Raw genomic sequence first — 40,831 nt, 5'->3', positions numbered from 1 at the left:
CAGAAAATTAATTTCCGAACAAACAAAAACGACAGAGGGGAAACTGGCTTATAATTTTCGTCCCAACACTAACGGAAACAGTCAAAAATGGTATCCCTCACTTTTTCAAAGTCAATTGTAGACCGACTAAAAAAAAATATGGCGACAGCTCTCAAGCTAAGTAATATTTGTTTATATCGATTAACTCAAGCTCTACTCTGGTTCAGTGAATGCATGGGAATCAAAGAAATAGCACGCCTAATGTGAGTCTGTGAAAAAACCATTATAAATTGGCTGAAAACATTCATGCATAAAGGTGTCGGTTGGTTAATAGGGCAACACTATCAAGGACGTGGTCGGAAGTCAAAGTTAACTAAAGACCAGAAAAATAAATTGGTTGAGTTGATAAAGAAAGGCCCAGAAGACAATGGATTTCATTGTGGAATATGGAATACTGCGATGATTGCCGAGCTTATTTGGTTAAAACTTGAAGTTCGTTAAAACTTGAACTATTTATCAAGCCTAATGAAAAAACTGGGCTTCAGTTATCAAAAAGCTCGTTTTGTGACTGATCGCCAAGAAGAAGAAAAGTACGAGCTTGAAAGAAAAACGTGGCTGGAAGAAACATTGCCTGCCATTATGGAAAAGGCGGTAGAAGAAAAGAGTGTCGTTTTATTCGGTGATGAGGTGTCATTTGCTATGTGGGGTTCATTGGCACGAACCTGGGCTCCAATAGGAGAGCAACCCACAGTGAAAACATCAGGGATTCGAAAAGGGTTGAAAATGTTTGGTACGATCGAACTCGAAGGAGGGAGTTTTCAATACCGAGAATCATTGGCTTATGAGATAAAACCAAAGTCACTTAGACTTTTAAAAGAAGCTGGGCTGCCTCAAGAATTTTTAGCTATTCTTAAAAGCTTAAAAAATGAGAAATATCCAACACAGAAGCTTTTTATGGAAGCGATATATTCTATTGCCGACAACGTCTTAATCGAGAGTTATAAGCCAATGATATTACAACACGCTGAAACATCTGGGCGTTTTAATGGTGAAAGCTATGTTGAGTTTTTAACACAATTGCTGGCTTATTATAAAGGCAAGATTATTCTAATTGAAGATGGTGCCCCGTATCATGGAAGCGGTGTTATTAAGGAATTTAAGTTAGCTAATGTAGATCGTTTGACAGTAGAACGTCTCCCTGCGTTCTCGCCGGATTTTAATCCGATTGAGAAATTATGGAAAAATACGAAACGCGATTCGACTCATATGAAGTATTTTAAGACTTTTGAAGATCTTCATGATTCAGTTGTGCAAACTTTTAACACTTATATGCATGATGCCAGTAAAGTGATTTGTGTTATGCAAAAATTGCGGGAAGATTTCGTTGTTACCGCCTAAGTTTAAGCGCTCCAAATTTGGAAATTATTTATCTGAGAAACTATATATGAAAAAAACAGTCTTTTCATTCGCTGTCAGCCCCGGACGGGCTGATAGTCTCCAGAAGGCGCAGGGAAATTTGCCAATCCGAAGTGCGCGATAGCGCGCGAGGGAGGCTAAAATTTTATCCCGAATAGCCGTAGAGCCATTTGTGGTAGCCATGACTGAGCTGCCTTGTGCTCAGTCTGTGGCGGACGCAGGGCGGCTGGAGCATCTCCTATTCGCTGCGTAGGTGAACGAATTACGGCGACAGGAGTCCCGGAATTTCGTGAGGTAGCATGGCGCGCCTGCGTTTCAAATGCTATTGCCTAAGGGGAATTAAGTAGGGGTTTGCTATAAACATGGCAAAACCACCTAAAATAAACCTCGATACACCAGCATTGTGTATTTCAGCTACTCAATAATTGGGAAACTTCAGTACACTTTAGTGTTCGGGGAGTCGCTATTTTTGCGAAAGCTTGTTTTGGGCATCCCAGCCCAAGCAAGCAGCAAAAACTTAACGCGACCACTTATGCCTCCGGCGGCCCCGATTCGTCCTCGTCACCTCGTACCGACCCAACAAGGGTTCGGAACATAGGCTCCAAATGACTTGACGCCGTGTCGGATGGCCTTTTATTTTGTCTCCACCTTCGCTAACGCTCAGACTCCGACAAAACAACGGCCCTACGGCTATCGCGGACTAAAAATCTTCACTTCGCTAAAGCTCCGTTTCCCTGATTTTCAGCGAAAGTTTTCTCAACGATGTATGCTAGCATAAGTACCCAAAATTTGATTGCTAGTATTGCACTAGATCCAGGTATAAAAACACAACTAAAATTTCAAAATGCAATGAGCTACTCTGACCTAAATTCAATTATTTTACAAAAAGATGCTGCTGACAGCGCCGCCGAAGTGCATGGTATCGCAGTTGCTATGTTATGTCTGAATAAAGCTGCTGAAGCAAGTGACTGGATAAATGAAGCTTTTTCCGAAGGTTCGGGCTTGCCACAAGATGATAAACTGGAAATGATACATTTATTTGAGCAAACAAAAGAGCTAATGGACAGCGATGAATTTGTGTTTGATTTATTTCTACCCGATGAAGATGAAATGCTACCCCTGCGCTGCGCTGCGCTGATGCAATGGTGCCAGGGATTTTTGTTTGGTATGGGGCGGGTACAGACCTCTAGCGAATGGCCTGGCGATGTAGATGAAGTTCTCAAGGATATTATTGAATTCACCAAACTGGATGCTGAGATAGATGAAGAGCATGCAGAAGAAGCAGAAAATGACCTGATAGAGATTCAGGAATATTTACGTGCAGCGGTGATGTTAATTCGCAGTGAATTAAATCCCGCAAGAGAAAATAGCACTGTGTATTAGAGGCGTAATTATGATATCAAGTGATTTGAGGCAGCGCCGTCAGCAATTGATGGCAGAAATAGGACAGGGAAATATCGCCATTATTCCCAGTGCCACCGTACGCACACGTAACCGCGATGTTGATTATCCGTTTCGTCAGGATAGTGATTTCTACTATTTAACCGGATTTAATGAGGCTGATGCGCTGGCTGTTTTTATACCAGGGCGTCAGCAAGGTGAGTACATTTTATTCTGCCAGGAATTTGATGAAAAAAAGGCCTTGTGGGAAGGTGCGCATGCAGGTCTGGAGGGCGCAATTAATGATCATGGCGCAGATGATTCGTTTCCAATTGATGATTTAAATGATATTTTGCCCGGCTTGCTAGAAAACAAAAATAAGGTTTTTTACCCGATGGGGCGAGATTCTGACTTAGATCATAATCTAATGGAATGGATCACTCATATTCGCAGCCAGACACGTAGTGGTATTAACGCGCCTGGAGAGCTGGTATCTTTAGAGCATACTCTGCATGAAATGCGGCTGATTAAAAGCCCGACCGAAATTAAGCTAATGCAACACGCCATTGATGTTTCAGCCAAAGGACATATACGTGCGATGCAGCGCTGTCGGGCGGGGCGTTATGAATATCAGATTGAAGGGGAGATGATTCATGAATTTATAGATAATGGTCTACGTGCCGTGGCCTATCCGTCTATCGTTGCAGGCGGTGATAATGCCTGTGTACTGCATTACACCGAAAACAAAGCCGTGTTAAAAGATGGTGATCTGCTGTTGATTGATGCCGGCGTCGAATGCGATCATTATGCTGCTGATATTACCCGTACGTTTCCGGTAAGCGGTGTTTTTTCAAGCGAGCAAAAATTACTTTACCAGCTGGTACTTGATGCTCAATTAGCCGCCATGCAAGAAATCAAGGTAAATGCCCCCTGGAATAAAGCACATGAAGCCTCAGTCCAGGTATTAACCAAAGGCCTGGTTGAACTGGGTTTGTTACGCGGTGATGTAGACACTTTAATTGAAGATGAAAGCTATAAGTTATTTTATATGCACCGCATCGGGCACTGGCTGGGTATGGACGTACATGATGTCGGTGATTACAAGATCAATGATGAGTGGCGCGTACTGGAAGCGGGCATGACACTAACCATAGAGCCAGGACTTTATATACCGGAAGATTGTGACTCTGTAGATGAGAAATGGCGAGGCATCGGTATTCGCATAGAAGATGACGTACTGGTTACCGAGCAAGGTTATCAGGTACTGAGTCATGCAATACCCAAGACCATCGCCGAGATTGAAGCCATTATGCAGTAAGGAAGTTACTATAATTCTCATCAGTGTTCCCATTGAAAGAAGAAGCATCTAAACAAAGCAGTCTATAACCTACCTGAAGGTAGCACCACTCGAATATTTCCATATTTTTGATTTTAATCACTTATAACAGCAAATAGACACTCTGTAGGCACCGTAAAAAACAACAAACAATTTCAAATAAAGCTTGCATTTGCCGAAAAAGGTTTTCTAAAAATTTCCGTTTTAATCACCTCATAAACGGATATCACCCATGCTTAAAGACCTACCACTCTCTGAACATATTCACCAACACTGCAATGAAAGTTCGGGGAGTCGCTATTTTTGCGAAAGCTTGTTTTGGGCATCCCAGCCCAAGCAAGCAGCAAAAACTTAACGCGACCACTTATGCCTCCGGCGGCCCCGATTCGTCCTCGTCACCTCGTCCCGACCCAACAAGGGGTCGGAACATAGGCTCCAAATGACTTGACGCCGTGTCGGATGGCCTTTTATTTTGTCTCCACCTTCGCTAACGCTCAGACTCCGAAAAAACAACGGCCCTACGGCTATCGCGGACTAAAAATCTTCACTTCGCTAAAGCTCCGTTTCCAGGATTTTCAGCGATGGAACGTGCCCTGTTAGCAGAGCGTCATCCTTTGTGGTCTCGTTCATGCCCAGAGTTGAAGGATATCGACTTTATTCGCCTTGGGTTATTACGCTGTATCAGTGTAGTCGATAGTGGTAGCCATTTCCTCCAAACCAATGAACAGATTTATGGCCAGCTGCTTCCCCACTCAACGTATTTTAAATCACTGAAGTCGCATAGACGAACAAGTATGCTTGAGGCATTTGAACAGCAGAGCTATCATCTTCACGCTGAAACACTGCTATCGCAAGGCATTGATTATCTTAAAGCATTCCCGGAACTTGACGAATACACCATAGAAGCAGCGGATGGACATTTTATTGATCATGCCTGCCATACTGAAAAAAACAGCAAGGGGAAAGTTTATGCGGCCGGGGGGATTTACGCGTTGAATCTCAGAAGTGGGTTGCTCATATTTCTTTGTCTGGTGGGATCGGCAGAAACGACATGCTAATTACATGATTTCAATGCTAAAAGAAAAGTAACTACTCAGCGTGTTTTTTAACTTTAAAATCAAATGGATATATTTTAATTTAACCTGACTTTAGTCATTTTCACCTTTAAAAAGGGGTGAAAATTGGACTAAAATTCAGAGAGATACATTAATTATTATTTTAAATCAATCTGTTATGAGTTTAAATTACGCTGAGTAGTTACAAAGAAAATTCAATTGCGACTCTGGTTGAGCCTATCCCTTTTGACTCCCGCCATGAGATCAATACAGGGGTTGAAGCATACAGTGTGTACGAAAACAAGGGCATCAAATTTAACGTGGTGGATTACCGTGATCCAGAAACCGGAAAACTTCACCGGTTTGTGACAACCTTGCCAATGACTATTACTCGATGTTCAAGTTTTTGATATTGAGAAGGTAAAATCAGGTATTCTGAGGTTGTTGTAATTTTATCGGTGTAAGCCCATGTTAATGAATGCCCCAGCCACCTTTATCCAAAGCTATATTGACGATTTAAATGATGCGCTCAATCAGCTAAAACCCGGAGCCGCTTTGACACGGATTCAAGCGGCTTGGTTGGGCACTTGTTTAACGGGCATACTGCTAATGAACTCTGTTTGCTGGGCTAAGTTTGAGCGAGCAAGCCTTGGAGATTGCAAAGTAGCCGCATTATCCTGGGTGTTTCGTAAAGCAAGTATACCCTGGGACTGGTTGCTACGGGAGAGTGTGGTCTTAATTTTAAAACGTTATGGCATTACTGAAGGTGTGTTGGCCTTTGATGAATCAGACCGAGCACGATCTAAGTCTACAAAACGTATTTATAAGGGTTACAAGCAGAAACACAAAGGCTCCGGCGGGTATGTTAATGGACAAACGATAGTATTATTGCTGCTAGTTACCTCATCCATTACAGTGCCTGTCGGTTTTTTCTTTTATATGCCGGATCCAGCCTTAAAACAGTGGGATAAAGAAGATAAACGGTTGAAAAAGAGCGGTATAGCAAAAAAATATCGGCCTATTAAGCCTGAACGTGACAGTGCCTACCCGACCAAAACAGAGATTGCATTAGGCTTATTAAAAGAGTTTAAAGTTGCGCATAGCCTGATTAAAATTAAAGGCGTACTGGCTTGATGCGCTGTATGGTGAAAAAGCCTTTATGGACGAAGCAGCTAAAGAATCTGGAGGCTCGCAGGTGATTAGCCAATTACGTAAAAACCAAAATATTGAATATAGAGGTAGAATAAGGTCAGTCGAGAGCTACTTTAATTCGATTAACAAAGGCATTGATCAGATAATACGTGTACGTGGCGGCAAAGAGATTAAAGTGACTGTCAGCAGTGCACGATTGAAGGTGAGTTCTCACAGTAAAAAACGCTTTGTCATTGCCTTAAAATATGACGGTGAAAACGACTATCGCTATTTAGTGGCGACAGACCTGACTTGGCGCACACAAGATATTATTCAAGCCTATACGTTGAGATGGCTGATTGAGGTTTCCTTTGAGGACTGGAAGCTTTATGAAGGATGGGGGCGTGAGGCCAAACAATTAGATGAAGAGGGATCAAACCGTGGCCTGATTCTGAGTCTTTTGTTTGACCATTGCCTTCTCCTTCACCCAGAGCAAATAGCCCGCATTGAAAGCAAACTACCTGCGTATACCGTAGGAAGCTTACAGCGCAAGTCTCAAATGGATGTACTGCTTGAGTTCATCACGTCATTGCTAGAGTTTCCAGATCCTGGTGATAAGCTGAAAGAGTTAGGTGAATTAATAAAGGATGTGTTTCAACTGATGCCATCAGGAAAACATATGATTGGCAGAGATTTAGGGCGCTTAGAGCCAACACCATCATTAAAGTATTGTTCTGCTGGGTGAAGGTAAGCGTTTGATGGCAATGGGATGGAAAAACTTGAACATCGAGTATTAACCCTGGAACCATTGTCATGCTGTATTTCAAGCGATGGACGATTGAAAAGACATTCAATAACACTAAAAGTAATTTCAAGGAAACTAAAGCTTGGTATTCCAATACCCGCTCACTTGAAAATCAAATGCGCCTGACTGCAATGAGCTATAATTTAATGCGCGTGTTTGAAGAGATTTCAAAAACACAACAGCCAGAATTGATTCATCCATCGGATAAAAAATATAGCGAGGCTCTGGAGATAAGGCAGCAACAGGCTCAAAAACGAGATCGTTTTGTGAATCCATTATTTTTCCAGGCAAGAATATCTCGTATCAGCTCGTATACCATTCGGGCAGTTCAAAACGCAATAATAACAGGAATGTCTTTACAGTGCTTTATGAGCTCTCTTGTGGCGAGGTTAGTTTCACGGCCTCAATTGATAGGGGAACACTGATGATAATTCTAGAATAATCGCAGTTAATAACTAAGTAGTCCAGCTGCTATTTTGTCCTCCGGATTGCAGGACCAAATAACGGCTGGGCAAGCAACAACAGAGAATTAAAACATGCAGCAGGATTATGATGTATTAATTGTAGGCGGTGGTCTGGCAGGAAACTGTCTGGCATTGGCATTAAAGGGTAGTGGTCTAAAAATTGCCATTGTTGAAGCTAATACCCGCGAACAATTACATAACTCCCCCGCCGGAGACCGTGCTTTAGCACTCGCCAGTGGCACGGTACAAATGTTACAGGCCTTAGGCATCTGGGCTCAAGCCAAGGCAGTTGCCACACCTATCAAAACCATCCATGTTTCCGATCAGGGGCACTTTGGAAAAACCCGCTTGTCAGCAAAAAAAGAAGGTGTGGCGGCATTAGGCTATGTGATCACTGCGCGGGATTCAGAAGATGTTGTTGCAGAACTAGTCGCACAAACTGATATTCAGCTGATAAGCCCGGCACGCGTGATAGGCATTGCCTCTGACCAGAGCCATGCGCATATTAGCTTAAAGCAGCAAGAGTCTTCGCTAAGTATTTCAGCTAGATTAGTAGTCGGTGCTGATGGCGGCCAATCGACAATTAGAAAACTGCTTGAGATAGACCAGCACGTTACCGACTATCAACAGGCAGCGATTGTCACCACCATTAAAACAGAAATAGCTCATGATAATGTTGCCTATGAGCGCTTTACCAGCTCAGGGCCGCTAGCACTCTTACCCTTTAAACAAGATTATGCGGTTGTCTGGACGCGCACTAAAGAAGACGCCGAGCAACTGCTACTTGACAGTGAAGAGGATTTTTTAGCCAGCTTGCACGCCTGTTTTGGCTATAAGCTGGGCCGCTTTAGCTTAGCGGCTCCCAGGCGCTCTTTTCCGCTTAGCCTGGTACGCGCAAACAGTATGCATTCGGGACGCGTGGTTATTATCGGTAATGCCGTGCACCAATTGCACCCTGTTGCTGGACAGGGGTTTAACCTAGGCTTGCGCGATGTAGTGCAGCTGGCAGAAATGCTCTTAAATGCTGCACAACAGGGCGATGATATAGGCGCAGAGGAATTATTGGCTGATTACGCCCGGCAAAGACAAAAAGACCATGATACCGTGGTTAACTTTACTGACTCCATTGTCAAGCTATTTTCAAATCAGTGGCTATCACTGGCAGCCGCTAGAAATACCGGGCTAGCCATGCTGGACATTATACCGGGCGCAAAAAAACAGCTGGCGCGATATGCCATGGGCTTAAATGTACGTATGCCGTATATAGGCACGCGGAGACGAGTATGAATACTAACTATGCGGTGATTACCGTAGGCGGTGGCATAGTCGGCGCAACTGCCGCCTGTGCGGTGGCGCAAGCAGGCATTAAAACGGCCCTGATTGATACACGTAACCCGCTAAGAGAGTGGCCTGAAGAACCTGTTGATATCCGTGTGTCAGCATTAACCAGGGCATCACAAAACATATTACAGGCAGTAGGTGCATGGCCTGCAATCGAGCGGCGCGGCATTGGGCCATATAACCATATGCATGTCTGGGATGCTGACAGCGCGGGTATGCTGGACTTTGATGCCGCCGATACTGAATTTGCAGAATTAGGCCATTTAGTAGAAAACCGCGTGATCGTTGCCAGCTTGTGGGATCGACTGGAAGCACTGACAGATGCCAGTATTATCTGCCCTGCTAAGGTAGCTGATATACAGCTGGATAGCACGCTTGCCAAAGTTGTTCTGTATGACGGGCAAATACTCGAAGCGGATGTGCTGATTGCCGCAGATGGGCGTGACTCGGCTTTACGCCAGATGGCCGATATTCAAACTACCGGCTGGGAATATAATCAAGATGGGCTAGTCGCAACCATCAGCACAGAAAAGCACCATCAATTTACCGCCTGGCAGCGTTTTTTACCCGAAGGCCCGCTGGCATTTTTACCCTTAAAAAATGGCCAGTGCTCAATTGTCTGGACGCTCAGCCATCAAACAGCGCAAGAGTATCTGAGCTTATCCGATGAGGAATTTTTGCAGCGCCTAACGCAGGCCTCCGATGGTATCCTAGGGGAAATGCTGGATGCCGGCCTTCGTGGTGCATTTCCCTTACGCTTTCAATACGCAAACCAGTATAGCGCCGAGCACTTTGTGTTAATCGGCGATGCTGCACATGCCATGCACCCCTTAGCAGGCCAAGGGGCAAATGCAGGCTTGCTGGATGCTGCCGCCATAGCCGAATTAATTATTAAAGCAGATCAGGCTGGCAGGCCTATAGGCAGTCACAAGCTATTGCGTCAATACGAACGCTGGCGCAAAGGTGATAATCTGGCGATGATGAGCAGTATGGATGTAATTAATAAAATGTACACTAATCAGCATGAGGGGTTCCGCCAGCTACGCGGCACCGGTATGAGCTGGATTAATCATAGTCACTGGTTAAGAAATTACTTTAACCGTTATGCGATGGGTTTAAGAGGTGACTTGCCTGATCTGGCATCTACTAAAGCCGTGTAATGTGATCATATTTCAGGCATTACAAGGTTATTCTTTCATCCATGCCACTACGCGATATAATTAAACATTCGATGCTTTTAGCAAGCAATAACCAAGAGTTTTTATGCAAGAATTAAATTCCTTTAAAAATCAATTGCTGATTGCAATGCCCAACCTGAAAGACCCAAATTTCTTTCATGGGGTCACTTTTGTCTGTCAGCATAACAGCGAAGGTGCATTAGGACTAGTAATTAATCACCCGATGGAAATGACACTGGGGGATATTTTAGAGCAAATGGATATGGAGGCAATAGACGCTAAAATTGCAGAAATTCCAATTTTCTCTGGCGGACCGGTACAGCAAGAGCGCGGTTTTGTATTGCATCACACTTCCGAGCAGGACTGGGAGTCAAGTATTGCAGTATCGGATACCCTGTCCCTAACCACTTCACGGGATATCTTAAAAGCAATCGCTAAAGGGCAAGGCCCTAAAAAATTCCTGATTACCCTGGGATATGCTGGCTGGGGAGTTGATCAGCTCGAAACAGAAATGAAAAGCAATGCCTGGTTGAGCACCCAGTACGATGAAAGTGTCGTATTTGATACCCCTATCAGCAAGCGCTGGAGCGCCGCAGCAAACAAAATGGGGCTGGATATAAACTTATTAAGCAGTCAGACAGGACATGCCTAAACCGGATCCTGTGCTGGCAAATTTAAGTTCAGACAGTTATTTAGGCTTTGATTTTGGTAATAAAAAAATTGGCATGGCAGTAGGGCAGTTAACCACAAAAACAGCCAGCCCATTAGAAACTGTGCGATCTTTAAACCAGGTTCCCAACTGGGAAAAAATCAACCAGCTCATTAAAGAATGGCAGCCTCAGGGACTAGTCGTCGGAGTATCACGACAAATGGATGGCAGCGATAATCCTATTACGCCCAGAATGTTAAAGTTCTGCCGGCAATTAAACGGACGCTTTAATCTGCCGGTATTTCAAATGGATGAAGCCCTGTCGACATTTGAGGCCAAGCAGATGCTATATGATGATATTCAAGTGAATGCAAGTAAGCTATGGGCAGTACAGGATCAGCTCGCAGCCCAGTTAATTCTTCAGTCCTGGTTAAATCAACAATAATGACAATTGAACATATAGAGATTCCGGTGTTACTTAATCAACTCGAATCATCAATTTTTGAAGTGATGGAGCAAAGAAAAGTCCACAACCCCATCTTTATAGGCATCCACACTGGTGGCGTGTGGGTGGCCGAAAAACTACATCGCTGGCTTAAAATTGAAGAACCGCTAGCCTTGCTGGATATCTCCTTTTACCGCGATGATTTTTCGCAAATCGGGGTTAATCCTAAAGTAAAACAAAGTAAGGTGCCTTTAACGCTTGAGGGGCGCGATATTATTTTAATCGATGATGTTTTTTATACTGGGCGTACTATACGCGCGGCACTGAATGAAATTTTCGATTACGGACGGCCTAGACAAGTGATTCTTGGAGTATTAATCGAGCGTAATGGCAGGGAAGTACCTATACGCCCTGATTGTATTGGCGCAGAGATCAACCTGGCTAAGGGTCAGCGCATAAAACTAACTGGACCAGAGCCGCTGGATGTTGATATTCAGTCAGTTCCTTAGGAGGGGACATGTTTGTTGATAAGGATTTACAACTAAATTCACTAGGCAAATTAAAACATTTCCTGAGCATTCAAGGCCAGGAGCAGAGCTTATTAACTGAAATTCTCAATACCGCTGAGTCATTTGCAGATATTTCTGCCCAGCAGGTTAAGAAATTTCCTTTGCTGCGTGGCAAGACCATTGTTAATTTGTTCTTTGAAAATAGTACCCGTACTCTTGCGACTTTTGAGCTTGCTGCAACCCGGCTGTCTGCTGATGTGCTAAGTATGAATATTGCAACCTCTGCAACATCCAAAGGGGAAAGTCTGCTAGACACTATCCGCAATCTGGAAGCGATGCAGGTGGATATGTTTGTGGTACGTCATTCTTTAAGTGGCGCGGCCCACTTTATCGCCCAGCATACAGCGCCCCATATCAGCGTCATCAATGCTGGCGATGGTCAGCATGAACATCCCACCCAAGCGATGCTGGATATGTTTACTATTCGGCGTGCGAAGCAGCAATTTTCAGGACTGCGTATCGCCATAGTCGGAGATATATTGCACTCGCGAGTGGCCAGGTCGCAGGTACATGCTTTGAATATTCTCGGTGCAGAAGAAGTCAGGGTGATTGCACCTAAGACATTATTGCCAGTCGAAGTCGAAAGCCTGGGCGTTTCTGTTTACCATGACCTAACAGCGGGGCTGAAGAATGTTGATGTTATAATCATGCTACGCTTACAAAAAGAACGTATGAATAGCGCGCTACTGCCTAGTGAAAGCGAGTATTTCAAGTGTTTCGGCCTATCTGATGAGAAATTAAAAATCGCCAACAAAGATGCAATTGTTATGCATCCGGGACCGATTAACCGGGGAGTGGAGATTTCTTCAAGTGTTGCCGATGGTCCCCAGTCAGTTATTTTACAGCAAGTAACTAATGGCATAGCCGTACGTATGGCTATTATGTCTATGGCGATGCAGAGTAATAATGCGAGGGCTGAATAATGCGTATTGCAATTTTTAATGGGCATATTATTGACCCTGCCAACAAGCTTGATGAGCTTGCGGGACTGTATATTGAAGACGGCAAGATTGTTGCCATAGGCGATGCGCCCGCCGGGTTTGAGCCACAGACCCTGATTGATGCTCAAGGAAAAATAGTGTGCCCCGGCTTTATCGACTTAAGCACTCGCCTGCGTGAGCCTGGCCAGACACATAAGGCCACCATACAATCAGAGACGCACGCTGCTGCCAGTGCCGGTTTTACCTGCCTGTGTATCCCGCCAGATACCAGACCGGTGATTGATACGCCGGAAGTGCTGGAGCTGATTAAAGATAAAGCTGAGCAATGTGCCTATAAGCATATTTACCCTATTGCTGCATTAACCCAAAAACTTGCTGGCAAAGAATTGAGTTGCATGTATGCACTAAAGCAGGCTGGCTGTATTGCAGTAGGACATGCACAAGCAGCTATCCAGGACTTACTGGTACTACGTAGGGCAATGGAATATGCGGCAACGCATGACTTATTATTAATGTACTGCCCTCAGGAGTCAGCCTTGAGTAATCAGGGATGTGCGCATGAGGGGGCGATGGCGAGTCGCTATGGCTTATCCGGCATTCCTGTCGCCGCTGAAACGATTGCTCTTATGCAGTGTATCGAGCTTATTGAGCAAACCGGTTGCCGGGTGCATTTTCGCGGCTTAAGCAGTGGCCGTGCAGTGTCATTAATTGCTAAGGCAAAGCAATCCGGACTAGCTGTTACGGCTGATGTTGGTATGCATCATTTACATTTATGCGATACCGATATGCGCCCCTTTGATAGCCACTATCATGTATTGCCACCATTACGCAGTCAGCAGGATAAAGAGGCTTTGCTTGCTGGCGTGCAAGATGGCATTATCGATGCTATTTGCAGCGATCATCAGCCACACGATGTCGATGCAAAATTAGGCGCATTCCCGGAAACCGAACCCGGCATGGCGACGATCGAGGCTGTTTTGCCCTTAATGCTACGTCTGGTGGAGCAGGGAAATCTGGATCTTGTACAGGGAATTGCAAGTTTGTCCGAATTCCCGGCAAAGATTTTAGCTATAAATGCAGGCCATTTAGCAATAGGCGGCATCGCCGATGTGTGTATTTTTGATGCACATGAAAAATGGCAAATTAATCAGCAAACCTGGCAGAGTCGAGGGCAAAACACACCGTTTTGGCAGGACGCCATGCTAGGCAGAGTGTGCTTTACAATTCAGGCGGGAAAAGTTATTTACTCACAATGAAGGGGGGGGCTTTTATTAAAACTTCCTTTTGCTCAATGTGATTTTTATTCTTGGAAAAACTGCTGATATGGCTTTGCTATAAATAAGTCAATTAACACTTAAATTACTTAACTAAGAGGCTTTCATGCGGAACTGGAAATTGTTACCCGTTCTAATAGGGCTGACAGTCATTGCTGTCATAGCCTATATCCTGTTTTATTTTATCTTTCTCGACTTCTTTGTCGACTTATGGTGGTTTCGCTCGCTTAATTTTGAAGGCTATTTCTGGTTAAGATTGCTCTACCGCTTTATATTCCTGGGTGGTGTAACACTGATTTTTTTCAGCATTTTCTTTTTCCATTTCTGGATTGCTTCTCGTTACCTGGGGCTGAACCCACCGGATGAAATACTGGTCAGCGCTGATAAACGTCAGCGCTTTCAAACCTTTGCTGATATGTTTATGTATGGATCCGTAAAGATCTATACCCCCTTGTCTTTAATACTTGCCATTGTCATTGCCAGTCCTTTTTACATGCAGTGGGAAGCCGCTTTATTATATTTCTTTGGTAGCTCATCAGGTATATTGGACCCAGTTTATGGACAGGATATCAGTTTTTACCTGTTTTCATATCCATTGTATATGCTTATTCAGCAAGAGCTATTATACTCATCGATTATCCTATTTTTTTTAGTGACTGCACTTTACTGGTTAGAACATGTTTTTGTACCTAACCAGAATAAAGAATATCCATTCGGCGCTAAAGTACATTTAACGCTCCTTTTAGGCTTTGCCATACTATTTGTGATTTGGGGCTTATTTCTGGATCGCTTCTCATTGCTATATGTGGACTCGCATGAGCCGGTGTTTTTTGGACCCGGGTTTGTTGAGCTGCGTTATGACTTACCGTTGATCTGGTTGAGTATTATTTCGATACTGGCTTTATTTGTCTCTGCAGCTATTTATATTTTTTCCCTACACCATCGTTCGGCCATACCCATTTATATAGCCTTAGGTGGCGTATTAGTCGCGCTGGGCTTGCAAAATGTATCTTTTATTCCCAGCCTGATAAATTCTTTTATAGTGCGCCCTAATCCAGTGTTAACCGAGGGCCAGTTTATGGAGAATAATATTAAGGCAACGCTGGATGCGTTTAACCTGAATAAGATTAATATTATTGATTATAAAGTTCATTTAGATGCCACTAAGGATATCGAATCCTGGGGAACTAAAAAGCACTTTGAAAATATTCCGGTATGGGAGCGCGAGTATTTAATTGATGGCTATAGACAATTACAAGGCATCCGCCCTTATTACACGTTTAATAGTGTGGATGAAGACCGTTACTTTTTAAATAATCATACCCAGCAAGTCAATTTATCTGCACGAGAATTAAATACAGATAAATTACCCAGTGAAGCAAAGAACTGGGAAAATATGCATTTACGTTATACACATGGTTATGGTGCAGTGATAACACCAGCAGCACAGGATGCCGGAAAACCCATTACCTGGTACTTGCGTGACTTGAATATGACTTCAAGTGTCGGTTTTTCTGTAAAAATACCTGATATTTATTATGGTCAGGAAAAATATACTTATGCCATTGTGCCGAACGAACTGGATGTGCTGGGTATGTCAGACTCATCGCAAGACGTTAATGGCATTTATAAAGGTGGCGCGGGCATACCCTTTACCTCGTTCTTTAGAAAATTGCTTTTTGCGGTTTATTTTGGCGATGAAAAAATATTTTTTTCCACCAATATTTCTACTGAGAGCACGCTGTTAATAAGAAGAAATATTGTTGATAGAATAAAATCACTAACACCTTTTTTACATCTGGACAATGACCCTTATCTAGTCGTTACCAAGGGTCGGTTTTTCTGGATTCAGGATGCTTATACCCTGTCTGACAAGTATCCGGCTGCTAAATTAGCCAGTGATAAGTTTTTATCCGGTAAACAGAACTTTAACTATATCCGTAATTCAGTAAAAATTGTTATCGATACCTATGATGGTTCGACTACCTATTATATTGCTGATGAAAAAGACCCTATTATTAATGCATACCGTGTTGCTTATCCGGGTGTGTTTCATCATCTGGATAAAATGCCTGCGGAGTTACGCAAACATTTACGCTACCCACGCGAGCTGTATTATATGCAAATGATGGTCTATGCCAAATATCATCAAATACAGCCAGGGCTGTTTTATGAACAGGCCGAAACCTGGCAGTTTGCCAAGGTGAATAAAAAACTGATTATGCCATACTACCAGACGATGGATTTCGGTCATTGTAAGGATAGAGAAGAATTTGTCATGATTAATCCCATGACACCTATCAATCGTAGCAATTTGAGCATGATTGGGCTGGCTGGAACTTTAGATAACCAAAGCTGTAAGGAAGGCAGTTATGACCCGCATATAACTATCTATAAATTTGGCAAGGATATACAAGTCAACGGGCCTGCTCAGGTGGAGGCCTTAATCGATCAAAGTCCTGAGATCTCTGAGCAATTCACCTTATGGGATCAACATGGCTCTAATGTAGCAAAGGGGCGCATGGTTATTTTGCCGATGGGTAAAAATTCTGTGCTGTATGTGCAGCCTATTTATATGATTTCGACTAAGACCAAGATACCTGAGTTAACACGTGTAATTGTTTCAATTGGTAATGAGGTGGTCATGGACACGACATTATGGTCGGCCTTTAAAAAGCTCAAAGCGAAGTTTATCGAAGGTGCTAAAGATGCGAAAGGCAGCGGAACATCAGCAGAATAAAGGCCAGGGTCAATAGTTGCATGAGGGAGCTGGAAATACATATTGGGCAGAATTTTTGTTCGTATTCAAGGCGTAGTAATAAACGCATAGTAGGCTACGTTACTGTTACTACAACGCAGAAGACGGATAAAAAGGCTAGCAGTTTTAGATGATGTGTGTTTCTATCTCCCTAAGTTTCGCTGTATAAAAATCACTTCACTTACGAACTAATAACCAACCGTATGCAAGAACTTATTGGAAATTATTAACGTGTTTGTGCGGCCGTTATGATTTTCTTTTACCATGAAGCTAATGAAGGTTCGTTTTTTTCCTTCATTAGCTTCATGGTAATAGTAATCGTTGTCCGGTCTGCAGCAATCAACGGTTTTTTGTTTATACTCGATGTTCAAGTTTTTGATATTGAGAAGGTAAAATCAGGTATTCTGAGGTTGTTGTAATTTTATCGGTGTAAGCCCATGTTAATGAATGCCCCAGCCACCGCTGAAAATCAGGGAAACGGAGCCTAAGCGAAGTGATGATTTTTAGTCCGCGATAGCCGTAGGGCCGTTATTTTGTCGGAGTCTGAGCGTTAGCGAAGGTGGAGACAAAATAAAAGGCCATCCGACACGGCGTCAAGTCATTTGGAGCCTATGTTCCGACCCCTTGTTGGGTCGGGACGAGGTGACGAGGACGAATCGGGGCCGCCGGAGGCATAAGTGGTCGCGTTAAGTTTTTGCTGCTTGCTTGGGCTGGGATGCCCAAAACAAGCTTTCGCAAAAATAGCGACTCCCCAACTTTATCCAAAGCTATATTGACGATTTAAATGATGCGCTCAATCAGCTAAAACCCGGAGCCGCTTTGACACGGATTCAAGCCGCTTGGTTGGGCACTTGTTTAACGTGCATACTGCTAATGAACTCTGTTTGCTGGGCTAAGTTTGAGCGAGCAAGCCTTGGAGATTGCAAAGTAGCCGCATTATCCTAGGTGTTTCGTAAAGCAAGTATACCCTGGGACTGGTTGCTACGGGTGAGTGTGGTCTTAATTTTAAAACGTTATGGCATTACTGAAGGTGTGTTGGCCTTTGATGAATCAGACCGAGCACGATCTAAGTCTACAAAACGTATTTATAAGGTTTACAAGCAGAAACACAAAGGCTCCGGCGGGTATGTTAATGGACAAACGATAGTATTATTGCTGCTAGTTACCTCATCCATTACAGTGCCTGTCGGTTTTTTCTTTTATATGCCGGATCCAGCCTTAAAGCAGTGGGATAAAGAAGATAAACGGTTGAAAAAGAGCGGTATAGCAAAAAAAGATCGGCCTATTAAGCCTGAACGTGACAGTGCCTACCCGACCAAAACAGAGATTGCATTAGGCTTATTAAAAGAGTTTAAAGTTGCGCATAGCCTGATTAGAATTAAAGGCGTACTGGCTGATGCGCTGTATGGTGAAAAAGCCTTTAAAGAATCTGGAGGCTCGCAGGTGATTAGCCAATTACGTAAAAACCAAAATATTGAATATAGAGGTAGAATAAGGTCAGTCGAGAGCTACTTTAATTCGATTAACAAAGGCATTGATCAGATAATACGTGTACGTGGCGGCAAAGAGATTAAAGTGACTGTCAGCAGTGCACGATTAAAGGTGAGTTCTCACAGTAAAAAACGCTTTGTCATTGCCTTAAAATATGACGGTGAAAACGACTATCGCTATTTAGTGGCGACAGACCTGACTTGGCGCACACAAGATATTATTCAAGCCTATACGTTGAGATGGCTGATTGAGGTTTTCTTTGAGGACTGGAAGCTTTATGAAGGATGGGGGCGTGAGGCCAAACAATTAGATGAAGAGGGATCAAGCCGTGGCCTGATTCTGAGTCTTTTGTTTGACCATTGCCTTCTCCTTCACCCAGAGCAAATAGCCCGCATTGAAAGCAAACTACCTGCGTATACCGTAGGAAGCTTACAGCGCAAGTCTCAAATGGATGTACTGCTTGAGTTCATCACGTCATTGCTAGAGTTTCCAGATCCTGGTGATAAGCTGAAAGAGTTAGGTGAATTAATAAAGGATGTGTTTCAACTGATGCCATCAGGAAAACATATGATTGGCAGAGATTTAGGGCGCTTAGGGCCAACAGCATCATTAAAGTATTGTTCTGCTGGGTGAAGGTAAGAGTTTGATGGCAATGGGATGGAAAAACTTGAACATCGAGTTATACAAACGCTATTGCTCGGCAGTACTATGTTCACTAAATTGCATCGCATGTAACCTGGCATAGGTGCCTTTTTTAGCCAATAAGTCCTGATGCGTACCGCGCTCTACAATTTCACCTGCCTGCATCACTAGAATCACATCTGCCTTTTCAATGGTCGATAAGCGGTGCGCAATAACAATCGTAGTGCGGTGCGCCATAACATGTTCCAGGGCTTTTTGAATATAGCGCTCAGATTCTGTATCTAAAGCAGAGGTTGCTTCATCCAGAATTAGCACGGGCGCATTCTTTAGTAACGCGCGGGCAATCGCCAGGCGCTGCCTTTGACCTCCCGACAACTGAATACCATGCTCGCCAATTTCAGTTTGCATACCATTTTCCAGCGATACAATAAACTCGGTCGCATAAGCATCTTCAGCTGCTTTTAAAACATCTTCTTCATTAATATCACTTAAAACTCCATAGGCAATATTGTTAAAAACTGTGTCGTTAAACAGGGTGGTATTTTGCGTGACTATGGCAATCTGATCCCTTAAGCAGCCTAAAGTGTATTGCTTGATTTCCACCCCATCTAATAATATTCGCCCTTTAGAGTAGTCATAAAAACGCGGAATTAAATTAGTTAAGGTCGTTTTGCCACTCCCGGAAGCGCCAACAATCGCAATGGTCTGACCGGCTTGAATGTTTAAGTTAATATTCTTCAGCGCAAGTTTTCTGGAGCCAGGATAACTGAATGAAAGATTCTCAAATTGTATTATGCCTTTTCCAGCGGCTTGATCGATTGTGCCTTGATCATTCTCTGGCTCTACATCTAAGGCAATAAAAATATCACTTGCAGCAGCGATCCCCTTCTGGATTTCATTATTTGCCTGGACTAACGCCTGTATCGGCCTAGGTAGCATAAAAGCTGCCAGTAAATAAGCAACAAAACCACCCGTGCTAGCGTTATCCATCATGCTTAACGCTAAAAAAAGCAATCCGCCAAGAGCAAATGCGACCAGGATTTGCATCACCGGATTTTGAATAGCAGCCACCAGAGCCACTTTTTGTGACTGTTGCTTATTAAAAAAACTGCTCGCTTTGAAGCGCTTAATCTCATAGGCAGCACCACCAAAGCATTTTACTACGCGATTTCCTTGAACCAGCTCAGAGGTAATATGAGTCATATCGCCCATTGAATCCTGGACATTTTTACTCAAAGATCTGAGTTTTTTACTAATCACGGTTACGATAATGGCAATTAACGGCGCTATAACAAAAAACACCAGTGTTAACTGCCAGTTCAGCCACAGTAGATATACAATTAAGCCAACCGCCGTAAGTCCTTCTCGAACAAAGTACTTAACTGAAGTTGTAGTGGCGTTGGTAACCTGCGTTACATTATAGGTAATCAGGGAAATTAAATGGCCACTATTTTGCGCATCAAAATATTCAGTGGAGAGCCTGGAGTAATGGTTAAAAATATCCTGACGTAGCTTATGTACAACATTAACCGCAACCTTGGCTAAAAAATAATTTCCAAAGAAAGTACCCAGACTTCTAAACATCACTAGCCCGATAATATAAGCTGGAAGAATCTTATGATCCGCTTTATTACCCTGCTCGATAGTGTCAATAATCAATTTGACTAGTTCAGCAAATAAAGGCTCTGCAACAGCAACAATAGCAAAACCAAAAATGCTGATGAAAAATAATTTAATATAAGGGACTACATATTTTAATAAGCGCTTATAAACATTAAAACTTGATGTGGTTTTTGTCATACAGAAATTTAGGCGGTAATGTCAGCTAAAGTTGCAGAGCAGTGTGCTTGCAGGAATAAGAGTGTTCTAGCTTAGCATGAACTAAAAATCACGGCAAAATTACTGATTACAGATAAATTACTCTTTTGGCCATCATCTGATAATTTCTTTTTTCCATTAAGATCATCAGTGTTCCCCTATCAATTGATGCCGTGAAACTAACCTCGCCACAAGAGAGCTCATAAAACACTGTAAAGACATTCCTGTTATTATTGCGTTTTGAACTGCCCGAATGGTATACGAGCTGATACGAGATATTCTTGCCTGGAAAAATAATGGATTCACAAAACGATCTCGTTTTTGAGCCTGTTGCTGCCTAATTTCCAGAGCCTCGCTATATTTTTTATCCGATGGATGAATCAATTCTGGCTGTTGTGTTTTTGAAATCTCTTCAAACACGCGCATTAAATTATAGCTCATTGCAGTCAGGCGCATTTGATTTTCAAGTGAGCGGGTATTGGAAGACCAAGCTTTAGTTTCCTTGAAATTACTTTTACTCGATGTTCAAGTTTTTCCATCCCATTGCCATCAAACTCTTACCTTCACCCAGCAGAACAATACTTTAATGATGGTGTTGGCTCTAAGCGCCCTAAATCTCTGCCAATCATATGTTTTCCTGATGGCATCAGTTGAAACACATCCCCTGAATTCAAGTCATAAGTACATAACCCAATAAATTTTTCATATTTATCCCAGTCAGCTTTTCAAATACCTCATAAGGTGTTTTGTAATTGAGACACTTTTTAGGGCGACTATTTAGCTTATCAACGGCTATAAAAACCTCTTTTATCGTAACATCAATCAACTCCATTACTTTAGGGAAATACTGTCTTAATAAGCCATTAGCATTCTCATTTTGCCCTCTTTCCCAAGAGCTGTAGGGAGTCGCAAAATACGTATCACAACCTAGTGCTTCTGCTATTTTTTCATGCAGGGTAAACTCTTTCCCGTTATAAAAAGTAATTGTTTTAACAAAGCTTTTTATAGGATCAAGCATTAAAATAGTTGCGTCTAATACATATTGAGCCTTTTTCCCCGCTAAAGGGAAGGCCAACCGTAATTTAGAGACTCGCTCATCCAACGTTACAATCGCCCCTTTGTGATTTTTCCCAATGATTGTATCTGCCTCCCAATCACCTATACGCTTACCCCATCTTCGTCACTATTGATGATGTAGTTGTTATAAATCAATTGGTTGAAATTTTAAAAAGTAGCCAGTTGGCACTACAGATTTTGTGTTTTTGTATAAAACGTTGGATTTTTTAGAGTATTTTTGTCGCATGTAAATTACACTCAAATAATGATGATTTTTTTGACAAAAGTCAATGAATTTATCGACAAAAATAATATAAATGGCACTACAAAACTTTCAAAAAAAACACCATTGATTTTAAAGAGAATTTTTCGACAAAAAATCGCTTAAACCGATGAGTCAATGGCTTAGAAAGATGAAAGTGACGAAGATGGGTTACGGTTGTTGACCTCTTCAGGACGCTCATCTATATCGACTCTATTAGGGATTCCTGTCCTATTATGGGCTGACCCATACCGCTTGCGATAGGTTTTGTTCTGATGCCGAAGATGCTTGTATAGTTCACCCCCTGCCTTTTGTCCGCCAGAATATGCTGGTAGATTGTTTCATGATGAAGACTAATTATACCCTCTTGTTTTAACCGCCCTGCAATCTGCTCAGGACTCCAGTCATCCTCAATGCGAACATTAACAATGCCTTTTATTTCATCCGTTAATTTAACCTCTTTAGGCTTGTTTTTGTGTCGTTCTTGGGCAAAATCTTCTGCTTGTTTATGCCTGTAGCCTCTTTGACCTGTATTGCGTTTAATCTCGCGTGAAATATTGCTTTGGCTTTGTTCTAAGGCTTCTGCTATTTTATTCTGTGAAGTTCCCTTTTTTAATTCAATTTCTATATAATATCTTTCTTCAGGACATAGGTGTGTATAGCTCATTTGTAGCCTCTGTAAATTGTTTGGTAGCTGTTTACTTTACACCTATGTCTTGTCTTAATTCAACAGGTGTTAGTCTAGCCAATACTTGCAGAGGGTTATGCACTTATTATACGAATTCAGGTACTTTAATTCGATTAACAAAGGCATTGATCAGATAATACGTGTACGTGGCGGCAAAGAGATTAAAGTGACTGTCAGCAGTGCACGATTAAAGGTGAGTTCTCACAGTAAAAAACGCTTTGTCATTGCCTTAAAATATGACGGTGAAAACGACTATCGCTATTTAGTGGCGACAGACCTGACTTGGCGCACACAAGATATTATTCAAGCCTATACGTTGAGATGGCTGATTGAGGTTTTCTTTGAGGACTGGAAGCTTTATGAAGGATGGGGGCGTGAGGCCAAACAATTAGATGAAGAGGGATCAAGCCGTGGCCTGATTCTGAGTCTTTTGTTTGACCATCGCTGAAAATCATGGAAACGGAGCTTAGCGAAGTGGTGATTTTTAGTCCCTGATAGGCGACAGGGCAATTCGCTGATTCGACGTGTGTTAGCAGCACGCGAGAGGAGCAAGAATTGCATTCCGAATAGCCGTCCAGCCAGTGAGGTAGTAATGACGAAGCGGCTTTTGTGCGTAGTCGTTGCGGACGCAGGGCGTTCAGGGCATCTCCCATCCGCTGCGTAGGTGAACGAATTATGGCGACAGGAGTCCCGGAATTTCGTGAGGTAGCATGGCGCGCCTGTGCCTTCTCCTTCACCCAGAGCAAATAGCCCGCATTGAAAGCAAACTACCTGCGTATACCGTAGGAAGCTTACAGCGCAAGTCTCAAATGGATGTACTGCTTGAGTTCATCACGTCATTGCTAGAGTTTCCAGATCCTGGTGATAAGCTGAAAGAGTTAGGTGAATTAATAAAGGATGTGTTTCAACTGATGCCATCAGGAAAACATATGATTGGCAGAGATTTAGGGCGCTTAGCCTATCTTCGTCACTTTTATCTCTTCAAGTCATTGATTTATAATTCGCATTAAAAATTCATCGTAAAAATCCCTTTAGAATCAATGGTGTTTTTTTTTGAGGGTCTCTGTAGTGCCATCTTAACTTGCTCTGACCCTTGATTTTCCCTGATTTTTCACCGATGCTAGTGGTATGTATATTCGAAGAACCAAAACAAAAAGCCTTGAAGACGGCTCAGCTTATTTCACTTACCGCATTGTAGAATCTGTGCGTATAGGAAAACAAGTCAAGCAACGTACATTGCTCAATATAGGTGCGGACTTTACGATTGATAAAAAGTACTGGCCCTTGCTGACGGCCAGAATCGAACAATTACAGCAAGGTTTGGAACCACATCAGGAAGAGCTATTCAATTTAGCCGATGATTTAAATCAACTTCTGGAAGCAACAGCCCAGCGCTATAGCTCACTGATGACTGCAAAACTGTCACAACCGCTAGATTCAAAAACAACAACGCGAGATTTTCATCATGTCGATATTAATCATGTCGAAGCCATTAATGCCCGTAGTATTGGTGTTGAAACCCTGGCACTGCATGCCGCACAGCAGTTACAGCTAGACGAAAAACTCATGGCGCTGGGCTTTAATAAAGTAGATACGGCGACGGCCCTGGGCACTATCATAGGACGTATGGTTTCACCCGGCAGTGAACTGCAAACACATGACTGGTTGCAAAATCAAACAGGCCTGGGCGAATTACTGGGTCATGACTACGGTAACACCAGCCTGACGCGATTATATACAGTCAGTGACAAGCTACTCAAACATCAGGCAACTCTTGAATATTTTCTGGCTGACCGAGAGCAGACGTTGTTCAATTTAAACCGCAAGATTGTATTGTACGATCTGACCAATACTTATTTTGAAGGCCAGTGCGCCCGAAACCCGAAAGCGAAATTCGGTCGCTCTAAAGAGAAACGCACTGATTGCCCGTTGGTTACTCTGGGGCTGGTTCTGGATGGTGACGGCTTTCCATTGAGTAGTCAGGTTTTTCCCGGCAACGCCAGTGAGCCCGCGACCTTGAAACTGATGCTTGACGAACTGCGAGACAAGGATCCCTTTCATCAAATAAAGCCGGTGGTTATCATGGATGCCGGCATTGCCAGCGCTGACAATATTGTCTGGTTAATCGAACAAGATTATCATTATCTCGTTGTCAGTCGAGAACAACATGTAAAAAACCCAAGAGATCAGAAAACTCCGGTAGCGGTCAGGGATACCCGGGACAGCAATGTTGTTGTTTATCGTGAAGTTGATCAAGAAACCGGGGAAACCCGACTCTATTGTCATTCAGAACAAAAAGCAAAAAAAGAACAAGGTATCCGTAATCGCTTCCATGCTCGTCTGGAAGAGGCCCTGAAAAAACTGCACACAGGTCTGAGCAAAAAAGGCACCCTTAAAAAATACGACAAAATACTGGAACGTATCGGACGACTACGTGAAAAACATAGCCGTGTTGCTGCAGATTACACCATTAACGTTATCGCGGATGACAAAAAAAACAAAGCCATCGGTATAGAATGGCAACGTAAACCTGAAAGTGACCAAAAAGATAAGCACTGTGGTGTTTACTGCCTAAGAACGAATATCCCTGACTGGTCGGAAGAACAGTTATGGCTAACCTATACCATGCTGACTGAGATTGAAGCGACCTTTAGAAGCCTGAAAACCGAGCTAGGCTTGCGCCCTGTCTATCACAAAAAAGAAGAGCGGGTTACCGGACACCTATTCATCACATTATTAGCTTACCACCTGGTACATGTACTGCGTTATCAACTTAGATTGCAGGACATCCATCTAAGCTGGGAAAGCATTCGCAACAGGATGTCGACCCAGCAACGCATGACCATTACTTTACCCACGGATAACGATACAATCATTCACCTGCGAACCACAAGCAAAGCAGAAACCAGACAAAAACAAATATACACTGCGTTGAATATTAACCCCGACCCGATTGGAAAAGTTAAAACGATCGTTGATATGAAACCTGTAGTGCCAACTGGGGCCGATTGAAAATTTAACTCATTGAAATAATGGGAAATTGACTGTATATGTCACGAAGATAGGTTAGGGCCAACAGCATCATTAAAGTATTGTTCTGCTGGGTGAAGGTAAGAGTTTGATGGCAATGGGATGGAAAAACTTGAACATCGAGTATTACATAGCCGGCTAATACGTCTGTCCTGTTGTTTAATCTCTTCATCTAGTGCAACTAGTTTTTCATATTGCTCAGCAAACATTTCTCGACTTAAATCAGTCAAATCATTGTCGCTATCTTCTAAAATCAACATCAGTGTTCCCATTGAAAGAAGAAGTACCTAAACAAAGCAGCCTATAACCTACCTGAAGGTAGCACCACTCGAATATTTCCATATTTTTGATTTTAATCACTTATAACAGCAAATAGACACTCTGTAGGCACCGTAAAAAACAACAAATAATTTCAAATAAAGCTTGCAATTGCCGAAAAAATTTTTCTAAGAATTTCCGTTTTAATCACCTCATAAACGGATATCACCCATGCTTAACCTATCTTCGTGACATATGCAGTCAATTTCCCATTATTTCAATGAGTTAAATTTTCAATCGGCCCCAGTTGGCACTACAGGTTTCATATCAACGATCGTTTTAACTTTTCCAATCGGGTCGGGGTTAATATTCAACGTAGTGTATATTTGTTTTTGTCTGGTTTCTGCTTTGCTTGTGGTTCGCAGGTGAATGATTGTATCGTTATCCGTGGGTAAAGTAATGGTCATGCGTTGCTGGGTCGACATCCTGTTGCGAATGCTTTCCCAGCTTAGATGGGTGTCCTGCAATCTAAGTTGATAACGCAGTACATGTACCAGGTGGTAAGCTAATAATGTGATGAATAGGTGTCCGGTAACCCGCTCTTCTTTTTTGTGATAGACAGGGCGCAAGCCTAGCTCGGTTTTCAGGCTTCTAAAGGTCGCTTCAATCTCAGTCAGCATGGTATAGGTTAGCCATAACTGTTCTTCCGACCAGTCAGGGATATTCGTTCTTAGGCAGTAAACACCACAGTGCTTATCTTTTTGGTCACTTTCAGGTTTACGTTGCCATTCTATACCGATGGCTTTGTTTTTTTTGTCATCCGCGATAACGTTAATGGTGTAATCTGCAGCAACACGGCTATGTTTTTCACGTAGTCGTCCGATACGTTCCAGTATTTTGTCGTATTTTTTAAGGGTGCCTTTTTTGCTCAGACCTGTGTGCAGTTTTTCCAGGGCCTCTTCCAGACGAGCATGGAAGCGATTACGGATACCTTGTTCTTTTTTTGCTTTTTGTTCTGAATGACAATAGAGTCGGGTTTCCCCGGTTTCTTGATCAACTTCACGATAAACAACAACATTGCTGTCCCGGGTATCCCTGACCGCTACCGGAGTTTTCTGATCTCTTGGGTTTTTTACATGTTGTTCTCGACTGACAACGAGATAATGATAATCTTGTTCGATTAACCAGACAATATTGTCAGCGCTGGCAATGCCGGCATCCATGATAACCACCGGCTTTATTTGATGAAAGGGATCCTTGTCTCGCAGTTCGTCAAGCATCAGTTTCAAGGTCGCGGGCTCACTGGCGTTGCCGGGAAAAACCTGACTACTCAATGGAAAGCCGTCACCATCCAGAACCATCCCCAGAGTAACCAACGGGCAATCAGTGCGTTTCTCTTTAGAGCGACCGAATTTCGCTTTCGGGTTTCGGGCGCACTGGCCTTCAAAATAAGTATTGGTCAGATCGTACAATACAATCTTGCGGTTTAAATTGAACAACGTCTGCTCTCGGTCAGCCAGAAAATATTCAAGAGTTGCCTGATGTTTGAGTAGCTTGTCACTGACTGTATATAATCGCGTCAGGCTGGTGTTACCGTAGTCATGACCCAGTAATTCGCCCAGGCCTGTTCGATTTTGCAACCAGTCATGTGTTTGCAGTTCACTGCCGGGTGAAACCATACGTCCTATGATAGTACCCAGGGCCGTCGCCGTATCTACTTTATTAAAGCCCAGCGCCATGAGTTTTTCGTCTAGCTGTAACTGCTGTGCGGCATGCAGTGCCAGGATTTCAACACCAATACTACGGGTATTAATGGCTTCGACATGATTAATATCGACATGATGAAAATCTCGCGTTGTTGTTTTTGAATCTAGCGGTTGTGACAGTTTTGCAGTCATCAGTGAGCTATAGCGCTGGGCTGTTGCTTCCAGAAGTTGATTTAAATCATCGGCTAAATTGAATAGCTCTTCCTGATGTGGTTCCAAACCTTGCTGTAATTGTTCGATTCTGGCCGTCAGCAAGGGCCAGTACTTTTTATCAATCGTAAAGTCCGCACCTATATTGAGCAATGTACGTTGCTTGACTTGTTTTCCTATACGCACAGATTCTACAATGCGGTAAGTGAAATAAGCTGAGCCGTCTTCAAGGCTTTTTGTTTTGGTTCTTCGAATATACATACCACTAGCATCGGTGAAAAACCAGGGAAAATCAAGGGGCAGAGCAAGTTAAGATGGCACTACAGAGACCCTCAAAAAAACACCATTGATTCCAAAGGGATTTTTACGATGAATTTTTAATGCGAATTATAAATCAATGACTTGAAGAGATAAAAGTGACGAAGACAGGTTAAAGACCTACCACTCTCTGAACATATTCACCAACACTGCAATGAAAGTATGGAACGTGCCCTGTTAGCAGAGCGTCATCCTTTGTGGGCTCGTTCATGCCCAGAGTTGAAGGATATCGACTTTATTCGCCTTGGGTTATTACGCTGTATCAGTGTAGTCGATAGTGGTCGCCATTTCCTCCAAACCAATGAACAGATTTATGGCCAGCTGCTTCCCCACTCAACGTATTTTAAATCACTGAAGTCGCATAGACGAACAAGTATGCTTGAGGCATTTGAACAGCAGAGCTATCATCTTCACTCTGAAACACTGCTATCGCAAGGCATTGATTATCTTAAAGCATTCCCAGAATTTGACGAATACACCATAGAAGCAGCGGATGGACATTTTATTGATCATGCCTGCCATACTGAAAAAAACAGCAAGGGGAAAGTTTATGCGGCCGGGGGGATTTACGCGTTGAATCTCAGAAGTGGGTTGCTCAGATTTCTTTGTCTGGTGACAAACGGAACTCAGAGACATCAAGAAATACCTGTGTTACGAAATCATATTGAAAAGCAAAACAAGGGAAATAACAGCTCTCAGAAACATCTCTATGTCTACGATAAAGCCGTCACCGACTTTGTCTGGTAGGATCGGCAGAAACGACATGCTAATTACATGATTTCAATGCTAAAACTCGATGTTCAAGTTTTTTAACCGATTGATTTTATTGATAATTTTACTGACAAAGAAAGCATCAACATCATTGTAAATCAATCACTTATAAAACAAAGCCGGAAAAATTTACTTTTCTTAGCCCAGTTATAGCTGAAAACTTGAACATCGAGTAAAAGAAAATTCAATTGCGACTCTGGTTGAGTCTATCCCTTTTGACTCCCGCCATGAGATCAATACAGGGGTTGAAGCATACAGTGTGTACGAAAACAAGGGCATCAAATTTAACGTGGTGGATTACCGTGATCCAGAAACCGGAAAACTTCACCGGTTTGTGACAACCTTGCCAATGACTATTAACCCTGGAACCATTGCCATGCTGTATTTCAAGCGATGGACGATTGAAAAGACATTCAATAACACTAAAACTCGATGTTCAAGTTTTTCCATCCCATTGCCATCAAACTCTTACCTTCACCCAGCAGAACAATACTTTAATGATGCTGTTGGCCCTAAGCGCCCTAAATCTCTGCCAATCATATGTTTTCCTGATGGCATCAGTTGAAACACATCCTTTATTAATTCACCTAACTCTTTCAGCTTATCACCAGGATCTGGAAACTCTAGCAATGACGTGATGAACTCAAGCAGTACATCCATTTGAGACTTGCGCTGTAAGCTTCCTACGGTATACGCAGTCTGATCAATGCCTTTGTTAATCGAATTAAAGTAGCTCTCGACTGACCTTATTCTACCTCTATATTCAATATTTTGGTTTTTACGTAATTGGCTAATCACCTGCGAGCCTCCAGATTCTTTAGCGGCTTCGTCCATAAAGGCTTTTTCACCATACAGCGCATCAGCCAGTACGCCTTTAATTTTAATCAGGCTATGCGCAACTTTAAACTCTTTTAATAAGCCTAATGCAATCTCTGTTTTGGTTGGGTAGGCACTGTCACGTTCAGGCTTAATAGGCCGATCTTTTTTTGCTATACCGCTCTTTTTCAACCGTTTATCTTCTTTATCCCACTGCTTTAAGGCTGGATCCGGCATATAAAAGAAAAAACCGACAGGCACTGTAATGGATGAGGTAACTAGCAGCAATAATACTATCGTTTGTCCATTAACATACCCGCCGGAGCCTTTGTGTTTCTGCTTGTAAACCTTATAAATACGTTTTGTAGACTTAGATCGTGCTCGGTCTGATTCATCAAAGGCCAACACACCTTCAGTAATGCCATAACGTTTTAAAATTAAGACCACACTCACCCGTAGCAACCAGTCCCAGGGTATACTTGCTAGGATAATGCGGCTACTTTGCAATCTCCAAGGCTTGCTCGCTCAAACTTAGCCCAGCAAACAGAGTTCATTAGCAGTATGCACGTTAAACAAGCGCCCAACCAAGCGGCTTGAATACGTGTCAAAGCCGCTCCGGGTTTTAGCTGATTGAGCGCATCATTTAAATCGTCAATATAGCTTTGGATAAAGGTGGCTGGGGCATTCATTAACATGGGCTTACACCGATAAAATTACAACAACCTCAGAATACCTGATTTTACCTTCTCAATATCAAAAACTTGAACATCGAGTATAAGGTTTACAAGCAGAAACACAAAGGCTCCGGCGGGTATGTTAATGGACAAACGATAGTATTATTGCTGCTAGTTACCTCATCCATTACAGTGCCTGTCGGTTTTTTCTTTTATATGCCGGATCCAGCCTTAAAGCAGTGGGATAAAGAAGATAAACGGTTGAAAAAGAGCGGTCAGGCGCGCCATGCTACCTCACGAAATTCCGGGACTCCTGTCGCCGTAATTCGTTCACCTACGCAGCGAATAGGAGATGCTCCAGCCGCCCTGCGTCCGCCACAGACTGAGCACAAAGCAGCTCAGTCATGGCTACCACAAATGGCTCTACGGCTATTCGGGATAAAATTTTAGCCTCCCTCGCGCGCTATCGCGCACTTCGGATTGGCAAATTTCCCTGCGCCTTCTGGAGACTATCAGCCCGTCCGGGGCTGACAGCGAGCGCAAGTCTCAAATGGATGTACTGCTTGAGTTCATCACGTCATTGCTAGAGTTTCCAGATCCTGGTGATAAGCTGAAAGAGTTAGGTGAATTAATAAAGGATGTGTTTCAACTGATGCATTAGGAAAACATATGATTGGCAGAGATTTAGGGCGCTTAGGGCCAACAGCATCATTAAAGTATTGTTCTGCTGGGTGAAGGTAAGAGTTTGATGGCAGTGGGATGGAAAAACTTGAACATCGAGTAAAAGTAATTTCAAGGAAACTAAAGCTTGGTCTTCCAATACCCGCTCACTTGAAAATCAAATGCGCCTGACTGCAATGAGCTATAATTTAATGCGCGTGTTTGAAGAGATTTCAAAAACACAAGAGCCAGAATTGATTCATCCATCGGATAAAAAATATAGCGAGGCTCTGGAGATAAGGCAGCAACAGGCTCAAAAACGAGATCGTTTTGTGAATCCATTATTTTTCCAGGCAAGAATATCTCGTATCAGCTCGTATACCATTCGGGCAGTTCAAAACGCAATAATAACAGGAATGTCTTTACAGTGCTTTATGAGCTCTCTTGTGGCGAGGTTAGTTTCACGGCATCAATTGATAGGGGAACACTGATGAAAATCAACGGTAATTCTACTCTTACTTTCTTTATACCTTTAGGAATAACAATGCCTCTTTCACTGAGTAGCCCTCGCACTTGATTAACCAGCGCAGTACGTTTGCCAACAAGGCCTTCACGTATTCTATGAACAAGTTGAATGTCTTGCTGTTCAATCGTTTTTATCGACACTGTGCGCTTATTTGGACGGGTACCCGCATCAAATATAGCAGCGGCATCATTAAAGTCATTTTTGTTCCCCACCACAAAACCCTTTACATGACGGGCATTAAGCAAAATGACTTCATGCCCTTGTTTAGTTAACTCTCTTGCCCAGTGATGAGCTCCGTCACAGGCTTCTATTCCAATTAAGCTCACTGGATAATTTGCAAAAAATATTAAAAGCTCAGCTCGTTTTAGCTTTTTCTTAACAGGTTGTGATTTTTTTTCATCAAATGTATACATGTGAAAAATATTTTTTGCTATATCCAATCCAATTACGCTATTATTCATGTCGGGCTCCTCTTTGCTCCGTTATTACTCTTAGGTGCATTATGACACTGTTGGCGGGAGAGGAGTCCATATCATCAGTTAAGGTGATTTAAAATGAACAAAGCAAAGTTTATTGCATTAACAGTATTAACAAGCGTGGCTTTAAGTGCAAATGCGAACCCTCCAGAAATGCGCTGCCACACGGATTCCTATGCTAACAAGACCTGTCAGGATAATAACGGCAACACTTGGTTTGGGCGCACGGATTCTTCGGGTAATGAAACCTGGCGCGATAATAAAGGAAATACCATGACCGGGGTTAGGGATTCATTCGGCAATATAACTTACCGGGATGGTACGGGTAAAATTCGTGGCAAAGAAGACTCTTTTGGCAATAAAGCCTGGCGTGGCAAGGATGGTAATCTTACGCTGAAAATCATGGAAACGGAGCTTAGCGAAGTGGTGATTTTTAGCCCCTGATAGGCGACAGGGCAATTCGCTGATTCGACGTGTGCTAGCAGCACGCGAGAGGAGCAAGAATTGCATTCCGAATAGCCGTCCAGCCAGTGAGGTAGTAATGACGAAGCGGCTTTTGTGCGTAGTCGTTGCGGACGCAGGGCGTTCAGGGCATCTCCCATCCGCTGCGTAGGTGAACGAATTATGGCGACAGGAGTCCCAGAATTTCGTGAGGTAGCATGGCGCGCCTGTTAAAGGGAGAACGGATGCTTTTGATAATACAACTTACCGGGATAGTTCGGGCAAGCTGATCAAGTGCTATAAAGATTCGTTTGGCACAGAAACCTGCAAATAGCCTAATCTATAGAGTCGTATTTTTGCGCGAAAAAAAAGCCTGCTGCCTCGCTGCAACAGGCATTATAAAGATAAACATATCACGAGGAAGAACATGAGTAGCGCCTATTTTTGACGGATTAATAGGCGACTGAAGTTGTTAATTTAATCACGTAACTTACAGTCATGCTATCCATTAAGCTAAAATAAGAGTTGCTCTAGTTTATAAGGTGTAACTTAATTTTCTACGGGACAGATGCGTCGAACTGTGCTCAAAAACACGATTCCTGTAACTAGTATTAGCGTGATAATAAAAGCGCCAGAGATAATACTTAAAACTGAAGTTTCCCAATTATTGAGTAGCTGAAATACACAATGCTGGTGTATCGAGGTTTATTTTAGGTGGTTTTGCCATGTTTATAGCAAACCCCTACTTAATTCCCCTTAGGCAATAGCATTTGAAACGAATGAAAAGACTATTTTTTTCATATAGTTGTAGCATAGTTTCAATTTTACCATAAATAATTATTGGGAAACTTCAGATACTTAAAATACCTGCAACGAATAAAAAACCCACTAAAATATCTTTTTGATATTCCGTCATCAACCTGCCTTGTCTGTTATAGAATAATTAGCTAACTGATCGTTAATATACAGTACATTAAAAGCTACACAATATGCGAAATTATTGTTAGTTTGTTTCCTGTAGGGAGACAATATTCAAGGCTATTGACTTTTTATATGTAGGTAGCAGGTCAAAATAAAACCCAAAACTTGTAGGATGTTCTGAGGAACGAAGTGCATCACACGACAATGGTGCGCTGCGTTCCTTAGTTTTTTACTATTGACTTAACCAGGCTAGATATAAAGCAACGCCTTCCTGTACGGTTTTAAACGGTGCGTCATAACCCGCTGCACGTAGCTTAGTCATATCGGCCTGTGTATAACTTTGATAGCTGCCTTTTAGGTGATCTGGAAAAGGGATATATTCGATCTTGCCTTGTCGATGAAATTTGATAACCGCTTCGGCTACATCTTTAAAAGATTGCGCACGGCTTGTGCCGACATTAAAAATGCCACTGACTTCCGAGTGTGCAAATAGCCAGAGATTAACTGCAACAACATCCGCTATATAGATAAAATCGCGTAATTGTCCGCCATCCTCGTATCCATCCCAACCTTTAAACAGCTTGGGATTTTCACCTTTTAACAGCTGATTATGTAAATGAAAAGCAACACTAGCCATGCTGCCTTTATGCTGTTCGCGTGGACCGTAGACATTAAAATAACGTAGGCCGACAACCTGAGTGCCAACACCCAGATTCAGGCTGCGCACATATTGGTCAAATTGCCATTTTGAATAGCCATAGACATTGAGTGGCCCTTCATATTCTCGGCTTTCGGTAAACTGCTTTATGCTTCCATAGGTTGCAGCCGAAGAAGCGTATATAAAAGCAACTGAATGATCCAGACAGTAATGTAATAAGCGTTTGGAATACTCATAATTATTCTGCATCATATATTTACCGTCCCACTCTGTGGTAGCGGAGCATGCCCCCTCGTGGAAAATAACCTCTATATTGTCAGGTAGATCCGTTTTTGTTTGTACTCTTTTGATAAAGTCATCTTTATCCCAGTAATCAGCGATATCACAGTCAACAATATTACGAAACTTAGTGCCGTCGCTTAAATCGTCAACAATAATAATATCAGTACGCCCCTGCTGATTAAGCGTTTTAACAATATTGCTGCCGATAAATCCAGCACCGCCTGTGACAATAATCATAGCTATTAGCCTTGGTGTGTTTGTTGTAAAAATGAGAGTAGGGCTAAATAGCGCCCGGTTAAACCCAGAAACTGCAGTTGAGTACAGGTTTATTCACAAAACTGTGCAGCGGAGGACACTCCACCCAACAGGAGACAAGTTTTTACGATCATTAGTGTAATATTCAGCCGTTTACAATGTTATATAGCGGTCAACTGCGGTTTCTAGGGATATGAAAACCTACTATCGATTCAAAGCTTAATATGAATATTTGCATAGAGTGTAAAAGGGATAAGGGAGCAGGAAATAAATAATTGTCCAGTAATTAGCAGGATTTTTGTTTGTATTCAAGACGTAGTAACAGGCGCATAGCAGGCTACGTAAAGTTACTATAACGCAGAAGACGGACAAAAAGACCAGCAGTTTTGGATGAAGTGTGTTTCCATCTCCCTTATTGTACGATGCCTTGCACCCTCACTAAGCTGGTAATGTCAGCTAAATTTTCAAGTATCGCCCTATCCTACGAATAGCAATAGTTTACACTTCATGACGATCTTTAGCTTTTTCATTCGCATGATGAAAGCAGCTGTAGTAACAATTTCGTATGGCTAATTGTAGCCAACTAACTACAGCAGATAAAGCTAAATTTTACACGTAGACTAAGGAACGTGCAGGAATAACTTAAACAACTGGCTTGTCTTTTTATCCGTCTTCTGCGCTATAGTAACTATACGTAGCAGGCTATGTGTCTGTTTCTAAGCCTTGAATACGAATAAAAATCCTGCGCCAGGTACTTTAATAAGCCTAATGCAATCTCTGTTTTGGTCGGGTAGGCACTGTCACGTTCAGGCTTAATAGGCCGATCTTTTTTTTGCTATACCGCTCTTTTTCAACCGTTTATCTTCTTTATCCCACTGCTTTAAGGCTGGATCCGGCATATAAAAGAAAAAACCGACAGGCACTGTAATGGATGAGGTAACTAGCAGCAATAATACTATCGTTTGTCCATTAACATACCCGCCGGAGCCTTTGTGTTTCTGCTTGTAAACTTTATAAATACGTTTTGTAGACTTAGATCGTGCTCGGTCTGATTCATCAAAGGCCAACACACCTTCAGTAATGCCATAACGTTTTAAAATTAAGACCACACTCACCCGTAGCAACCAGTCCCAGGGTATACTTGCTTTACGAAACACCCAGGATAATGCGGCTACTTTGCAATCTCCAAGGCTTGCTCGCTCAAACTTAGCCCAGTAAACAGAGTTCATTAGCAGTATGCCCGTTAAACAAGTGCCCAACCAAGCGGCTTGAATCCGTGTCAAAGCGGCTCCGGGTTTTAGCTGATTGAGCGCATCATTTAAATCGTCAATATAGCTTTGGATAAAGGTGGCTGGGGCATTCATTAACATGGGCTTACACCGGTAAAATTACAACAACCTCAGAATACCTGATTTTACCTTCTCAATATCAAAAACTTGAACATCGAGTAATAGCAATCAGTTAAGCCAGCGTTTTCTTGATGTGCCAGGTATTGGGGCAATAACAGCCACCATCATTGCCTCAGACATAGGGACAGGTAAAAGCTATCAGAGTAGCCGAGATTATGCAGCCAGCTTAGGGATTGTTCCGAGACAACATAGCAGTGGTGATAATCAGGTTTATTTAGGAATTAGTAAGCGAGGTAACCGCTATATTCGTATGATGTTAATTCATGGAGCACGATCGGTGTTAAAGCACTGTAGTGGTAAAAAAGATAAATTAAGCCTATGGCTACAAGCACTCATTGAGCGGCGTGGATTTAATAAAGCCGCCGTTGCGCTGGCCAATAAAAATGCCCGAATACTGTGGGCGATGGCGAGTCAGGATAAAGAATATGATGCAGCTCTGACATAGTTAGAGTGCATAAGCAGGGTTACCCACCCTTTGCCCACCGACTGCGAGCTAGGAGGGCTCTTCGTCTGTGGACAAAGCGTGGATAACCCTGAGATAACCGAGTAACCAAGATTGCGGAGGCAAGTTAACCAATATTGATGACAACAACAGGTCAGACCGATACTTTTACAGAACCCGTGCAACCCAGAGAGTCCATTGCGAGACCGTTAGGCTGGTAGGGTCAAAAAGTATGCGAATAGATTCATCAGGAGTCCTGAGGCAAAAAAGCCTCTGTTAGAGACCGAATATATGGGTTGTATCCGATAGTAACAGTAAATTAAGTGACTTGCTATTAATCTTATCTCAGCACTTCCGCTGGTTTTTCATTACTAGCGCAGCGTATTAAGCGGATATTCAGTTTTTTTGCCAGCATTTTTAAATTATCATAATGCTGTTGAAATTTTTTCTGGTAGTTCAATATCCGTTGCGTATCACTGGTATCAACCACTATATCGCTAATCCGATCGGTAAACCGGTAACGACCTTTGCCTGGCAATTGACTTTCTAGCGGGTCATAAACCAGAATCATAATCACCTCGCAGTGCTTTGCAAGTTTCGCCAGATGATTTTCAGTTCGATGGTTTATGCCCCGAAAATCACTGATGATATAAACTAGGCTTCCAGGCTTTACATGATGGGTTAAACGCCCGATAACCTGCTCTAGATTTATAGGGCTCTGTTTACTTTCGGTTTTAACCAGTGCATTAAAAAAATGCAAGACTGCCTGTCTGCCATTTTGCGGCTTTAATTCCCTGCAAGCGGTATCGGTAAATATCTGCCCCCCAATCCGATCACCATGTCGCTCTGCAATCCAGGCTAATAGCCCGGCCAATTTTGCCGCCTGCACTGCTTTGAAAACGCCCCGTGTGGCAAACTGCATCGAGGCTCGATAATCTACCGAGATAAACACCGGGCGCTCACGTTCCTCACGAAATAACTTGGTATGCGGCTTTCCAGTGCGCGCGGTGATCCGCCAGTCGATACTACGTATATCGTCGCCCGGTTGATACATGCGTACTTCGTCAAATTCCATACCTCGTCCCTTGGCACGAGATAAATATCCACCACTCTGTGGCGCACGTATACGGGAGCGAAACAGTTTTAGTGAGGCAGCGGGTCTGGCAAGCTTGATTAGCATGCCCAGGTTTACGCTGACTAATTCACTTTTTTCTTGTTTTTCCATTAAGCTAGAGGCCTCAGTTGAATACGGATTTTGTGGAAAACCTGAGTGCGAAAGGCAAGGCACGGCTCTTAGTCAATGGCCGTAGTTCTTGGCCAGCGCTGTAACGCAGTATTTCGCCCTCAAATTTATTCACAAAACCGTGAAGCGAGGTATATTCACCCAACAGGTGACAAGTATTTGCATTCATATGTAATATTCAGTCACTTATAGTGTTATATAGCGGTCAGCCACGGTTTCTAGATTTAGGGCACGGCAATCCTGGCAATTAATTGCTGAATAAAATCATCACTGCTTATCCCTTCCGCTTCTGCTTCATAAGATAAAATCACCCGATGACGTAACACATCAAAAGCCATGTTCTGGATATCTTCAGGTGCAACAAAATCCTTGCCACTTAACCAGGCTTTAGCACGTGCACATCGATCCAGTGCAATACTTGCGCGTGGACTGGCACCGTACTGTACCCAGCTCGCTAAATCTTCTCCATAAGCCGCCGGATTCCGAGTGGCAAGAATAATTTGTAATAAATAATCTTCCAGACTATCTGCCATATATATATTTAGTACTTCCTGACGTGCGGCAAACAGGCTTTCCTGACTAATTGCTTGCAGGCCTTGTTTTTCAGCTAGATTATCTTGCATAGCTTCATTACGCGCCAGGCGCAGAATAAGCTTTTCATGTTCTGCCTGTGGATAATCAATTTTTACATGTAGTAAAAACCGGTCTAACTGCGCTTCAGGTAAGGGGTAGGTGCCTTCTTGTTCGATCGGGTTCTGGGTAGCCATCACCAAAAATAGAGGTGGTAACGGATAAGTTGTTCCGCCCACAGTAATTTGCCGTTCCGCCATGGCTTCTAGTAAAGCCGCCTGTACCTTGGCTGGAGAGCGATTAATTTCATCCGCTAAGACCAGGTTATGAAACAATGGTCCTTTCTGAAATTCAAAACTGCCTTGCTCGGGGCGATATATTTCGGTACCGGTTAAGTCGGCAGGTAATAAATCAGGGGTAAATTGCACACGGTGAAAGTCCGCCTGTATGCCTTTGCTTAACGCATTTATTGCGCGAGTTTTTGCTAGCCCGGGCGCCCCTTCAACCAGGATATGTCCATCTGCAAGCAAGGCAATTAGCATGCGCTCGATTAACACATCCTGGCCAATAATTTGCTCACCAATAAAGGTTTTTAAATGTTGTATGGCGATAAGGCTATCGCTTGAACTGCTCTCTGACATAGCTAGTGCTTATTCTATCTGAAAAATAAAAGGTGTATTTTAGTATAAATTTTCTATTTGCACATAAATATACAGGACAGTAAACTTTAATGCTTTCTGTTTTTCCGTGAAGCAACTTAAATCCTGCCCCATAATTTATCTAGATACCGATAAAAAGCACAATATTAATAGGTTTTAATTTAATGGAATAAGGTATAATTCGCTGCTTTTTATAATGGAGAGAACGTCAAGAGGGTTTGGTATGTGTTGGAGTGGAGAAGCGTCAGCAGTTTTAGCCGTTGCCGGGCTGGGTACTGCTGCTTATATTGCGGTAAAAGGGGAGTCTAAAGAATTATGGATTCCATTAATTTATTTCGCATTAATGGCATCAGTGTTCCCATTGAAAGAAGAAGTACCTAAACAAAGCAGCCTATAACCTACCTGAATGTAGCACCACTCGAATATTTCCATCTTTTTGATTTTAATCACTTATAACAGCAAATAGACACTCTGTAGGCACCGTAAAAAAACAACAAATAATTTCAAATAAAGCTGGCAATTGCCGAGAAAATTTTTCTAAAAATTTCCGTTTTAATCACCTCATAAACGGATATCACCCATGCTTAAAGACCTACCACTCTCTGAACATATTCACCAACACTGCAATGAAAGTATGGAACGTGCCCTGTTAGCAGAGCGTCATCCTTTGTGGTCTCGTTCATGCCCAGAGTTGAAGGATATCGACTTTATTCGCCTTGGGTTATTACGCTGTATCAGTGTAGTCGATAGTGGTCGCCATTTCCTCCAAACCAATGAACAGATTTATGGCCAGCGGCTTCCCCACTCAACGTATTTTAAATCACTGAAGTCGCATAGACGAACAAGTATGCTTGAGGCATTTGAACAGCAGAGCTATCATCTTCACGCTGAAACACTGCTATCGCTGAAAATCCTGGAAACGGAGCTTTAGCGAAGTGAAGATTTTTAGTCCGCGATAGCCGTAGGGCCGTTGTTTTGTCGGAGTCTGAGCGTTAGCGAAGGTGGAGACAAAATAAAAGGCCATCCGACACGGCGTCAAGTCATTTGGAGCCTATGTTCCGACCCCTTGTTGGGTCGGGACGAGGTGACGAGGACGAATCGGGGCCGCCGGAGGCATAAGTGGTCGCGTTAAGTTTTTGCTGCTTGCTTGGGCTGGGATGCCCAAAACAAGCTTTCGCAAAAATAGCGACTCCCCGACGTAAGGCATTGATTATCTTAAAGCATTCCCGGAACTTGACGAATACACCATAGAAGCAGCGGATGGACATTTTATTGATCATGCCTGCCATACTGAAAAAAACAGCAAGGGGAAAGTTTATGCGGCCGGGGGGATTTACGCGTTGAATCTCAGAAGTGGGTTGCTCAGATTTCTTTGTCTGGTGACAAACGGAACTCAGAGGCATCAAGAAATACCTGTGTTACGAGATCATATTGAAAAGCAAAACAAGGGAAATAACAGCTCTCAGAAACATCTCTATGTCTACGATAAAGCCGTCACCGACTTTGTCTGGTGGGATCGGCAGAAACGACATGCTAATTACATGATTTCAATGCTAAAAGAAAATTCAATTGCGCCTCTGGTTGAGTCTATCCCTTTTGACTCCCACCATGAGATCAATACAGGGGTTGAAGCATACAGTGTGTACGAAAACAAGGGCATCAAATTTAACGTGGTGGATTACCGTGATCCAGAAACCGGAAAACTTCACCGGTTTGTGACAACCTTGCCAATGACTATTAACCCTGGAACCATTGCCATGCTGTATTTCAAGCGATGGACGATTGAAAAGACATTCAATAACACTAAAAGTAATTTCAAGGAAACTAA

The 40,831-nt window shown here is 42.8% G+C and carries 51 protein-coding genes and 4 pseudogenes (1 of these 55 running past the window's edge); 37 read left to right on the top strand and 18 right to left on the bottom strand.

The window, feature by feature from the left end:
• Positions 1–87 precede the first annotated feature (87 nt).
• Genes K6984_RS18160 through K6984_RS18150 form a run of 3 tightly spaced genes read left to right on the top strand, consistent with a single transcriptional unit; the run spans position 88 to position 1,377 of the window.
• Positions 88–246, top strand: a complete 159-nt coding sequence (locus tag K6984_RS18160; RefSeq protein WP_221893723.1) for a hypothetical protein — start codon at positions 88–90, stop codon at positions 244–246.
• Between the two features lie 39 nt (positions 247–285).
• Positions 286–480 carry a helix-turn-helix domain-containing protein gene (locus K6984_RS18155; RefSeq protein ID WP_221895542.1) on the top strand — a complete coding sequence of 65 codons (195 nt, stop codon included), beginning with the start codon at positions 286–288 and terminating at the stop codon, positions 478–480.
• Between the two features lie 24 nt (positions 481–504).
• A complete protein-coding gene (locus K6984_RS18150) occupies positions 505–1,377 on the top strand; it encodes a transposase (RefSeq protein ID WP_221895925.1) in 873 nt (290 codons plus the stop codon).
• 24 nt (positions 1,378–1,401) lie between these two features.
• On the opposite strand, the gene K6984_RS18145 is transcribed toward K6984_RS18150, so the two are convergent.
• Positions 1,402–1,578 carry a hypothetical protein gene (locus tag K6984_RS18145; protein WP_221896801.1) on the bottom strand — a complete coding sequence of 59 codons (177 nt, stop codon included), beginning with the start codon at positions 1,576–1,578 and terminating at the stop codon, positions 1,402–1,404.
• Between the two features lie 12 nt (positions 1,579–1,590).
• On the opposite strand from K6984_RS18145, the gene K6984_RS18140 reads away from it, so the two are divergent.
• The 20 genes from K6984_RS18140 (at position 1,591) to K6984_RS18065 (ending at position 16,703) form a co-directional block, all read left to right on the top strand.
• Complete coding sequence (locus K6984_RS18140) at positions 1,591–1,728, top strand: hypothetical protein (protein WP_221896800.1); 138 nt, start codon at positions 1,591–1,593, stop codon at positions 1,726–1,728.
• Between the two features lie 136 nt (positions 1,729–1,864).
• Positions 1,865–1,993: a hypothetical protein gene (locus tag K6984_RS34130; RefSeq protein ID WP_263458642.1), complete on the top strand. Its 129-nt coding sequence runs from the start codon at positions 1,865–1,867 to the stop codon at positions 1,991–1,993.
• 27 nt (positions 1,994–2,020) lie between these two features.
• Entirely contained in the window at positions 2,021–2,173 is a 153-nt protein-coding gene (locus tag K6984_RS18135; protein ID WP_221896799.1) for a hypothetical protein, read from the top strand.
• A gap of 11 nt (positions 2,174–2,184) precedes the next feature.
• On the top strand, positions 2,185–2,778 hold the full coding sequence (locus K6984_RS18130) for a UPF0149 family protein (RefSeq protein WP_221896798.1): 594 nt from the start codon (positions 2,185–2,187) through the stop codon (positions 2,776–2,778).
• A 10-nt stretch (positions 2,779–2,788) separates the two neighbouring features.
• Positions 2,789–4,093 carry an aminopeptidase P N-terminal domain-containing protein gene (locus K6984_RS18125; RefSeq protein ID WP_221896797.1) on the top strand — a complete coding sequence of 435 codons (1,305 nt, stop codon included), beginning with the start codon at positions 2,789–2,791 and terminating at the stop codon, positions 4,091–4,093.
• A 250-nt stretch (positions 4,094–4,343) separates the two neighbouring features.
• Positions 4,344–4,466 carry a hypothetical protein gene (locus tag K6984_RS34125; protein WP_263458798.1) on the top strand — a complete coding sequence of 41 codons (123 nt, stop codon included), beginning with the start codon at positions 4,344–4,346 and terminating at the stop codon, positions 4,464–4,466.
• The gene (locus tag K6984_RS34120) at positions 4,415–4,543 is read left to right on the top strand and encodes a hypothetical protein (RefSeq protein ID WP_263458596.1); all 129 of its coding nucleotides are present in this window, start codon (positions 4,415–4,417) and stop codon (positions 4,541–4,543) included. Before K6984_RS34125 ends, K6984_RS34120 begins: the two co-directional genes overlap by 52 nt.
• A 27-nt stretch (positions 4,544–4,570) precedes the next feature.
• A complete protein-coding gene (locus K6984_RS18120; protein WP_221896796.1) occupies positions 4,571–4,711 on the top strand; it encodes a hypothetical protein in 141 nt (46 codons plus the stop codon).
• Positions 4,693–5,169 (top strand): hypothetical protein, encoded by a 477-nt coding sequence (locus K6984_RS18115; protein WP_221896795.1) that lies wholly within the window; start codon positions 4,693–4,695, stop codon positions 5,167–5,169. The genes K6984_RS18120 and K6984_RS18115 overlap by 19 nt, the downstream gene beginning before the upstream one ends.
• 465 nt (positions 5,170–5,634) lie before the next feature.
• Positions 5,635–6,300, top strand: a complete 666-nt coding sequence (locus K6984_RS31320; protein WP_230988117.1) for a hypothetical protein — start codon at positions 5,635–5,637, stop codon at positions 6,298–6,300.
• Positions 6,301–6,325: 25 nt separating this feature from the next.
• Complete coding sequence (locus tag K6984_RS31315) at positions 6,326–7,042, top strand: hypothetical protein (RefSeq protein WP_230988162.1); 717 nt, start codon at positions 6,326–6,328, stop codon at positions 7,040–7,042.
• A 47-nt stretch (positions 7,043–7,089) separates the two neighbouring features.
• A complete protein-coding gene (locus K6984_RS18105) occupies positions 7,090–7,527 on the top strand; it encodes a transposase (RefSeq protein ID WP_338024550.1) in 438 nt (145 codons plus the stop codon).
• Positions 7,528–7,638: 111 nt separating this feature from the next.
• A complete protein-coding gene (gene ubiH, locus K6984_RS18100; protein WP_221896793.1) occupies positions 7,639–8,853 on the top strand; it encodes a 2-octaprenyl-6-methoxyphenyl hydroxylase in 1,215 nt (404 codons plus the stop codon).
• Complete coding sequence (locus tag K6984_RS18095; protein ID WP_221896792.1) at positions 8,850–10,067, top strand: UbiH/UbiF/VisC/COQ6 family ubiquinone biosynthesis hydroxylase; 1,218 nt, start codon at positions 8,850–8,852, stop codon at positions 10,065–10,067. The genes ubiH and K6984_RS18095 overlap by 4 nt, the downstream gene beginning before the upstream one ends.
• A gap of 103 nt (positions 10,068–10,170) precedes the next feature.
• Entirely contained in the window at positions 10,171–10,737 is a 567-nt protein-coding gene (locus K6984_RS18090; RefSeq protein ID WP_221896791.1) for a YqgE/AlgH family protein, read from the top strand.
• Positions 10,730–11,179, top strand: a complete 450-nt coding sequence (gene ruvX, locus K6984_RS18085; protein WP_221896790.1) for a Holliday junction resolvase RuvX — start codon at positions 10,730–10,732, stop codon at positions 11,177–11,179. Before K6984_RS18090 ends, ruvX begins: the two co-directional genes overlap by 8 nt.
• Positions 11,179–11,688, top strand: a complete 510-nt coding sequence (gene pyrR, locus K6984_RS18080) for a bifunctional pyr operon transcriptional regulator/uracil phosphoribosyltransferase PyrR (protein WP_221896805.1) — start codon at positions 11,179–11,181, stop codon at positions 11,686–11,688. The genes ruvX and pyrR overlap by 1 nt, the downstream gene beginning before the upstream one ends.
• Positions 11,689–11,696: 8 nt before the next feature.
• Positions 11,697–12,671, top strand: a complete 975-nt coding sequence (locus K6984_RS18075; protein ID WP_221896789.1) for an aspartate carbamoyltransferase catalytic subunit — start codon at positions 11,697–11,699, stop codon at positions 12,669–12,671.
• Positions 12,671–13,945 carry a dihydroorotase gene (locus K6984_RS18070; protein ID WP_338024547.1) on the top strand — a complete coding sequence of 425 codons (1,275 nt, stop codon included), beginning with the start codon at positions 12,671–12,673 and terminating at the stop codon, positions 13,943–13,945. The genes K6984_RS18075 and K6984_RS18070 overlap by 1 nt, the downstream gene beginning before the upstream one ends.
• Before the next feature lie 124 nt (positions 13,946–14,069).
• The gene (locus K6984_RS18065) at positions 14,070–16,703 is read left to right on the top strand and encodes a UPF0182 family protein (RefSeq protein ID WP_221896788.1); all 2,634 of its coding nucleotides are present in this window, start codon (positions 14,070–14,072) and stop codon (positions 16,701–16,703) included.
• A 627-nt stretch (positions 16,704–17,330) separates the two neighbouring features.
• Here K6984_RS18065 and K6984_RS34115 read toward each other — a convergent pair.
• Entirely contained in the window at positions 17,331–17,459 is a 129-nt protein-coding gene (locus tag K6984_RS34115) for a hypothetical protein (protein WP_263458596.1), read from the bottom strand.
• A gap of 81 nt (positions 17,460–17,540) precedes the next feature.
• Here K6984_RS34115 and K6984_RS34110 point away from each other — a divergent pair, with 81 nt between their 5' ends.
• Both K6984_RS34110 and K6984_RS18060 read left to right on the top strand, forming a co-directional pair.
• Positions 17,541–17,666: a hypothetical protein gene (locus K6984_RS34110; RefSeq protein WP_263458797.1), complete on the top strand. Its 126-nt coding sequence runs from the start codon at positions 17,541–17,543 to the stop codon at positions 17,664–17,666.
• A complete protein-coding gene (locus K6984_RS18060; RefSeq protein ID WP_230988161.1) occupies positions 17,667–18,845 on the top strand; it encodes a transposase in 1,179 nt (392 codons plus the stop codon).
• Between the two features lie 57 nt (positions 18,846–18,902).
• On the opposite strand, the gene msbA is transcribed toward K6984_RS18060, so the two are convergent.
• The 4 genes and pseudogenes from msbA to K6984_RS18040 form a co-directional block, all read right to left on the bottom strand.
• Positions 18,903–20,654, bottom strand: coding sequence for a lipid A export permease/ATP-binding protein MsbA (gene msbA / locus K6984_RS18055; RefSeq protein WP_221896787.1), 1,752 nt, complete (start codon positions 20,652–20,654; stop codon positions 18,903–18,905).
• A gap of 165 nt (positions 20,655–20,819) precedes the next feature.
• Positions 20,820–21,128 carry a hypothetical protein gene (locus K6984_RS18050; RefSeq protein ID WP_221896422.1) on the bottom strand — a complete coding sequence of 103 codons (309 nt, stop codon included), beginning with the start codon at positions 21,126–21,128 and terminating at the stop codon, positions 20,820–20,822.
• Between the two features lie 214 nt (positions 21,129–21,342).
• Positions 21,343–21,840, bottom strand: a pseudogene (locus K6984_RS18045) (IS30 family transposase); the annotation flags it as partial.
• A gap of 323 nt (positions 21,841–22,163) precedes the next feature.
• A pseudogene (locus K6984_RS18040) lies at positions 22,164–22,657 on the bottom strand (IS30 family transposase); the annotation flags it as partial.
• A gap of 97 nt (positions 22,658–22,754) precedes the next feature.
• Between K6984_RS18040 and K6984_RS18035 the strand changes: the two are divergent.
• The 4 genes from K6984_RS18035 to K6984_RS18020 all read left to right on the top strand — a co-directional run bounded on the left by K6984_RS18035 (position 22,755) and on the right by K6984_RS18020 (position 25,690).
• Positions 22,755–23,126 (top strand): hypothetical protein, encoded by a 372-nt coding sequence (locus K6984_RS18035; protein WP_221896785.1) that lies wholly within the window; start codon positions 22,755–22,757, stop codon positions 23,124–23,126.
• A gap of 161 nt (positions 23,127–23,287) precedes the next feature.
• On the top strand, positions 23,288–23,428 hold the full coding sequence (locus tag K6984_RS18030) for a hypothetical protein (RefSeq protein ID WP_221896784.1): 141 nt from the start codon (positions 23,288–23,290) through the stop codon (positions 23,426–23,428).
• A complete protein-coding gene (locus K6984_RS18025; RefSeq protein ID WP_221896783.1) occupies positions 23,389–23,688 on the top strand; it encodes a hypothetical protein in 300 nt (99 codons plus the stop codon). Before K6984_RS18030 ends, K6984_RS18025 begins: the two co-directional genes overlap by 40 nt.
• A 118-nt stretch (positions 23,689–23,806) precedes the next feature.
• Positions 23,807–25,690: an IS1634 family transposase gene (locus tag K6984_RS18020; protein WP_221896782.1), complete on the top strand. Its 1,884-nt coding sequence runs from the start codon at positions 23,807–23,809 to the stop codon at positions 25,688–25,690.
• Positions 25,691–25,731: 41 nt separating this feature from the next.
• On the opposite strand, the gene K6984_RS18015 is transcribed toward K6984_RS18020, so the two are convergent.
• Together K6984_RS18015 and K6984_RS18010 are read right to left on the bottom strand one after the other, a co-directional pair.
• Positions 25,732–25,980: a hypothetical protein gene (locus tag K6984_RS18015; protein WP_221896781.1), complete on the bottom strand. Its 249-nt coding sequence runs from the start codon at positions 25,978–25,980 to the stop codon at positions 25,732–25,734.
• Positions 25,981–26,259: 279 nt separating this feature from the next.
• Positions 26,260–28,143 (bottom strand): IS1634 family transposase, encoded by a 1,884-nt coding sequence (locus tag K6984_RS18010; RefSeq protein ID WP_221896780.1) that lies wholly within the window; start codon positions 28,141–28,143, stop codon positions 26,260–26,262.
• Between the two features lie 219 nt (positions 28,144–28,362).
• Here K6984_RS18010 and K6984_RS18005 point away from each other — a divergent pair, with 219 nt between their 5' ends.
• Positions 28,363–28,947, top strand: coding sequence for a hypothetical protein (locus K6984_RS18005; RefSeq protein ID WP_221896779.1), 585 nt, complete (start codon positions 28,363–28,365; stop codon positions 28,945–28,947).
• Positions 28,948–29,230: 283 nt separating this feature from the next.
• Positions 29,231–29,536: a hypothetical protein gene (locus K6984_RS18000; RefSeq protein ID WP_221896778.1), complete on the top strand. Its 306-nt coding sequence runs from the start codon at positions 29,231–29,233 to the stop codon at positions 29,534–29,536.
• Here K6984_RS18000 and K6984_RS17995 read toward each other — a convergent pair.
• A complete protein-coding gene (locus K6984_RS17995; protein ID WP_230987989.1) occupies positions 29,446–30,294 on the bottom strand; it encodes a transposase in 849 nt (282 codons plus the stop codon). The genes K6984_RS18000 and K6984_RS17995 overlap by 91 nt on opposite strands.
• A complete protein-coding gene (locus tag K6984_RS31310; protein WP_230987886.1) occupies positions 30,270–30,482 on the bottom strand; it encodes a hypothetical protein in 213 nt (70 codons plus the stop codon). Before K6984_RS31310 ends, K6984_RS17995 begins: the two co-directional genes overlap by 25 nt.
• A gap of 383 nt (positions 30,483–30,865) precedes the next feature.
• Here K6984_RS31310 and K6984_RS17990 point away from each other — a divergent pair, with 383 nt between their 5' ends.
• Together K6984_RS17990 and K6984_RS17985 are read left to right on the top strand one after the other, a co-directional pair.
• A complete protein-coding gene (locus K6984_RS17990; protein ID WP_221896777.1) occupies positions 30,866–31,048 on the top strand; it encodes a hypothetical protein in 183 nt (60 codons plus the stop codon).
• A 255-nt stretch (positions 31,049–31,303) separates the two neighbouring features.
• Positions 31,304–31,612 (top strand): hypothetical protein, encoded by a 309-nt coding sequence (locus K6984_RS17985; protein ID WP_221896776.1) that lies wholly within the window; start codon positions 31,304–31,306, stop codon positions 31,610–31,612.
• On the opposite strand, the gene K6984_RS17980 is transcribed toward K6984_RS17985, so the two are convergent.
• The 4 genes from K6984_RS17980 to K6984_RS17965 all read right to left on the bottom strand — a co-directional run bounded on the left by K6984_RS17980 (position 31,554) and on the right by K6984_RS17965 (position 36,050).
• Entirely contained in the window at positions 31,554–32,108 is a 555-nt protein-coding gene (locus K6984_RS17980) for an IS110 family RNA-guided transposase (RefSeq protein ID WP_230988160.1), read from the bottom strand. The two genes, K6984_RS17985 and K6984_RS17980, sit on opposite strands and share 59 nt — an antisense overlap.
• A 323-nt stretch (positions 32,109–32,431) precedes the next feature.
• Complete coding sequence (locus K6984_RS17975) at positions 32,432–32,725, bottom strand: hypothetical protein (RefSeq protein ID WP_221896775.1); 294 nt, start codon at positions 32,723–32,725, stop codon at positions 32,432–32,434.
• A 992-nt stretch (positions 32,726–33,717) separates the two neighbouring features.
• Positions 33,718–34,662 carry an ADP-glyceromanno-heptose 6-epimerase gene (gene rfaD / locus K6984_RS17970; protein WP_221896774.1) on the bottom strand — a complete coding sequence of 315 codons (945 nt, stop codon included), beginning with the start codon at positions 34,660–34,662 and terminating at the stop codon, positions 33,718–33,720.
• A gap of 830 nt (positions 34,663–35,492) precedes the next feature.
• Positions 35,493–36,050, bottom strand: coding sequence for a transposase (locus tag K6984_RS17965; protein WP_221896773.1), 558 nt, complete (start codon positions 36,048–36,050; stop codon positions 35,493–35,495).
• 109 nt (positions 36,051–36,159) lie between these two features.
• Between K6984_RS17965 and K6984_RS17960 the strand changes: the two are divergent.
• Positions 36,160–36,534 (top strand): annotated as a pseudogene (locus tag K6984_RS17960) (transposase); the annotation flags it as partial.
• Positions 36,535–36,871: 337 nt separating this feature from the next.
• Here K6984_RS17960 and K6984_RS17955 read toward each other — a convergent pair.
• Together K6984_RS17955 and K6984_RS17950 are read right to left on the bottom strand one after the other, a co-directional pair.
• Complete coding sequence (locus tag K6984_RS17955; RefSeq protein WP_221896772.1) at positions 36,872–37,756, bottom strand: DUF58 domain-containing protein; 885 nt, start codon at positions 37,754–37,756, stop codon at positions 36,872–36,874.
• Between the two features lie 242 nt (positions 37,757–37,998).
• On the bottom strand, positions 37,999–38,985 hold the full coding sequence (locus K6984_RS17950) for an AAA family ATPase (protein WP_221896771.1): 987 nt from the start codon (positions 38,983–38,985) through the stop codon (positions 37,999–38,001).
• A 241-nt stretch (positions 38,986–39,226) separates the two neighbouring features.
• On the opposite strand from K6984_RS17950, the pseudogene K6984_RS36945 reads away from it, so the two are divergent.
• Positions 39,227–39,349 (top strand): annotated as a pseudogene (locus K6984_RS36945) (DUF5765 domain-containing protein); the annotation flags it as partial.
• Positions 39,350–39,583: 234 nt separating this feature from the next.
• On the top strand, positions 39,584–39,934 hold the full coding sequence (locus K6984_RS17940) for a hypothetical protein (RefSeq protein WP_221896770.1): 351 nt from the start codon (positions 39,584–39,586) through the stop codon (positions 39,932–39,934).
• Here K6984_RS17940 and K6984_RS34105 read toward each other — a convergent pair.
• A complete protein-coding gene (locus K6984_RS34105) occupies positions 39,902–40,027 on the bottom strand; it encodes a hypothetical protein (RefSeq protein ID WP_263458618.1) in 126 nt (41 codons plus the stop codon). The genes K6984_RS17940 and K6984_RS34105 overlap by 33 nt on opposite strands.
• A 27-nt stretch (positions 40,028–40,054) precedes the next feature.
• Positions 40,055–40,183, bottom strand: coding sequence for a hypothetical protein (locus K6984_RS34100; protein ID WP_263458596.1), 129 nt, complete (start codon positions 40,181–40,183; stop codon positions 40,055–40,057).
• 25 nt (positions 40,184–40,208) lie between these two features.
• Here K6984_RS34100 and K6984_RS17935 point away from each other — a divergent pair, with 25 nt between their 5' ends.
• A protein-coding gene (locus tag K6984_RS17935) for a transposase (protein ID WP_338024549.1) crosses the window boundary here: on the top strand, positions 40,209–40,831 show its 5' portion. The gene runs 346 nt beyond the window's last position; 623 of the gene's 969 nt are visible here — the first part of the coding sequence; the start codon lies at positions 40,209–40,211; the stop codon falls past the right edge of the window.

Origin of the sequence: Bathymodiolus japonicus methanotrophic gill symbiont (genome assembly GCF_019721995.1) — a bacterium.
GTDB lineage: Bacteria > Pseudomonadota > Gammaproteobacteria > Methylococcales > Methylomonadaceae > Methyloprofundus.
Note: the sequence above shows the minus strand (reverse complement) of the source record. Positions and strands in the feature narration are given on the sequence as shown.

What these genes read in the sequence shown, in the direction of transcription:
- K6984_RS18160 (WP_221893723.1), top strand. Translation starts at nt 88, where the DNA reads ATGGTATCCCTCACTTTTTCAAAGTCAATTGTAGACCGACTAAAAAAA.
- K6984_RS18155 (WP_221895542.1), top strand. Translation starts at nt 286, where the DNA reads ATGCATAAAGGTGTCGGTTGGTTAATAGGGCAACACTATCAAGGACGT.
- K6984_RS18150 (WP_221895925.1), top strand. Translation starts at nt 505, where the DNA reads ATGAAAAAACTGGGCTTCAGTTATCAAAAAGCTCGTTTTGTGACTGAT.
- K6984_RS18145 (WP_221896801.1), bottom strand. Translation starts at nt 1,578, where the DNA reads ATGGCTACCACAAATGGCTCTACGGCTATTCGGGATAAAATTTTAGCC.
- K6984_RS18135 (WP_221896799.1), top strand. Translation starts at nt 2,021, where the DNA reads ATGGCCTTTTATTTTGTCTCCACCTTCGCTAACGCTCAGACTCCGACA.
- K6984_RS18125 (WP_221896797.1), top strand. Translation starts at nt 2,789, where the DNA reads ATGATATCAAGTGATTTGAGGCAGCGCCGTCAGCAATTGATGGCAGAA.
- K6984_RS34125 (WP_263458798.1), top strand. Translation starts at nt 4,344, where the DNA reads ATGCTTAAAGACCTACCACTCTCTGAACATATTCACCAACACTGCAAT.
- K6984_RS18120 (WP_221896796.1), top strand. Translation starts at nt 4,571, where the DNA reads ATGGCCTTTTATTTTGTCTCCACCTTCGCTAACGCTCAGACTCCGAAA.
- K6984_RS18115 (WP_221896795.1), top strand. Translation starts at nt 4,693, where the DNA reads ATGGAACGTGCCCTGTTAGCAGAGCGTCATCCTTTGTGGTCTCGTTCA.
- K6984_RS31320 (WP_230988117.1), top strand. Translation starts at nt 5,635, where the DNA reads ATGTTAATGAATGCCCCAGCCACCTTTATCCAAAGCTATATTGACGAT.
- K6984_RS31315 (WP_230988162.1), top strand. Translation starts at nt 6,326, where the DNA reads ATGGACGAAGCAGCTAAAGAATCTGGAGGCTCGCAGGTGATTAGCCAA.
- ubiH (WP_221896793.1), top strand. Translation starts at nt 7,639, where the DNA reads ATGCAGCAGGATTATGATGTATTAATTGTAGGCGGTGGTCTGGCAGGA.
- K6984_RS18095 (WP_221896792.1), top strand. Translation starts at nt 8,850, where the DNA reads ATGAATACTAACTATGCGGTGATTACCGTAGGCGGTGGCATAGTCGGC.
- K6984_RS18090 (WP_221896791.1), top strand. Translation starts at nt 10,171, where the DNA reads ATGCAAGAATTAAATTCCTTTAAAAATCAATTGCTGATTGCAATGCCC.
- ruvX (WP_221896790.1), top strand. Translation starts at nt 10,730, where the DNA reads ATGCCTAAACCGGATCCTGTGCTGGCAAATTTAAGTTCAGACAGTTAT.
- pyrR (WP_221896805.1), top strand. Translation starts at nt 11,179, where the DNA reads ATGACAATTGAACATATAGAGATTCCGGTGTTACTTAATCAACTCGAA.
- K6984_RS18075 (WP_221896789.1), top strand. Translation starts at nt 11,697, where the DNA reads ATGTTTGTTGATAAGGATTTACAACTAAATTCACTAGGCAAATTAAAA.
- K6984_RS18070 (WP_338024547.1), top strand. Translation starts at nt 12,671, where the DNA reads ATGCGTATTGCAATTTTTAATGGGCATATTATTGACCCTGCCAACAAG.
- K6984_RS18065 (WP_221896788.1), top strand. Translation starts at nt 14,070, where the DNA reads ATGCGGAACTGGAAATTGTTACCCGTTCTAATAGGGCTGACAGTCATT.
- msbA (WP_221896787.1), bottom strand. Translation starts at nt 20,654, where the DNA reads ATGACAAAAACCACATCAAGTTTTAATGTTTATAAGCGCTTATTAAAA.
- K6984_RS18050 (WP_221896422.1), bottom strand. Translation starts at nt 21,128, where the DNA reads ATGCGCCTGACTGCAATGAGCTATAATTTAATGCGCGTGTTTGAAGAG.
- K6984_RS18035 (WP_221896785.1), top strand. Translation starts at nt 22,755, where the DNA reads ATGCACTTATTATACGAATTCAGGTACTTTAATTCGATTAACAAAGGC.
- K6984_RS18025 (WP_221896783.1), top strand. Translation starts at nt 23,389, where the DNA reads ATGGCGCGCCTGTGCCTTCTCCTTCACCCAGAGCAAATAGCCCGCATT.
- K6984_RS18020 (WP_221896782.1), top strand. Translation starts at nt 23,807, where the DNA reads ATGTATATTCGAAGAACCAAAACAAAAAGCCTTGAAGACGGCTCAGCT.
- K6984_RS18015 (WP_221896781.1), bottom strand. Translation starts at nt 25,980, where the DNA reads ATGGGAACACTGATGTTGATTTTAGAAGATAGCGACAATGATTTGACT.
- K6984_RS18010 (WP_221896780.1), bottom strand. Translation starts at nt 28,143, where the DNA reads ATGTATATTCGAAGAACCAAAACAAAAAGCCTTGAAGACGGCTCAGCT.
- K6984_RS18005 (WP_221896779.1), top strand. Translation starts at nt 28,363, where the DNA reads ATGGAACGTGCCCTGTTAGCAGAGCGTCATCCTTTGTGGGCTCGTTCA.
- K6984_RS31310 (WP_230987886.1), bottom strand. Translation starts at nt 30,482, where the DNA reads ATGTTAATGAATGCCCCAGCCACCTTTATCCAAAGCTATATTGACGAT.
- K6984_RS17990 (WP_221896777.1), top strand. Translation starts at nt 30,866, where the DNA reads ATGGCTACCACAAATGGCTCTACGGCTATTCGGGATAAAATTTTAGCC.
- K6984_RS17985 (WP_221896776.1), top strand. Translation starts at nt 31,304, where the DNA reads ATGCGCCTGACTGCAATGAGCTATAATTTAATGCGCGTGTTTGAAGAG.
- K6984_RS17980 (WP_230988160.1), bottom strand. Translation starts at nt 32,108, where the DNA reads ATGAATAATAGCGTAATTGGATTGGATATAGCAAAAAATATTTTTCAC.
- K6984_RS17975 (WP_221896775.1), bottom strand. Translation starts at nt 32,725, where the DNA reads ATGGGAGATGCCCTGAACGCCCTGCGTCCGCAACGACTACGCACAAAA.
- rfaD (WP_221896774.1), bottom strand. Translation starts at nt 34,662, where the DNA reads ATGATTATTGTCACAGGCGGTGCTGGATTTATCGGCAGCAATATTGTT.
- K6984_RS17965 (WP_221896773.1), bottom strand. Translation starts at nt 36,050, where the DNA reads ATGTTAATGAATGCCCCAGCCACCTTTATCCAAAGCTATATTGACGAT.
- K6984_RS17955 (WP_221896772.1), bottom strand. Translation starts at nt 37,756, where the DNA reads ATGGAAAAACAAGAAAAAAGTGAATTAGTCAGCGTAAACCTGGGCATG.
- K6984_RS17950 (WP_221896771.1), bottom strand. Translation starts at nt 38,985, where the DNA reads ATGTCAGAGAGCAGTTCAAGCGATAGCCTTATCGCCATACAACATTTA.
- K6984_RS17940 (WP_221896770.1), top strand. Translation starts at nt 39,584, where the DNA reads ATGCTTAAAGACCTACCACTCTCTGAACATATTCACCAACACTGCAAT.
- K6984_RS34105 (WP_263458618.1), bottom strand. Translation starts at nt 40,027, where the DNA reads ATGGCCTTTTATTTTGTCTCCACCTTCGCTAACGCTCAGACTCCGACA.